The organism is Sphaerospermopsis kisseleviana CS-549, assembly GCF_028329225.1.
In the GTDB taxonomy this organism is placed as follows: Bacteria; Cyanobacteriota; Cyanobacteriia; order Cyanobacteriales; family Nostocaceae; genus Sphaerospermopsis; species Sphaerospermopsis kisseleviana.
Map to the genome: position 1 here is coordinate 1 of NZ_JAQMTI010000178.1, position 57,671 is coordinate 57,671.

At 35.6% G+C, this 57,671-nt stretch carries 49 protein-coding genes and 2 pseudogenes; 33 read left to right on the top strand and 18 right to left on the bottom strand.

The window, feature by feature from the left end:
- The first annotated feature begins 587 nt into the window (after positions 1 to 587).
- From rfbF to PN497_RS14745, 19 genes are all read left to right on the top strand, one after another.
- On the top strand, positions 588 to 1,364 hold the full coding sequence (gene rfbF, locus PN497_RS14655; RefSeq protein ID WP_096570749.1) for a glucose-1-phosphate cytidylyltransferase: 777 nt from the start codon (positions 588 to 590) through the stop codon (positions 1,362 to 1,364).
- Between the two features lie 211 nt (positions 1,365 to 1,575).
- The gene (gene lhgO, locus PN497_RS14660) at positions 1,576 to 2,787 is read left to right on the top strand and encodes an L-2-hydroxyglutarate oxidase (RefSeq protein ID WP_096570754.1); all 1,212 of its coding nucleotides are present in this window, start codon (positions 1,576 to 1,578) and stop codon (positions 2,785 to 2,787) included.
- Between the two features lie 153 nt (positions 2,788 to 2,940).
- Positions 2,941 to 3,969 carry an NAD-dependent epimerase/dehydratase family protein gene (locus tag PN497_RS14665; protein ID WP_096570755.1) on the top strand — a complete coding sequence of 343 codons (1,029 nt, stop codon included), beginning with the start codon at positions 2,941 to 2,943 and terminating at the stop codon, positions 3,967 to 3,969.
- Positions 3,970 to 4,091: 122 nt separating this feature from the next.
- Complete coding sequence (locus PN497_RS14670; protein WP_096570757.1) at positions 4,092 to 5,111, top strand: glycosyltransferase family 2 protein; 1,020 nt, start codon at positions 4,092 to 4,094, stop codon at positions 5,109 to 5,111.
- Positions 5,112 to 5,113: 2 nt separating this feature from the next.
- Positions 5,114 to 5,956, top strand: a complete 843-nt coding sequence (locus tag PN497_RS14675) for a phytanoyl-CoA dioxygenase family protein (RefSeq protein WP_096572781.1) — start codon at positions 5,114 to 5,116, stop codon at positions 5,954 to 5,956.
- Positions 5,957 to 6,011: 55 nt separating this feature from the next.
- Complete coding sequence (locus PN497_RS14680) at positions 6,012 to 6,950, top strand: glycosyltransferase family 2 protein (RefSeq protein ID WP_096570759.1); 939 nt, start codon at positions 6,012 to 6,014, stop codon at positions 6,948 to 6,950.
- A 121-nt stretch (positions 6,951 to 7,071) separates the two neighbouring features.
- Complete coding sequence (gene rfbC / locus PN497_RS14685) at positions 7,072 to 7,617, top strand: dTDP-4-dehydrorhamnose 3,5-epimerase (protein WP_096570761.1); 546 nt, start codon at positions 7,072 to 7,074, stop codon at positions 7,615 to 7,617.
- Position 7,618: 1 nt separating this feature from the next.
- A complete protein-coding gene (locus tag PN497_RS14690) occupies positions 7,619 to 8,932 on the top strand; it encodes an NAD(P)H-dependent oxidoreductase (protein WP_096570763.1) in 1,314 nt (437 codons plus the stop codon).
- A 641-nt stretch (positions 8,933 to 9,573) separates the two neighbouring features.
- The gene (locus PN497_RS14695) at positions 9,574 to 10,674 is read left to right on the top strand and encodes a glycosyltransferase (RefSeq protein ID WP_096570767.1); all 1,101 of its coding nucleotides are present in this window, start codon (positions 9,574 to 9,576) and stop codon (positions 10,672 to 10,674) included.
- Between the two features lie 350 nt (positions 10,675 to 11,024).
- Positions 11,025 to 13,256: a GumC family protein gene (locus PN497_RS14700; RefSeq protein ID WP_096570769.1), complete on the top strand. Its 2,232-nt coding sequence runs from the start codon at positions 11,025 to 11,027 to the stop codon at positions 13,254 to 13,256.
- Between the two features lie 946 nt (positions 13,257 to 14,202).
- Positions 14,203 to 14,919, top strand: coding sequence for a heterocyst development glycosyltransferase HepC (gene hepC / locus PN497_RS14705; protein WP_096570771.1), 717 nt, complete (start codon positions 14,203 to 14,205; stop codon positions 14,917 to 14,919).
- 5 nt (positions 14,920 to 14,924) lie between these two features.
- Positions 14,925 to 16,775: a heterocyst formation ABC transporter subunit HepA gene (hepA, locus tag PN497_RS14710; protein ID WP_096570773.1), complete on the top strand. Its 1,851-nt coding sequence runs from the start codon at positions 14,925 to 14,927 to the stop codon at positions 16,773 to 16,775.
- A 50-nt stretch (positions 16,776 to 16,825) separates the two neighbouring features.
- Positions 16,826 to 17,683 carry a hypothetical protein gene (locus tag PN497_RS14715; protein WP_096570775.1) on the top strand — a complete coding sequence of 286 codons (858 nt, stop codon included), beginning with the start codon at positions 16,826 to 16,828 and terminating at the stop codon, positions 17,681 to 17,683.
- Positions 17,684 to 17,727: 44 nt separating this feature from the next.
- The gene (locus tag PN497_RS14720; RefSeq protein ID WP_096570777.1) at positions 17,728 to 18,924 is read left to right on the top strand and encodes a glycosyltransferase family 4 protein; all 1,197 of its coding nucleotides are present in this window, start codon (positions 17,728 to 17,730) and stop codon (positions 18,922 to 18,924) included.
- Complete coding sequence (locus tag PN497_RS14725) at positions 18,887 to 19,873, top strand: glycosyltransferase family 2 protein (RefSeq protein WP_096570779.1); 987 nt, start codon at positions 18,887 to 18,889, stop codon at positions 19,871 to 19,873. The genes PN497_RS14720 and PN497_RS14725 overlap by 38 nt, the downstream gene beginning before the upstream one ends.
- Positions 19,874 to 19,903: 30 nt before the next feature.
- The gene (locus tag PN497_RS14730; RefSeq protein WP_096570781.1) at positions 19,904 to 21,103 is read left to right on the top strand and encodes a glycosyltransferase family 4 protein; all 1,200 of its coding nucleotides are present in this window, start codon (positions 19,904 to 19,906) and stop codon (positions 21,101 to 21,103) included.
- Positions 21,021 to 21,953, top strand: a complete 933-nt coding sequence (locus PN497_RS14735; protein ID WP_096570783.1) for a glycosyltransferase family 2 protein — start codon at positions 21,021 to 21,023, stop codon at positions 21,951 to 21,953. Before PN497_RS14730 ends, PN497_RS14735 begins: the two co-directional genes overlap by 83 nt.
- A 59-nt stretch (positions 21,954 to 22,012) precedes the next feature.
- Positions 22,013 to 23,446, top strand: a complete 1,434-nt coding sequence (locus PN497_RS14740) for a glucose-6-phosphate isomerase (protein ID WP_096570785.1) — start codon at positions 22,013 to 22,015, stop codon at positions 23,444 to 23,446.
- A 261-nt stretch (positions 23,447 to 23,707) separates the two neighbouring features.
- Positions 23,708 to 24,586 carry an aspartoacylase gene (locus PN497_RS14745; protein WP_096570787.1) on the top strand — a complete coding sequence of 293 codons (879 nt, stop codon included), beginning with the start codon at positions 23,708 to 23,710 and terminating at the stop codon, positions 24,584 to 24,586.
- A 51-nt stretch (positions 24,587 to 24,637) separates the two neighbouring features.
- Here PN497_RS14745 and PN497_RS14750 read toward each other — a convergent pair whose 3' ends face one another.
- The 4 genes from PN497_RS14750 to PN497_RS14765 form a co-directional block, all read right to left on the bottom strand.
- Positions 24,638 to 25,750: a glycosyltransferase family 4 protein gene (locus PN497_RS14750; protein WP_096570789.1), complete on the bottom strand. Its 1,113-nt coding sequence runs from the start codon at positions 25,748 to 25,750 to the stop codon at positions 24,638 to 24,640.
- Between the two features lie 96 nt (positions 25,751 to 25,846).
- The gene (locus PN497_RS14755) at positions 25,847 to 26,623 is read right to left on the bottom strand and encodes a PIG-L deacetylase family protein (protein ID WP_096570791.1); all 777 of its coding nucleotides are present in this window, start codon (positions 26,621 to 26,623) and stop codon (positions 25,847 to 25,849) included.
- A gap of 332 nt (positions 26,624 to 26,955) precedes the next feature.
- Positions 26,956 to 29,181: an NHL repeat-containing protein gene (locus PN497_RS14760; protein WP_096570793.1), complete on the bottom strand. Its 2,226-nt coding sequence runs from the start codon at positions 29,179 to 29,181 to the stop codon at positions 26,956 to 26,958.
- Between the two features lie 42 nt (positions 29,182 to 29,223).
- Positions 29,224 to 29,361 carry a hypothetical protein gene (locus PN497_RS14765; RefSeq protein ID WP_190348001.1) on the bottom strand — a complete coding sequence of 46 codons (138 nt, stop codon included), beginning with the start codon at positions 29,359 to 29,361 and terminating at the stop codon, positions 29,224 to 29,226.
- 434 nt (positions 29,362 to 29,795) lie between these two features.
- On the opposite strand from PN497_RS14765, the gene PN497_RS14770 reads away from it, so the two are divergent.
- The gene (locus PN497_RS14770) at positions 29,796 to 30,974 is read left to right on the top strand and encodes a glycosyltransferase family 4 protein (protein WP_096572782.1); all 1,179 of its coding nucleotides are present in this window, start codon (positions 29,796 to 29,798) and stop codon (positions 30,972 to 30,974) included.
- Between the two features lie 30 nt (positions 30,975 to 31,004).
- Positions 31,005 to 32,138: a glycosyltransferase gene (locus PN497_RS14775; protein ID WP_096570795.1), complete on the top strand. Its 1,134-nt coding sequence runs from the start codon at positions 31,005 to 31,007 to the stop codon at positions 32,136 to 32,138.
- Between the two features lie 349 nt (positions 32,139 to 32,487).
- Here the strand turns inward: PN497_RS14775 and PN497_RS14780 are convergent, their stop codons facing one another.
- Both PN497_RS14780 and PN497_RS14785 read right to left on the bottom strand, forming a co-directional pair.
- Positions 32,488 to 32,751 (bottom strand): hypothetical protein, encoded by a 264-nt coding sequence (locus tag PN497_RS14780; RefSeq protein ID WP_096570797.1) that lies wholly within the window; start codon positions 32,749 to 32,751, stop codon positions 32,488 to 32,490.
- A gap of 226 nt (positions 32,752 to 32,977) precedes the next feature.
- Positions 32,978 to 34,303, bottom strand: a complete 1,326-nt coding sequence (locus tag PN497_RS14785; RefSeq protein ID WP_272110533.1) for a mechanosensitive ion channel family protein — start codon at positions 34,301 to 34,303, stop codon at positions 32,978 to 32,980.
- Between the two features lie 370 nt (positions 34,304 to 34,673).
- Between PN497_RS14785 and PN497_RS14790 the strand changes: the two genes are divergently transcribed.
- Both PN497_RS14790 and ahcY read left to right on the top strand, forming a co-directional pair.
- The gene (locus PN497_RS14790; protein WP_096570799.1) at positions 34,674 to 35,483 is read left to right on the top strand and encodes a hypothetical protein; all 810 of its coding nucleotides are present in this window, start codon (positions 34,674 to 34,676) and stop codon (positions 35,481 to 35,483) included.
- A gap of 254 nt (positions 35,484 to 35,737) precedes the next feature.
- Positions 35,738 to 37,015, top strand: coding sequence for an adenosylhomocysteinase (gene ahcY, locus PN497_RS14795; RefSeq protein WP_096570801.1), 1,278 nt, complete (start codon positions 35,738 to 35,740; stop codon positions 37,013 to 37,015).
- Between the two features lie 67 nt (positions 37,016 to 37,082).
- On the opposite strand, the gene PN497_RS14800 is transcribed toward ahcY, so the two are convergent.
- From PN497_RS14800 to PN497_RS14835, 8 genes and pseudogenes are all read right to left on the bottom strand, one after another.
- Positions 37,083 to 38,177 (bottom strand): hypothetical protein, encoded by a 1,095-nt coding sequence (locus PN497_RS14800; RefSeq protein ID WP_096570803.1) that lies wholly within the window; start codon positions 38,175 to 38,177, stop codon positions 37,083 to 37,085.
- A gap of 25 nt (positions 38,178 to 38,202) precedes the next feature.
- On the bottom strand, positions 38,203 to 39,699 hold the full coding sequence (locus tag PN497_RS14805; RefSeq protein ID WP_096570805.1) for a DNA methyltransferase: 1,497 nt from the start codon (positions 39,697 to 39,699) through the stop codon (positions 38,203 to 38,205).
- A gap of 463 nt (positions 39,700 to 40,162) precedes the next feature.
- Positions 40,163 to 40,524 (bottom strand): annotated as a pseudogene (locus PN497_RS14810) (aspartyl protease).
- Complete coding sequence (locus PN497_RS14815; RefSeq protein WP_096570807.1) at positions 40,521 to 40,838, bottom strand: hypothetical protein; 318 nt, start codon at positions 40,836 to 40,838, stop codon at positions 40,521 to 40,523. Before PN497_RS14815 ends, PN497_RS14810 begins: the two are co-directional and overlap by 4 nt.
- An 80-nt stretch (positions 40,839 to 40,918) precedes the next feature.
- Positions 40,919 to 41,332 (bottom strand): hypothetical protein, encoded by a 414-nt coding sequence (locus tag PN497_RS14820; protein WP_272110537.1) that lies wholly within the window; start codon positions 41,330 to 41,332, stop codon positions 40,919 to 40,921.
- Positions 41,333 to 41,449: 117 nt separating this feature from the next.
- Positions 41,450 to 42,577, bottom strand: a complete 1,128-nt coding sequence (gene dcm / locus PN497_RS14825) for a DNA (cytosine-5-)-methyltransferase (protein ID WP_096570809.1) — start codon at positions 42,575 to 42,577, stop codon at positions 41,450 to 41,452.
- Positions 42,546 to 43,520 (bottom strand): hypothetical protein, encoded by a 975-nt coding sequence (locus PN497_RS14830; protein WP_096570811.1) that lies wholly within the window; start codon positions 43,518 to 43,520, stop codon positions 42,546 to 42,548. Before PN497_RS14830 ends, dcm begins: the two co-directional genes overlap by 32 nt.
- A gap of 69 nt (positions 43,521 to 43,589) precedes the next feature.
- Positions 43,590 to 43,820 carry a hypothetical protein gene (locus PN497_RS14835; protein WP_096570813.1) on the bottom strand — a complete coding sequence of 77 codons (231 nt, stop codon included), beginning with the start codon at positions 43,818 to 43,820 and terminating at the stop codon, positions 43,590 to 43,592.
- A 186-nt stretch (positions 43,821 to 44,006) separates the two neighbouring features.
- Between PN497_RS14835 and PN497_RS14840 the strand changes: the two are divergent.
- Positions 44,007 to 44,099: pseudogene (locus PN497_RS14840) on the top strand (element excision factor XisH family protein); the annotation flags it as partial.
- A gap of 195 nt (positions 44,100 to 44,294) precedes the next feature.
- Here PN497_RS14840 and PN497_RS14845 read toward each other — a convergent pair.
- Together PN497_RS14845 and PN497_RS14850 are read right to left on the bottom strand one after the other, a co-directional pair.
- Positions 44,295 to 44,975, bottom strand: coding sequence for a hypothetical protein (locus PN497_RS14845; RefSeq protein WP_096570815.1), 681 nt, complete (start codon positions 44,973 to 44,975; stop codon positions 44,295 to 44,297).
- 638 nt (positions 44,976 to 45,613) lie between these two features.
- Positions 45,614 to 45,739, bottom strand: coding sequence for a hypothetical protein (locus PN497_RS14850; protein WP_268932402.1), 126 nt, complete (start codon positions 45,737 to 45,739; stop codon positions 45,614 to 45,616).
- Positions 45,740 to 45,858: 119 nt separating this feature from the next.
- Here PN497_RS14850 and PN497_RS14855 point away from each other — a divergent pair, with 119 nt between their 5' ends.
- The 8 genes from PN497_RS14855 to PN497_RS14890 all read left to right on the top strand — a co-directional run bounded on the left by PN497_RS14855 (position 45,859) and on the right by PN497_RS14890 (position 54,393).
- On the top strand, positions 45,859 to 47,025 hold the full coding sequence (locus PN497_RS14855; RefSeq protein ID WP_096570817.1) for a serine/threonine-protein kinase: 1,167 nt from the start codon (positions 45,859 to 45,861) through the stop codon (positions 47,023 to 47,025).
- A gap of 19 nt (positions 47,026 to 47,044) precedes the next feature.
- Complete coding sequence (locus PN497_RS14860) at positions 47,045 to 48,748, top strand: RluA family pseudouridine synthase (protein WP_096570819.1); 1,704 nt, start codon at positions 47,045 to 47,047, stop codon at positions 48,746 to 48,748.
- A gap of 246 nt (positions 48,749 to 48,994) precedes the next feature.
- Positions 48,995 to 49,633, top strand: a complete 639-nt coding sequence (locus PN497_RS14865; protein ID WP_096570820.1) for a hypothetical protein — start codon at positions 48,995 to 48,997, stop codon at positions 49,631 to 49,633.
- A 14-nt stretch (positions 49,634 to 49,647) separates the two neighbouring features.
- Positions 49,648 to 50,454, top strand: a complete 807-nt coding sequence (locus PN497_RS14870; protein WP_096570822.1) for a pentapeptide repeat-containing protein — start codon at positions 49,648 to 49,650, stop codon at positions 50,452 to 50,454.
- Positions 50,455 to 50,858: 404 nt separating this feature from the next.
- Positions 50,859 to 51,485 (top strand): DUF305 domain-containing protein, encoded by a 627-nt coding sequence (locus tag PN497_RS14875; RefSeq protein ID WP_190346920.1) that lies wholly within the window; start codon positions 50,859 to 50,861, stop codon positions 51,483 to 51,485.
- Positions 51,486 to 51,575: 90 nt separating this feature from the next.
- A complete protein-coding gene (locus PN497_RS14880) occupies positions 51,576 to 51,770 on the top strand; it encodes a heavy-metal-associated domain-containing protein (protein ID WP_096570826.1) in 195 nt (64 codons plus the stop codon).
- Positions 51,771 to 51,849: 79 nt separating this feature from the next.
- A complete protein-coding gene (locus PN497_RS14885; protein ID WP_096570828.1) occupies positions 51,850 to 54,114 on the top strand; it encodes a heavy metal translocating P-type ATPase in 2,265 nt (754 codons plus the stop codon).
- On the top strand, positions 54,115 to 54,393 hold the full coding sequence (locus PN497_RS14890; protein ID WP_096570830.1) for a hypothetical protein: 279 nt from the start codon (positions 54,115 to 54,117) through the stop codon (positions 54,391 to 54,393).
- Positions 54,394 to 54,462: 69 nt separating this feature from the next.
- Here the strand turns inward: PN497_RS14890 and PN497_RS14895 are convergent, their stop codons facing one another.
- Positions 54,463 to 54,912 (bottom strand): heavy metal-responsive transcriptional regulator, encoded by a 450-nt coding sequence (locus tag PN497_RS14895; RefSeq protein WP_199291249.1) that lies wholly within the window; start codon positions 54,910 to 54,912, stop codon positions 54,463 to 54,465.
- Between the two features lie 212 nt (positions 54,913 to 55,124).
- Here PN497_RS14895 and PN497_RS14900 point away from each other — a divergent pair, with 212 nt between their 5' ends.
- Positions 55,125 to 56,228, top strand: coding sequence for an aromatic ring-hydroxylating dioxygenase subunit alpha (locus PN497_RS14900; RefSeq protein WP_096570832.1), 1,104 nt, complete (start codon positions 55,125 to 55,127; stop codon positions 56,226 to 56,228).
- Between the two features lie 165 nt (positions 56,229 to 56,393).
- On the opposite strand, the gene PN497_RS14905 is transcribed toward PN497_RS14900, so the two are convergent.
- Entirely contained in the window at positions 56,394 to 57,581 is a 1,188-nt protein-coding gene (locus PN497_RS14905; RefSeq protein ID WP_272110545.1) for a CBS domain-containing protein, read from the bottom strand.
- Between the last annotated feature and the right edge of the window lie 90 nt (positions 57,582 to 57,671).

The following is a 57,671-nucleotide window of genomic DNA, read 5'->3' on the forward strand; positions in this document are numbered from 1 at the left end:
CTCAGGACAGGCTCAGGACAGGCTCAGTACAAGTCGCTCAGTACAAGTCGCTCAGTACAAGTCAAAATAGCTAAAACCCTTTACCTGTAAAGTTTTCGGATTTATATGGCTAACGCCACGCTACGCTATCAGCAAACCCTAATTAGCACGGCTAAACCCCTACAGACTCCTGACTTTTGTGATACTAGCATTTTTTTGTTTGTTAAGAAGAAATCATACTTCTGGAGGTAGGCAATGTCTGATGCTAGTTATTTTATATTAGTTGATTTTTTGGATTGTATAAAACTAAAATTTTTCTTACTGTAATTCATGATTTTTTTACATATAAATTGTTTTAAATTTACTTGTTCTTCATAATTATTCAGCATTTTACAGTTAAATTAATTTTAGATTCTTTCTAGGGAAAAATATAAAAATTCGTAAGGATTCAAATTCTAGAACGAGAATTGTAGATGTGTTGCGGCTAATACGCTCAAAATCATGAATCTTGAATTCTTACAGAAGTTCATTGTTTCTCTATTTCCTGTACATTCTCTTCATCCCGAACTCAAATCATCACCTATTGGCAAATTTTTGAGGTAAATTGCATGAAAGCAGTAATTTTGGCTGGGGGTCTTGGTACACGCCTCAGTGAAGAAACCAGTATCAGACCGAAGCCAATGGTTGAGATAGGAGGTAAGCCGATTCTTTGGCATATCATGAAGATATATTCGGCTCATGGTATTAATGACTTTATCATTTGTTGCGGATACAAAGGTTACATCATCAAGGAATATTTTGCTAACTACTTCTTACATATGTCCGATGTAACTTTTGACATGAGATTTAACCAGATGAGTATTCATTCTGGATATGCTGAACCTTGGCGTGTTACCTTAGTCAATACAGGTGATAATACCATGACTGGTGGACGTTTAAGAAAAGTGAGAGAACACATTGGTAATGACACTTTTTGCTTTACCTATGGTGATGGTGTCAGCGATATAAATATCACCGAATTAATCAAATTTCATAAAGAACAAAAAAGTTTAGCTACACTGAGTGCAGTACAGCCAGCAGGACGGTTTGGAGCAATTTCTTTAGGACAAGAACAAACTAAAATTACCAGTTTTAAAGAAAAACCAGAAGGTGATGGTGCTTGGATCAATGGTGGTTATTTTGTTCTTGAACCAGAAGTAATTAATTTTATTGCTGATGACTCCACAGTTTGGGAGAAAGAACCATTAGAGAAGTTAGCAGAAATGGAACAATTATCAGCTTTCAAACATGATGGATTTTGGCAACCAATGGATACTTTGAGAGATAAACAATATTTAGAGGAGCTATGGAAAAATAATCAAGCTCCTTGGAAAGTGTGGGAATAAGAATTTTAGATTTTAGATTTTGGATTTTGGGTAAATATTCAGGATAATACAGGATGCAGAATAAATTAGAGTTTTTGATTCATTTTTGATCATTGATTTCATTGATGAAAAAACTTGATTCTGTGGATTCCTGGGACAAATAAATATTCTGACTCCTGACTCCTGACTCCTGACTCCTGACTGTAGATTTTAGATTGAGGAACAATTAATCATGTATGATTTTGCCATTATCGGCGGTGGAATAGTAGGACTATCTACAGCGATGGCTTTAGGTTCACGCTATCCTGATGCGAGAATTTTAGTATTAGAAAAAGAAAGCCAATGGGCATTTCACCAAACCGGTAATAATAGCGGTGTAATCCATTCAGGAGTTTACTACAAACCAGGTAGTTTTAAAGCGAAATTTTGCCGTGACGGTAGTCGCTCAATGGTAGAATTTTGTCAAAAGCATAATATTGATCATGACATTTGTGGTAAGGTAATTGTTGCCACTGATGATACAGAATTACCGGGTCTGGAAAAACTTTACCAAAGAGGTTTAGAAAATGGTATAGAAGTCAAAAGAATTAGTCCTGAAGAAGTTCGAGAAATTGAACCTCATGTGAGTTGTGTAGGTGCAATTAGGGTATTTTCCACAGGAATTGTTAATTACAAACAAGTTTGTTTAAAATACGCTGAACTGATAAACAATCAAGGGGGAGATTTACGCCTCAATACCAAAGTTATGGAAATCTCCCGGAGTGGTACAAATCATATATTAGAAACTAATCAGGGGAGTTTTGAAACAAAATTTGTGATTAATTGTGCCGGATTACATAGCGATCGCATTGCAAAATTAGGTAAAGCTAACCCTGAAGCTAAAATCGTTCCCTTCCGGGGCGAATATTATGAACTCACCCCCGAAAAACGCTATTTGGTCAAAACTCTCATCTATCCAGTTCCTAACCCAGAATTTCCCTTTTTAGGTGTGCATTTTACCCGCATGATTGATAACAGTGTTCATGCTGGTCCCAATGCAGTTTTAAGTTTCAAAAGAGAAGGTTACAAAAAAACCGACTTTAACTTAAAAGACTTTACAGAAGTAATCACCTATCCTGGTTTTTGGAAACTAGCAGCAAAACACGCAGATGAAGGAATTAAAGAAATAATTCGCTCCTTTAGTAAAGCTGCTTTTGTGAGAAGTTTACAAAAACTCATTCCCGAAGTGCAAGCAGAAGATTTAGTCCCTACCCATGCAGGAGTTCGCGCTCAAGCATTAATGAACAATGGTTCTTTAGTTGATGATTTTTTAATCATTCAAGGTGAAAACTCTGTTCATGTTTGCAATGCTCCCTCACCCGCAGCTACATCTTCTTTAGAAATTGGTAAAGCAGTAGTTAACCAAATTCCAGAACAAGCTCATTTAAAAAGCTTAGTTGCTTAAAATCCAGATCAGGATTTTTGGAAAAATCATCTCAATTAACCCGCATTTTAGATTAACTTCTAGATTAACTTCTAGATTAAATTGCGGTTAATTATTCATGCTCTAAATTCAGCATAAAAAACATAATTGCACACCTGGAAAAATTTAAAAGCCATGAAAATATTAGTCACAGGAACAGAAGGATATTTAGGTTCTTTATTACCTCCCTTATTAACAGCAAAAGGTCATGAAGTTATCGGAGTAGACACAGGTTTTTATAAGGTAGGTTGGCTATATAACGGAACTGAAATCACAGCTAAAACCCTCAACAAAGATATTCGTAATATTGCACCTGAAGATTTAGAAGGTGTAGAAGCAATTGTTCATATGGCGGAACTTTCTAACGATCCTACCGGACAATTAGCACCTCATATTACTTATGAAATTAATCATTTAGGTTCTGTAAGATTAGCTAACTTAGCGAAAACAATGGGTGTGCGTCGCTTTATTTATATGTCTTCTTGCAGCGTTTACGGTGTAGCTAGTGAAGGGGATGTAACCGAAGAATCACCTGTAAATCCTCAAACAGCTTACGCTGAATGTAAAACATTAGTAGAAAGAGATATTAAACCATTAGCTGATGATGATTTCTCTCCTACCTTCATGCGAAATGCTACCGCTTTTGGTGCTTCTCCCAGAATGCGATTTGATATTGTTTTAAATAATTTGTCTGGTTTAGCTTGGACAACAAAAGAAATTAAAATGACCAGCGATGGTACACCTTGGCGGCCATTAGTTCACGCTTTGGATATTTGTAAATCCATTGTTTGTGCGTTAGAAGCACCCAGAGATATTGTCCATAATCAAGTTTTTAATGTGGGAGATACACAAAATAATTATCGGGTGAAAGAAATCGCCGAAATTATTGCTGATACTTTTCCTGGTTGTAAATTAACCTTCGGTGATAACGGTTCAGATAACCGTAGTTATCGGGTATCTTTTGAGAAAATAAATACAATTTTACCAGGATTTAAGTGTGATTGGAATGCTCAAAGAGGCGCTCAACAGTTATTTGATTTATTCCGGCAAATCGACATGACTGAAGATACTTTTTTGTTTAGAGGGTTTACCAGATTAAAGCAATTAGAGTATTTAATTCGTACTCAGCAAATTGATCATGATTTTTTCTGGACTACTAAATAAACTAGGCATTTATTAAGAATCAACTTAAATTTCCGAATCAATATTTTTGGTTCGGAATTTTATAAGCATTTCCCATCTGTGCTGTCAATAATAAACTAGGATTTTAGGAGAAATATTCCACTATGAATAAATTACTGACTATTGCTATTCCCACTTATAATCGTGCAGATTTACTAGATAAGCAACTAGAGTGGTTATCTCAAGCTATTAAAGGTTATGAATCTGAGTGTGAGATATTTGTTTCTGATAATTGTTCTAGTGATCACACTCAGGAAGTTATCCAAAAATGGCAAGAAAATATCAAAAATGTTAATTTTAAATCTAATAGACATATTGAGAATTTGGGCGTAATGAAAAATATCATGTATTGCCTAATTTCTGCAACAACTAAATATGTTTGGACAATTGGCGATGATGATCCAATCCAAGATAGAGCAATTGGTTATGTGCTAGATAAACTGAAAAAACATCAAGAATTATCATTATTATTTCTCAATTTTTCTGGCAGAAATAAAATTACTGGTGAAGCAGTACATCCACCGACAATAGTTGGTAATCGTTGGTTTGATGTTGATAATGAAGATGGTACAGGAGATGGTAAAACGATATTTGAATATTGTTTGACTAAAAGTGTAGGAGCAGTTATTTTTTTGTCATCCTCAATTTACAGAACTAACTTAGTAAAACGCGCTCTGCAAATTTGGCCAAATGCTATTAATAATTGGATATCTTTAGCATATTTAGCTGGTTATTGTGCTGCTAATGGCAAAGTAATAGTTAGTAAAGAGACTTATTTAGAATGTATTGTTGGTGTCAGTTATTGGCAAAAAGAAGAAAAATCTGCGCTGTTAATGCAGTATAAACATATTCCCGAAGTGGTTTTAAAGCTGCACGAAAATGGATATTCTAAACGATTCTATGCCCAAATGATGGTACAGAACTTTCAACAAGTTAATTTAAAAGTCTTCTTGGGTGCTTTGAGAAGATGGCCAATTTCTGCTATTCAAACAGTTGTTCCTTTTTTAGCTGTAGTCAGTATTTCTGCTGTAGAAGTTATGGCTGCTCCTGAAGTAAAAATTGCTGAATGTCATCATCAAACATCAAGTCAAATTGTTCGCAGAAAGAATAATTCGGTATCATGACTATGTTAGAAACTCTTAAAAACAAAATAAATACGCTCACCTCTGAGTTAAATTATCGAGTAGCATTAGCTAAACATAAGCACAATTTACCTGTGTTATGTTCTGGGGAACAATTAATTGCCCAAACCCTAAAAAGAGAAGGTGTTTACATTACTTCCTTAGAAGATTTAGGATTACCATCAACTGCACAAATGTTAGAGAGTGCTAACTATTATGCAGCAACCATGAAAAGTCCTAGAAGTGTAAAATCAGGGTATAGTTTACCCCAAATTTATACAGTTACAGACTTACCAGAATTTTTTACCTGGGGCATTGAAAAACGGTTGCAAAATATCATCGAAAACTATATAGGTTTACCTATAGCTTTTCATGGTGTTCATGTCAGAAAAGATTTTCCTAATGAGCAGCAATCACAAACATTACTGTGGCATAAAGATTCAGAAGATCGCCGGATGATGAAAGTGATTATCTATTTACAGGATGTGACTGAAAAACATGGTGCTTTTGAATATATACCCTTGCCAAAAAGTCCTAGAGAATTTTTTAATTATTATCGGGTAGATTATGCTTTATGGAAGTCTAATTTTTTAGGGATTAATGATCAACAAATGATGAATTTTATTCCTAAAAACGAATGGAAATATTGTACAGGGAAAGCGGGAACTGTAATTTTTGTAGATCCCAGAAATGTTTTACATCATGGTACTGTCAGAAGCGAGGAACGTTCAACGGTGTTTTTTGTATACACTGCTAACCCACCAAAACATCCAGAAATTTGTAGTCAATACCATGATGATACTTTCATCAAACCAAGTCAACAATCAATAGCTAGTAGCTTAGGTTAAAGATAGAAAATAATAGGCAAAAACATTCGCGCTCTCGATAATTAGGTGCTCTACCATGAATACTCTACTGACAATTGCTATCCCTACATACAACCGTGCCGACTTACTAGACAAACAATTAGCTTGGTTAGCTAAATCTATCAAAGGTTATGAATCTGAATGTGAAATTATTGTTTCTGATAACTGTTCACCAGACCATACACAAGAAATAATCAAGAAGTGGCAGTTGGTTTTAAAAGATACAAAATTTCATGTGAACAAAAATAGTGAAAATATTGGTGTAATGCGAAATATTGCTTATTGCCTAAATGCAGCAACAAGCAAATATGTTTGGACTGTTAGCGATGATGATAGAATTGCTGATCAAACAGTATCTTATATCTTAGATACCTTGAAGCAAGATCCAGATTTAACATTACTAATTCTGAATTTTTCCTGTCGTCATGAAGTAACAGGTGAATTATTATATCAACGCTGTTATGAGCGTGATAATGAAAAAGTTGAGTATGATGGCAAAGCAGAATTTGAGCGTTGTATACAGGAAAATCGCTCTGGTGTACAACTGATGTCTGCTCTAGTATACAGAACAGAATTAGCTCAGGGCGCTCTGCAAAAATGGCCTAATGGTGTAGATAACCTAGACTATCAGGTTTATTTAACTGGTTTTTGTGCTTTTCATGGCAGTGTCAAAATATCCAAGGATACTTTTTTGGAAAATGCTTTTGGTGCTAGTCACTGGATGCTAAAACCAAAAGTATTGCTGAAAATGCAATATACTTATTCACCCCAAGTTAATGTCAAAATCCAGGAGATAGGATACTCTAAAATGTTTTGTAGTAAATTAGTTATTCAGCATTTTACTAATAACAGTTGGCGAGTTTTCTTTGGTGCTTTAAAGAGATGGCCTATCATGGCAATTACCACAATAATTCCTTATCTTGGCTTAGTGATTAGGTCAGTTTTTGAAAGTGCTATTGCACACCAAGAGACTTAAATTATAACATTCTCATAGACAGTCATGGGAAATTTAAGTAATAACTAAATTTCCTACATATCTTGGTAGTGAATAGCTATGTAGCAACCAATTGCCTTAAAAATTCATAAGGAGTTAATCTATGAAATTTACCCAAACTTCTCTCAAAGATGCCTTTATTATTGACTTAGAAGAAAAACCAGATCATCGTGGTTTTTTTGCTCGAACTTTCTGCGCTCAAGAATTTGCGGAACATGGTTTAAAGCCAACTGTTGCCCAATGTAATCTTTCTTTTAATCATAAAAAAGGTACATTGCGAGGAATGCACTATCAAATTGCACCCGCAACAGAAACAAAATTAATTCGTTGTACTCAGGGGGCAATTTATGACGTAATTATTGATATGCGTCCTGAATCTCCTACTTATCTGTCGCATATAGGTGTAGAACTGAGTGCAGAAAATCGCCGCGCTTTATATGTACCAGAAATGTTTGCTCATGGCTATCAAGCCTTAACAGATGGAGCAGAAGTTGTTTATCAAGTGGGTGAATTTTACACCCCTGGTTATGAGCGTGGTTTGCGGTTTGATGATCCACTTTTAGATATTTCTTGGCCTTTAGAAGTAACAGAAATATCTGAAAAAGATCGCAATTGGCCTTTATTGGAATCTATTTTAATAGGAGTTTAAGATGATTATTGTTGATCAAGCTTTAAAAGCCCGTGCAGAGTTAGGAAAACCTGTAAAAGTAGCGATGATTGGCGCTGGTTTTATGGGTCGGGGAATTGCCAATCAAATTATTAATTCTGTTCCCGGAATGGAATTAGTTGCGATTGCAAACCGACACATTGATACAGCGAAAAAAGCTTATTTAGAAGCAGGAATTGAGAATTTTCAAACTGTTTCTAGTGTAGTAGATTTAGAAGATGCGATCGCTCAAGGTGGATATGCAGTAACAGAAGATGCAATGTTACTGTGTGCAGCAGAAGGCATAGACGCAATCATTGAAGTCACAGGAACAATTGAATATGCTGCTCATTTAGTGATGAGAGCGATCGCCCATCAAAAGCATATCATTTTAATGAATGCAGAATTAGATGGAACAATTGGACCAATTCTCAAAGTTCATGCAGACCGCGCTGGCGTAATTTTAACAGCTTGTGATGGTGATCAACCAGGGGTAGAAATGAACCTCTACCGCTTTGTGAAAAGCATCGGTTTAACACCCTTATTGTGTGGCAATATTAAAGGTTTACAAGACCCCTATCGTAACCCTACAACTCAAGCCGGTTTTGCTCAACGTTGGGGACAAAATCCCGCAATGGTGACAAGTTTTGCAGACGGTACAAAAATTTCCTTTGAACAAGCAATTGTTGCTAACGGCACAGGCATGAAAGTTGCAAAACGGGGAATGTTAGGCTATGAATACACAGGTCATGTTGATGAAATGACCAAAATGTATGACATAGATCAACTCAAAGAATTAGGCGGTATTGTTGACTATGTAGTAGGAACAAAACCCAGTCCTGGAGTATTTGTTTTTGCTACCCATGAAGACCCCAAACAAAGACATTATCTGAATCTTTATAAATTAGGTGAAGGACCCCTTTATAGTTTCTATACTCCCTATCACCTTTGCCATTTTGAAGTACCCCTTTCCGTTGCGCGTGCAGTATTATTTCATGATGCTGTATTAGCTCCCCTAGCTGGTCCAGTGGTAGATGTAGTTGCTACAGCCAAAATTGATTTAAAAGCTGGAGAAACACTAGATGGCATTGGTTATTATATGACCTATGGACAATGTGAAAATTCAGAAATTGTGCAGCGAGAAAATTTACTACCAATGGGGATAGCAGAAGGATGTCGCTTAAAGCGTGATATTGAGAAAGATCAAGTCCTCACTTATGATGATGTAGAACTACCAGAAGGTAGACTTTGTGACAGATTACGTGCTGAACAAACAGCTTATTTTGCTCCTGCGAAAACTTTAGTAGGTGTCAAATAAAGTAAAAAATTAACCATAAAACGTAAGCATTCAGTAGTCAGTGAAAAAGAAGAAAATCATCAATAACAGCTGATTACTGATAGCTGAATACTTACATCAAAACTGAAATTTAGCCCCCTTGTGTTGGGGGCTGAAAATTTTTTATCACTAAGATTTGAACAAATTGATATTTTTGTTCAAAGCGAGCAAATCAATCAGACTTGACCTGGTATTCTGTTACAACTTCCAGTTTGATCGGAAAAATTAAAATTTTTATTAACAAGTATCTACCTAGTTGAAAAAACACCAAAAGCGAAATATCAACATATCTATATAGTAGATTTTTCGTGGTTTGCCAATGGTATTGTCAAATCCCTTTGGTTGTACTAATTACTAACACTATAAATGCCTGATTAAGTAATGTAATTGAATGTACAAACCTTGTGGGTTTTGCCATTCATCAAATTAGCAGTGCGATAGCTAGACTAACCAAAGCTATCAGACACTTGGTACACTGACGTTGCAGCTTGTAACTACCTAAGGACGGGTTTAGTACAGACATAATACTGCTATAAACATAGAGATTATTAACATCTGTACACCCTGATGCAACAGCCAATAATTTAGTCAAATAGTCAACACTATCATATAAGGCATCATCCATGAAAATAGCTCTAGTCCATGATTACTTAACCCAGCGCGGTGGGGCAGAGCGAGTGTTTGAATTGCTTTGTAAACGCTACCCCGAAGCCGACATTTTCACATCCTTGTATGATCCTCAAAAAACAATTGATCTGGGTGAACGTTTAGTTAAAACAACTTTCTTACAAAATATTCCCGGTGCTGCCAAGTATTTTCGTGTGATGGCTCCTCTTTACTTTCCTGCCTTTCGAGCCTTAAATTTAGAAGACTACGATTTAATTATCAGTAGTAGTACAAGTTTTGCCAAAGCAGTGCGTAAAAAACCACAGGCAAAGCACATTTGTTTCTGTCATAATGTCACTCGTTTCCTATGGGATACAGAAACTTATTTAAGGGAGTATGGAGACTATCGCTATTTTGCCCCCTTAATTGAAAAAATATTTGCAATGATGAGAAATGTAGACTTGAAATATTCTCAAGAACCAGACCTCTACATTGCTAATTCCAGCGTTGTTGCCCGTCGCATTCAGAAAATTTACGGCAAACAAGCAATTGTGATTAATTATCCAATTGATACCAATCAGTTTGTTTTTTCTGATACTAAGGAGGAATACTACTTGGCATCGGCGCGGATGATAAGTTATAAACGTCTTGATATCATAGTCGAGGCTTTTAATTGGTTAGGGTGGAATTTATTAATATCAGGTGACGGACCCGAACTAGAAAGGTTAAAATCCAAAGCATTAGGCAATATTGAATTCTTAGGCCATGTTAGTGATAGCCAACGTAAAGACTTATTTTCCACAGCCAAGTCTATTATTGTTGCAGCTTTAGAAGACTATGGATTAGTTCCAGTAGAAGCAAATGCTAGTGGAACTCCAGTAATTGCCTATGGAGCCGGTGGGGTATTAGATACTCAGATCCCTGGTAAAACGGGAGTTTTTTTTAAGAGACAAACACCCGATTCTCTACAAGCCGCATTATTAGAAGCTAGAGGCATATCTTGGAATTACGAAAATATTCGTAATCATGCCGTAAACAATTTTTCAGAACAAGCATTCTTCTCTAAAGTTGAGGATATTCTTGTTCAATTTGCTGGTGTGCATCACTCATTTATTTAACTTATTAGGTAAGCATTCAGCTATCAGCAGTTAGCAGTCAGCTAAAACTCCTTTTCAGGCTAATTTTCCAGGAATTTTAGGGGAGACTGACACCAAAATCAATTCCTAATTCCTCACTGAAAATGCTTATAAATCCCAGATAATAGCTGATTACTGATTACTGACGGCTGAATATTTACCTTGTTAGCTTGACCCTTAAACAATGGAAAATGAACAGTGAACAATTGACAATTACCTCTGGAGCAAATGAAAAAACTGTCAATTGTCAATTGTCAATTATCAATTATCAATTACCAATTGATAAAGGGTAGCAAACTACGCATAGCGTCTCCCACAGAAGGATAATAAAAGTGGTTCAAACTAGTCTAAATCCCCAGATAACTCCAGTAGCAGATCAAGAACCAGGTTATGGACAAATGCTGGCTGTGTTTGTCAGGAGATTCCCCTGGGTTGTTTTGGTATTTCTGAGTTCTACAGCTTTAGCAGGAATCATAACTTTAAAGACCAAGCCCACCTTCCAAAGTACAATGCAACTGTTAGTAGAACCTAACTATCAAGGCAAACAAGAAGGAGTAGATCCAGTAGAACGTCAGTTTACAGATTCTAACGTTGTTATTGACACAGCGACACAATTGAATTTGATGCGGAGTTCTGGACTAATCCAAAAAGCAGTTGATAAACTCAAGTCGGAATATCCAAATATCACAGCAGAGGAAGTTAAAAAATACTTAGTCGTCAGTCAAATCAAGACTCCAGAAGATAATATCGCTACTAAAATTTTTCAAGTTGACTATAGTGATGGTGATCCAGAAAAAACGCAAAAAGTGCTAACTGCCATTCGGCAAGTTTATGTTGAATATAACAAACAACAGCAGGATATACGTTTAAAAAGAGGTCTGCAAGTTATTAGAGAGCAGTTACGAAAAGCTAATGATGAGGTGAACGCATCGGAAGCCAATTTGCAACGATTTCGGAGAAACCAGAATTTAATTAATCCAGAGTTGCAGGCCAAAGCAATTGAAGAATCCTTAAATAATATCCAGAAAGAGCGACAAATAACTCGTTCTCAATATGAAGAAGCTGTGGCCAAGCAGAGGTCTTTGCAGGAACAGTTGAATCGTTCTCCTCAGAATGCCTTGGTTTCCTCCCGTCTCAGTCAGTCTACACGTTATCAAGGCTTACTCAACGAAATCCAAAAAACAGAATTAGCTTTAGCACAGGAACGCTTACGTTTTACTGATGATACTCCCGGTGTGCAGAAGCTCCAAGAACAATTGAACAGTCAAAAAGAACTTTTGCAAAAAGAAGTTAGTAGAACTTTAGGGAGACAGTCTAGCAGTGCATTCAGTTTTGCAGACAATCTGCTAGAACAAGGCCAACTGGGAGAAATTGACCTTAACCTCACAGGTGAATTAGTAGAAACTCAAACCAATATAGTTTCTTTAAGCGCCCGTGATCAAACTTTGGCAGAAAAAGAGAAAGAACTAAGAGCGCAACTAAAAAGGTTTCCTTCTCTCTTAGCTTATTACAATCGCATACTTCCCCAATTAGAATTTAGTCGGGAAAGATTGGAGCAACTGTTAAGAGCAGAACAACAATTGCGCCAAGAACTTGCCAAAGGTGGCTTTAATTGGGAAGTGGTGGAAGAACCACAAAGAGGCATACAATTAGGACCAAATCTCAAACAAAATCTTTTGTTGGGCGCAGTAGTGGGATTTATTTTAGGGGGTGTTGCAGCCTTTATTAGAGAAGCATCGGATGATTCTGTACACACTACTGCTGAATTAGAAAAACAAGTTGCTCTACCTTTGTTGGGAACAACTCCCAAATTGCCACCAGCTAAACCGAAAGAATCAATCATCAAATTGCCTTTTGGTAAACCTGAAGTTCTTGCTCCTTGGACAATTCAAGTCTTACAATCTCCACCACGTTGGGAATCACTAGACTTGATTTATAAAAATATCGAACTTCTCCACAATGTCTCTGAATTAAAATCTTTGATGGTGACATCAGCATTGCCAGATGAAGGTAAGTCAGCTTTCACTTTAGGTTTAGCTATGAGTGCGGCCAGGTTACATAAAAAGGTGCTTTTAATTGATGCTAACCTACGTGATCCTAGCTTGCACAAACAGTTGAATCTTCCTAATGAACAAGGTTTGTCCACTCTATTATCCAGTGATGTTAGCCTTCCTCATCAAATAGGAATTCCATACTCCGGTTCATCCTATATCGACATTTTAACCGCTGGTCCAATACCTGTAGATCCGGCTCATCTTTTGAGTTCTCCACGCATGATGGAACTGATGGCAGCATTTGAAGAAAACTATGATTTGATACTCATAGATGCTCCTTCAGTTATCGGTATGGTGGATGCAATGCTGACAGCTTCATCTTGTCGGAGTGTGGTTATGGTAGCCAGCATTGGTAAGGTGACACGCAACCATTTAGCCCAAGCTACAGCAATGTTGAGCAAGTTAAATCTGATTGGGGTTGTGGCTAATGGAGTATCTAATTCTGATAGCACTTATGTTCCTTATGTCAAACAACAACAATTAGTGCTAAAAGAATTTGTGGAAAAATAGCTCAATGATTTCCACGGTTCCTTTTTGTGGCAACAATACTTTCTTTGTGAGTAAGTATTCAGCTATCAGTAATCAGTAAATGGCTATGCCACGCTACGCTAACAGCTTTCAGATGTAAGTAGAGTGGTTGTTAATAAAATCATAATTTTACTAGATTACCAGGCTTTGAGTAGATAAATTCACAGGCTGAAATTTGTGTTTTTGTGAGTTTTGCTGATAGCTGATGGCTGAATGCTTACCTTTGTGAATATTCGACTCAAAATTTGGCTTGGTAAATATGAAAAAGGTTATGGTTAAGGAAGTTAATCCTTTTACCCTTGCCTTTTTTTATCATGAAAAGACAAGAATTGAGAGTTGAGGGTTTTTCCCAAAATACCAAAAATAATTTTGCAATTATCGTCAAATAAAAAGTGTATAGATCCCCGACTTCTTCAAGAAATCGGGGATCTGGATCTGAGTTTTTTTAGTTTGAGCTACTTATAATTATATTTCTAATCCAATTAGTTAGTTTTTAAATTACAGAATTTATGTATGATGTTTAACACGAAAAAATATTGATTCATCATAGCTTAACATTATGTGTGAAAAAACCTATCTATTTAAAGACTCAATAAAGAATTGATTTAATCAGTAGTTAATTCTCGTTTTTATTATATTCTAGAAATTGAAGACAACAATTCACCAGACTGAAATTCGAGGATTCCTGTGATAGCTACAACAGTATTAAGTAGCGTCAATTAAATTAATTTAGCGAGCGTTCCTAAAGGTAATTCCACTCTACATATACCTAGAGGAAATACCAAGTTTCCTAAATCTCTATTTATCTTAATTGCTGTTGCTTAACTGTTTTTGTTGCTTTCTGTACATCTTCATATCTACAGAATTGCACAAAGGTTAACTCATATTTTTAGGTCAGTAATTGGCTACTGTACAAACGCAAATACTTATGACAACTTCAATTTTTCCTAGTTTACAAGAACACAGCACCATATCACAGTTGTCCCCAAAAAATTATCAATTACAATACTGCACACTTCAGTGGCGTATGGGTCAGCTATTGGTGAAGTCTTCTGTGAATTTACAACAACCATATTTACCTGCTCTAGATAACGAACAATTATTAGTAGAGTGTTTAAAACATTCTCCTGTTAATTTAGTAACCATAGATCCACAACTAGGTAATGCTGCATTAAAATTTTGGGCAAATGCTTGTAAAAAAGCTCAAAAACCAATATATATCAGCCCATCATCTATGAATCAATTCACAAAACAAAGTCATCAATTATTCAGGGTGATCCAAAGAATAACTGATTGGCTTTTAGCGTTAATTTTGTTGCTATTGGTTAGTCCTTTAATGCTGGGATTAACTATACTTTTGTGGTTACAATCCCCAGAATTTATTTTTTCTTATGAGTGGCAGATTGGTGAGCGGGGTAAACTATTTCAATCGCTCAAGTTTTGTACAAGGGAAAAACATAACATCTCATTTTTAGGGGTTTTAATGCGTAAATATGGTCTGGATAATTTACCTAAGTTATTCAATGTACTGCGTGGGGATATGAGTTTGATTGGCTCTCGTTGTTGGCTTTTAACAGATGCAGTCCACCTAAGTTTAGAAAATGCAGAACAACTAAATCAGCTATCGATCAATACTGCTAGATAATATCAATGAAATCTTATTTTTTTAATCCGCTTCGCTATTTTCTGAAAACCACTAAATTCTGGCAGGACAATCATTTAATTTTACGAGAGTTTAAACACTTTCGTAAGGTGACTATACTTGCCTTAGTCTTTACCTTTTTAGCAGCAACTTTTGAAGGTATAAGTATTGGCTTCTTACTGTCATTTTTGCAAAATTTAACTAATCCTAATGCTGCACCCATTCAAATAGGAATAGATTGGTTTGACCAGTGGATATTAGGAGTTAATACCTCAGCAATTAGCAGATTATATCGTGTATCTTGTCTGATTTTATTAAGTACGTGGATGCGTGCTGCTTTTAACTATTTCTCTCAAATATACACGGAATTTTGTCAATTATATCTTGGAGACAGGTTAAGAAAACAAATTTTTGAACAGTTGCAATCTTTGTCTCTGAGTTACTTTAGTACCACTCGTTCTGGGGAAATAGTTAACACAATTACCACAGAAATTGAGAAGATTAGACAGGGTTTTAGCGGGGGAGCATTTTTATTTACTAGAGGTTTGACAGTTGTTGTCTACTTCATTACAATGCTTTTACTTTCATGGCAACTGACGCTAATTGCCATATTGTTATTTACTTTGTTGGCTGTTGGGTTATCAAATCTGAATGCTAGAGTGCGAGAATCCAGTTTTGGTATTTCAGTTGCTAATGGTAATTTTACATCAATAGCCATAGAATTTATTAATGGTATTCGCACGGTTCATGCTTGTGGTACTCAGGAATTAGAACGTCAGCGGTACTATAAAGCTAGTAATCAAATAGTCAGCAGTTCAACTAAAGTTATTCTCATTTGGACATTAGTAAAACCCATTGCCGAAAGTGCAGCTACTACTGTGCTGATAGGTATGATTATTTTGGCTTTTAGTAGCTTTGTGGTGAATGGGACTTTACAAGTTAGTTCTTTGCTGACATTTTTCTTTGTACTGTTTCGTCTCGTACCATTCATTCAAGATATTAATGGCACTAGAGCTTTTCTTAACACTCTTCAAGGTTCGGCAGAGAATATTAAAAACTTGTTGAAACGAGAGGATAAAACGTACTTTGAAAACGGGACAATTGAATTTACAGGTTTGAAAAGATCAATTGATTTAGTATCTGTAAATTTTGGCTATAGTCACAATCAACAAGTGCTGCATGATATTACTTTAACAATTGAAAAAGGTAAAATGACAGCGTTAGTGGGTGCTTCTGGTGCTGGTAAAACCACAGTTGCCGATTTAATTCCTCGCTTTTATGATCCTACCGAAGGCTATATTTATGTTAATGAAATTGATGTGCGGCAATTTGAAATTAATTCTCTACGTCGCAAGATAGCTGTTGTTAGCCAGGATACTTTTATTTTCAATACTTCTGTGTGGAATAATATCGCTTACGGTACACCAGAAGCAACAGAGGCAAAAATTCGAGAAGCTGCGCGACTAGCAAATGCAGAAGAATTTATTTTAGAAATGCCAGAAGGGTTTGATACAGAATTGGGAGATAGAGGTGTACGGTTATCTGGTGGACAAAGACAGCGACTTGCTATTGCTCGTGCATTATTACGTAATCCAGAAATTTTGATTTTAGATGAAGCTACTAGTGCTTTAGATTCTGTGTCTGAGAGATTAATTCAGGAGTCATTAGAAAAGCTTGCTGTGGGTAGAACTGTAATTGCGATCGCTCACCGTCTTTCTACTATTGCAAAAGCCGATAAAGTCGTAGTTTTAGAACAGGGAAGAATTGTTGAACAAGGTCAATATCAGGAACTTATAGAACAAAAAGGTAAGCTTTGGAAATATCATCAAATGCAGTATGAATTATCTCAATCTACATAGATTAAAAACCTTTGATAACCCAATAACTTTTTGATTTTCTTGGAGAAAACATGGTTAATATAGGCTACCATTCAGCTAAACTACAGGGACAAATTATTCGCTCTCTCTACACAAAAGCGATCAAACAAATTGTCAATCGTCCCATTCATCAAAATAGAAAAGTTAATATCACTGTTTATTCCTTCTCTTGTCAACGTGACTTACCTATCCAGGTGGCAAATATTCGCTCATTCATTCGTCATGTTGGTATTCCTCATAAATTTACTGTAATTTCTGATGGTAGCTACTTACCAGAATCATGTGAACTTTTATCACAAATTAATCCTTGTGTTGATGTAGTAGAGTGGAAAGACTTGGTACAAGGTGACATACCCAAACCTATTTCCAATTATGCGCTGCACCATCCTAACCGTGCCATTATGGCATTTTGGAGAAGATTAGCAGTATTGACTTCAATAACAATTCAACAGCCAACAATTTACACTGATGCTGATATTTTATTTTTTCCTGGTGGGGAAGAAATTATTAATTTATGTCAGTCAGATGATAAATCTCCTTGGTATTTACCTGATTGTTTACCTTCCTTAGATCAACGTATTCTATTGCACGAACATGAAAAATTAAATCCGGTAAATGCAGGATTTTTCATATTAAAACAACAAATAAACTGGCAGGAATCTCTACAAAGAGTTGAACAATTAGTAGATACACCAGTTTATTTTACTGAGCAAACTGTCGTACATCTAGCTATGCACAATTCTCAAGCCCAGCCCCTAGCTAAAGACAAGTTTATTTTAAGCAATGATGACCAATTTAAATATTTAGACCATTTTGATCGCCAAAAAATTGCCTTGAGGCACTATGTCAATGATGTTAGACATAAATTTTGGTTAAATTTAGCAAATTAAGTGTTGATGCAAATTGCCCTTATTGAGTAGAGAGTAAATTTCAAATGAAGCATACATCTGTAGGTGAAAAGATACTATACCATTGTTCTGGTGTTGATATCAGAGGAAATGGGGGGATGGAAACTTACATATCTTCCTTGATCAATTTTCCTATGAATGGAGTGATGAAGACCCATATTAATTCTGTTAAGAATTTAGATCAAAGTCAATGTAAGTTACTCCACCTTCATGATCCAGAATTATTATTAGAATTGACTGGGGAATGTCCAGCAGTATTTACACTGCATAATCATTGTACTTATTGTCCCAGTGGTACAAAATATTTAGCCGATCGCCAAAAACAATGCGATCGCAATATGCACCCATTAGGTTGTACTTGGGGACATTTAGTAGATGGTTGTGGTAGTCGCAGACCACAAAGAATATTTGAGAATTTGCGGAATAGCTATAATTTTCTTAGCACTGCCAAAAAAGTCAACATTCCTGTAATTGCTAATAGTAATTATGTACGAGAACAAATTATTAGTAATGGTTTATCACCCCACCAAGTAATTACACTTCACTGCGGTGTCAAAAAGCCGATATATCCCACAGCATCTTTAACTGAAGAAATTCATCAAAATCAGCGCATTTTGTTTGTGGGTCGCATTGTCCCCGACAAAGGAATTGAATGGTTACTGAAAGCTTTAGCCAAAACTCATCCGCAAATTCATCTTGATATTGCAGGTGAAGGTTGGATAAAAAGTACGATGGAAAAATTAGCAGAAAAAATGGGTTTAAGTAATCGTATTACTTGGCATGGTTGGTGTAATAAAGACAAGCTTAAAACACTTTATCAGCAGTGTTTAGCTGTGGTTTTTCCTAGTCTGTGGCCTGAACCTGCGGGCTTAGTTACTTTAGAAGCTTATGCTCATTATCGTCCGATAATTGCTAGTGTTGTTGGTGGAATACCTGAATATGTGCAAGATGGGAAAACAGGAATCCTTGTACCAGCTAATGATACACGAAAATTAGCAGATGCCATCAACCAACTAGCTACAAATTACCATCAAAGTCGAGGCATGGGCGAACAAGGACAAGCTTGGTTTCAACAAGAATTTACTCTGGATCTTCACATTCAGAGATTAGAAACAATTTACGCCAAAACTATCGCTGATTTTAGCTTAAAAACTAGCAGAAAAGAAAAAATAACTAACCTGAATTATGACTATAAATACTCAAATTCCCAAACCTCTGGTTAGCGTGATTATCCCTACTTATAATCGCCCAGAATACCTCAAGCAAGCAATTACTAGCGCCGTTAACCAAACTTATCAAAACATTGAAATTATTGTTTCTGATAATTGTAGTCCTGAAAATCCTGAAAATTTACTAGCATCTTTTTGTGACTCACGGATCAGATTTTGGCGACATCCAGAAAATGTGGGAATGCTCAATAATCAAATGAATGCCTTTAAAATGGCACAAGGTAAATATGTCGCTAGTCTCCATGATGATGATATGTGGCATCAAGATTTTCTAGCTAAACTTGTACCACATCTAGAAACTAATCCTCATTTGATTTTGGCTTTTTGTGACCAATATATTATTGATGGTCAAGGACAGATTAATTACCCTGGGACTGAAGAAAATTCACGAGCTTATAAACGAGATCAAATCACACCGGGAATTCACAAACATTTTATCCAAATTGGCTTAGTTGATAAAAGTATAGCTACTGCTGCTGCTGCTGTAATTCGCAATAATTTAATTAATTGGGATATGATTCCCTCAGAAGTTGGGGGAATGTGGGATTTATATTTAACTTACTTATGTTGTATCTCAGGACATGGAGTTTACTATTATCCTGAAAAATTAACATATTATCGGGAACATGAACAAACTGATACCATGCTCAGTGGTAGACGGAATATTCAAGCAAAAATTCGTAAAGCTAAAAGTGAAATTTTCTGTTACCAAACCTTTATGGAAGATAAGCATTTGCAACAGTTTCATTCACATTTTAGAAAACTCTGGTTAGAAGCACATACAACTTTAGGAATTGGCTTGATGCTAGATCAACAAACCACAGCAGCACGTTCTTATTTTTGGCAAGCATTACAGAGACAAAAATTTAATTTGCGAACTTTAATAGCTCTGACTCTCAGTTTTACACATCCCAAATTCACGCAGAAATTACTGGGTGTTTAATAAACATTTAATTAACTAGAGAGGTTATTAGTGAAACTTTGCATTGTTACCCATAAAATTCAAAAAGGTGATGGTCAGGGCAGAGTAAATTATGAAGTTGCTCTAGAAGCCATTCGTCGTGGTCATCATTTGACATTATTAGCCAGTGAAATCTCACCCGAACTAGCAGAAAATAGCCGGGTAAATTGGATTAAAATTCCTGTCAATGGATATCCTACTGAATTTATTCGCAATTTTATCTTTGCTCAAAAAAGTGGTGCTTGGTTACGTAAACATCGCCATGAAGTAGACTTAATTAAAGTTAATGGTGCAATTACTAAAGGTGCGAGTGATGTAAATGCAGTACATTTTGTCCATAATTCTTGGTGGCGATCGCCTGTACACATTTCCCGTCATCGTCAAGATTTATATGGTTTATATCAATGGCTATATACTGCCATTAATGCCTCTGCTGAAAAACAGGCATTTCGAGAAAGTAAAGTTGTAATTGCTGTATCTGGAAAAGTAGCTGATGAATTAGTAAACATTGGTGTACCCCGTGAGAAAATTCGGGTTATTGTTAATGGTGTAGACTTACAAGAATTTGCTCCCGGTATTTCTCATAGGCAAAAATTGGGTTTACCAGAAAATCTCAATTTAGCCTTATTTGCTGGAGACATTCGCACAACTAGAAAAAACTTAGATTCAATTCTGCAAGCCTTAGTAAAAGTCCCTAATTTACATTTAGCAGTAGTAGGAAAAACAGAAGGTAGTCCCTTTCCAGAATTAGCAAATGCTTTAGGCATCAGTGAACGAGTGCATTTTTTAGGATATCGAAGGGATGTAGCCGAAATTATGCGGGCTGTAGATTTCTTTGTTTTTCCTTCCCGATATGAAGCTTGCAGTCTGGTTTTATTAGAAGCAATGGCTTCCGGTTTACCTGTTATCACTGCCACAGCTACAGGAGGTGCAGAATTAGTCACACCAGAGGCAGGAATTATTTTACCGGATACAGATGACATAAATGCTTTATCTGCCGCCTTATTGTTATTAACAGATAATATACTGCGCCAACAAATGGGTAAAGCTGCTCGCACCATTGCTGAACAACATAGCTGGACAATAATGGCACAAACCTATTTAGACTTATTTACAGAGTTAATGCAAAATGAGGAACACAGTTCTCATCCCCACCTATCGCCGTCCGCAGGACTTATCACGCTGCCTTACCGCACTGCAAGCCCAAACTAAGCCAGTGGATCAGGTAATTGTCGTAGTCCGGGATACAGATACGGAAACATGGCAATTCCTGGGCGAATTTCCGCCCCACAAGCTACCATTGCAAATTGTCACAGTTACACAACCGGGAGTAGTAGCGGCTCTCAACACCGGACTGACAGCAGTAAACGGAGACATAGTTTCCATTACTGATGATGATGCTGCTCCCCATCCTGACTGGCTAGAAAAAATCACTGCCCACTTTGAAAGCGATGGTTGCATAGGTGCAGTGGGCGGACGTGACTGGATACACCAAGGCGAGAAAATAGAAAACGGTTCTTCTTCAAGAGTAGGGCGTGTACAGTGGTTTGGGCGAGTTATTGGCAACCATCATTTAGGAGTAGGAAAACCTCGTGAAGTTGATGTCCTTAAAGGTGTGAATATGAGTTTTCGCACCCAAGCAATGGGGAAATTAAGATTTGATCAACGGATGCGAGGAACTGGCGCACAGGTACATTTTGAAATGGCATTTACTCTAGCTCTCAAACGTGCAGGTTGGAAAATTATTTATGATCCTAGCGTTGCCGTAGATCACTATCCTGCCCAACGTTTTGATGAAGATCAGCGGGAAAACTTTAATGAAATTGCCTTTACTAACTTAGTTCATAATGAAACCCTAGTTTTATTAGAACATTTACCACCTTTACGCCGAATTGTCTTTTTATTTTGGGCAATCTTCATCGGCACTAGGGATAGTTTAGGAATATTGCAATGGTTGAGATTTTTACCCAGTCAAGGCATAATTGCCACTAAAAAATTACAAGCCTCTTTGCGGGGACGTTGGCAAGCATGGCAAAGTAATAAATTGATAATTGATAATTGATAATTTGTAATTCGTAATTTGTAATTTTTTCCAATCACCCATTACCCATTACCAAAAAAGTGCTTTCCAAACAGATCCTTTTCAATAGTTTTTTACAAACCAATTATTCCCCAGAAAAAAGATCAGCACAAGCTTGGATAGTCATTGCTGGCTTTATCTTGCTCACAGCAACTTGCTATTTTGGCGGTGCTGCTAGTTTATTACGCTTAGTTTTTCCTGCCTCCTCTTTGCTTGTAGCAGTATTTTTATACTTGCGTCATCCCATTCTTTACATTGGTTTTACTTGGTGGATTTGGTTTCTCACACCCTTCCTAACTCGGTTAGTTGACTATCGAATTGGTTGGGACCCCACCCGACAAATGATGCTTGCACCTTATGTAGTGGTATTTGTGACTATTGCCACTTTTATCAAATATTTACCTCGTGCTGTTCGTCAAGGAGGTGTACCTTTTGTTTTAGGTTTTATCGGGGTGATCTACGGTTTTTTAGTGGGATTAATTTTTAATCAACCAGTTCCAGTTATCCGCGGACTTTTAGACTGGTTAAGTCCCATTCTTTTTGCATTTCATTTATTTATAAATTGGCGAGATTATCCCAGTTATCGTCAACACATTCAGCGGGTATTTTTATGGTGTGTTTTAATCACAGGAGCTTATGGAATCTATCAATTTGTAGTTGCTCCTGAGTGGGATAAATTGTGGCTAATAGAATCAAAAATGTTTACCAGTTCTGGTAATCCTGAACCTTTTGGAATGCGAGTTTGGAGTACACTGCACTCAACTGGTCCATTTGGTTCGGTGATGCAGGCTGGTTTGTTGTTATTATTTACCAGTTCTGGTCCATTAATTTTTCCTGCTTCGGCAGTTGGGTATTTGTCATTTTTACTTTCACAAGTACGTACTAATTGGGGTGGTTGGTTTCTAGGGATTATTATAATTTTGGGTTCGGTCAAAGCTCGGATTCAAATGCGTTTAATTATGATCATTTTAGTAATGGCTATGTGTGTTGTACCATTGCTAAATATTGAACCTATCTCTGAAGTTGTGACTACTCGCTTGGAAAGTTTTTCTAATCTGCAAAAAGATACTAGTTTTCTGGAGAGATCAAAATCTTATGATCGAAATCTCAATTTAGCCCTTTCTACTGCTCTTGGTAATGGTTTAGGAAATATCTGGAAAGTTAATGAAAAAACTGGACAAATTGAAGTTATTGTGATTGACAGCGGCATTTTAGATATGTTTTTTACTTTGGGTTGGTTCGGTGCTATACCTTATCTTGGTGGGTTGTTATTAATGCTTTTTAGTGTTAGTAACTATACTGAAGGAAAGTTAGATAGTTTTGTCAGTGCTGCTCGTGCTATTGGGATCAGTTCCTGCGCTCAGTTGATTATTTATAGTGGGATGTTAAGTGTGTCAGGTATGATTATGTGGGGATTTTTGGCTATGGCTATGGCAGCACATAAATACTATCAGCAGCAAGGAATGAAGATGTAATTAAGATGTAATTAAGATGTAATTAATTGGATTAGGATTTAGAACTTGAACAGTAAACAAAGGAGAGAACGCAAAGTTTCTCTTGCAAAGAACAAAATTCCCGATTTCTTAGAGAAGTCGGGAATTTAATCGCGTCATGCTATATAATCATTTTGATGTTTTATTAAAAAAGGCTGATTTTTAACTAATTTATTTTTTGCTGAATTAATTATAATCTAGCTGCTTTTTGGTAATTTCATCTTTTGTATGTATGAGGTAATTATGAATCAAATCAATCGTGTGGCAATTGTTGGAGGCAGTCACGGTAATGAATTAATTGGAGTTTATCTAATCAAAAAGTTCCATAAATATCCAGATTTAATTCAGAGATCAAGTTTTGAAACTTTGTCATTATTCGGTAATCCTAAAGCTATTGCCAGTGGAAGCAGATACATTGATAAAGATTTAAATCGTTGCTTTACTGGAGACAATTTACCTGATGACAAAATTTCTATTTATGAAGAATTAAGGGCTAAGGAAATTCAAGCAATTTTGCAACCACAAAACCAAGATTGTGTGAATGCAATTATTGATTTACATACGACTACTGCCAACATGGGATTATGTATTATATTGGGTAATATGCACCCCTTGTTACTGCAATTGGCGGCTCATCTGAGTGCAATTAATCCTTTGGTAAAAGTGTATATTCATCAGCAACCTAAAAACAGTGGTTTTCTCCGTTCTTTAAGTGAATTAGGTTTAGCTATAGAAGTTGGTGCTGTAGCTCAAGGTATTTTAAATGGGGAATTGTTTCAACAAACAGAGCAACTAATTTATGCTGTGTTGGACTATTTTGAACAATGTAACCAAGGTAAAATTCCACAAAATAGTCACACTCTGACAATTTATCAATCTATTTGTGCGGTTGATTATCCTAGAAATGAAGATGGGGAAATTAAAGCGATGATTCATCCCCAACTTCAATTTAGAGATTATCAACCTCTCCATCCTGGTGATCCAATTTTTCTCACTTTTGAAGATGAAGAAATTCTCTATGAGGGAGAGTCTATTGTGTATCCTCTCTTTATCAATGAAGCTGCTTATTATGAAAAAGGAATTGCCATGTATTTTAGTCAAAAGGAAGTGATTAATATATAGCAATAAATAGAGAATAGGTAAGGTAGATGAATGGATATTGATGACTAATGACTATTTACCTACTACTAATTCTCTCATTTGTATTGGGTTGATGACGGCATATTTTCTAGTTAACTCACGGTATACAGCCAATGTTTCCTCACTTACTCGCATGGTACTAAATCTTTCTAGATTTTGCTGGGCGCGTAATTTCCAGCTTTGTAATTGTTGAGGATCTTTGAGTAATTGCACTAAGGTATTAGCCAATGTTTGGCTATCTTTGGGTGGAATAAGAATACCAGCTTGACGATGATCTAAAGTTTCAGGAATGCCATCTACATCACTAGCGACAATGGCACAACCGGCTTCTCGTGCTTCTGTTAAAACTAAACCAAATGATTCACAATGTGAGGCGAGAACAAAGATATCTGTGGATAACATATATCTTTGAGGTTCTGGTTGGAAACCTTCAAAATGAATACGTTTGCGTAGTTTACCGCAGTTTTTAACCATGCTCTCGAATATAGCACGGTCTGGTCCATCTCCTACTAAATAAAGATGGGCTTGAGGAAAATCTTTAGCAATAGTTTGGAAGGCTGCAATTAACTCACCAATACCTTTTCTAGTATACATTCCTGCTACTGTGGTTATGGCTGGATGATGTAGTTTTATGGGTTGATAATCTTGGATTTTTCTATGTCGAGGACTGCCTAAAGTGCCGTTAGCAACTACTCGTAATTTTTCGGCGGGGATACCACGGCGGATCATAGAATCAGCTACTGCATGACTAACTGCAATTACCCGATCTGCTAATCCCATTAATACTGCACTACGTTGAAATTCATTATGTACAGTGGAAACTAAACTATATTCATGATTATTTCTCAAAATTCCTGCCAGTACAACTCCTGTCATCATGTGGGCATGAACAATATCTGGTTGAAATTCTTTGATAATTTCTCGATAACGCCAAGCTGCTTTAATGATGTTTAATGGTGTACGTGATTGATTGAGTTGAAAATGCTCAATTCCATGATTTGCTAATAATTTTTCGTATTCTCCACCTGCTGAAGCAACAGCAACTTTAAAACCTTGTTTTGATTGTAAACAAGCTAAGTCTACTGCGACATTGACAATTCCGTTACCGATTTTTTGGACATGGTTCGTAATGTGTAGGATACGCATTTATTTGTTCTCCACGGCAATTGTTGTTAATAGAAATTTCACCAGGCAAAAGATGTTGATATTTTAGCTTTGAGCTTTTGATTCAATACATGATAATTAATTATGAAAGAAGATTTCTTCTGAAGATAAAAATCGTTTGATAAAGCCTGGTGGTAGGGTTTGCATTTGGGAAGGATAGGCAGCGATCGCTCTTTTTTTCTTTTCTTGTACTGAGGTAATTGATAAGCGATACGCTGACTTAATATCATTGAATTTTAAGAGGATAAATAAGGGCGCTCTCCAAAATACCCAAATAGGATATTGTAGGAGTTGGACTTTAATTCCACTCTGGGCGATCGCCTCTTTTACCAAGTAATATGTAGCTTCATGATCTCTATGACAATCTTTACGGTGAGGAACATAAACTTCTCCTGGTTGATAACGTTTTAACAGTTCGGAAATCTGTGCAATGGTTTGTTGTTTTTCTTCAGGATTTAAATCTGGTAAACTGCCATCTTTTTTATTCAAAAAGTGAATTTCTGAAGGAGAAATACCCAAAATACTTAATGCTTCTAAAGACTCTTGTTTACGAATTTGAATAATTTGATTTTGAATATTTGTATCTGTACCATGCGAACCACGTCCATCGGTTAAAAAAGTGACGGCTACTTTTATTCCTTGTTCCCGTTTGCGAGCGATCATCCCACCACAACCTAAAGTTTCATCATCTTGATGGGGAGAAAAAACCATTGCAGAAGCTTCACTAAATTGAAACTGTTCACTTCCCCAACCTAAAATAAATTTTGCAAGTAAACTAGCATGAATATATTGTACTGTATTTAATAAATTGCTGGGAATTAATTTTTGTAATTCCATCAACGTTGTTTTTAGCATATTTTTTTACTTCCTCTACTTCTATTAATTTATTCTCTAAACAGAGTCTCAACCTATGAAAATTAAGGCAAAGTACAAAGCCTTAATTATCATCATATTTAAACAAACTCAGCCAAATTTATTAATTTTGTAAATTTGTGCTATAAATATGAAGATTAAATTTTCTCTGTCTCAGCATACAAAAAATGTTATTTGTTCAACTTAAAAATCATTATTTGATTGTCAATGATCAAATATTCTGACTCATGTACGGGTTTAGCAATGCTAAACCCGTACTTAATCCTAAATGCTGGATTTTTACACTTAATCCAATAAGTTGGATAACCTAATTTTTAGGAAATTGGTAAACGATAAATAATCACTTTTCCTTTCCAATTTTCTTCCACAAACACTAAATATTCACCATCACGACGACGAAAAGCCCGGATACCGTGGGGAATATCCACCCAACCACTTTCTCCACCAACTTCTGGACCTGGACGAAATTTTTTTACAAGTTTGCCTGTAGTGGCATTATAGATATTAACCTCTGCTGTTTTGGATGTTACTGTAAATACATAATCTCCTGCTACACTCATGGAGGCAGTAGCAATTGCTCGTTTACCAGTGGTGTCATAAGGAATGACACTTCGCCATTTAGGAGTGCGATTTCCTTTACTCCAATTATCAAATCGGACAATTTCTGACCCGACAACTCCCCAATCATCACCACTAGCAGGATGATCGACAGTAAAACCTGATAAATACATGGTATCTGTTTCGGGAAAATATTCAATTCTTCGCAAATCTTTAAAGAAGCTAGGAGTCTTTTCCTTTTGCATGGAACGATAGTTATAAATCGGATTTCCTTGACTATCTAATCCCTGTAAAGGATAATGGCGAATACCATCTTCCGTTCGCAAAGCTTTCCAAACATCGCCTTTTGTATCTACCCACCAACCTCCTAAATAGGGATAGTCTTCACTCCTATCATATTCATTTTGATCAAATGTACCATTACCATTTTTATCTCGCCAAATCCATTCTCCTTTAGCTGGTTGATATGGAGGCCAATTACCTTTTATTCCTTGACTGTCCACATTTGTTTTGACAAAAATTCCGGCAGGAATAGCAATTTCACCATCTGTTTTTGGTTGAAACCGATAAATTTGCAGAAAGCTGCTATACATATCTGTCAGAAATAAAAAAGGCTTTCCTTGAATACGACGGAAAATAGGAGCATCTGGAGATGTATGCAGACGTGGATCTTGAGGATATTTGAAAGGATTTAAAGTATAAGCTTTATATGTCCATTGTTTACCTGCTGGTTTACTGTAATCCATCCAATATTCTTCTTGTTTGGTGAAAAGATTAACACCATCACTTTTAGGATCTGTATCGGCATTATCAACAAAGATTAAACCAAGTAATTGCCATTGCAGTTTTCCCGATGGGGAGAATTTTCTTAAATCTGTTCCTGAATTATTAAAGCCATTATTGTTGATATAGAAATTGCCGGCACTATCTGCACCAACGCCTGTAATACCATAAAGTTTTAAGTCTTGAACTTCTCCAGGAACACCGCTATAAATTCCATTTTTAGTTCCGAAAGTTCCTACCTGGACAGGTTGGTTTTTGATGTTGTAAATTAGTACCTGTTGCCGGATGCCATTTTCAGCTACTAATATTCTATCTTGTTTATAAATGGCGATCGCTGTAGGATCAACCACATCTACAATTTGTTGGGGTAATTTTTTACCACTTTGATCATAATAAACTATTTTAGCTGCTGTGTTACCTTTTTTATTTTGAATAATCCATAAATTTCCTCGTGAATCAATAGCTATTCCTCCGGGATTGGTAACGCTAAATTTACCCATTTCTTGCATTGTTTCTGTATTCAAAATACTTACAATGTTGGCATCAGCATTACTCACAAATAACTTATTACCTACAATTGCTAAACCAGTAACTTCGCTTTTGTCACTGATAATTAACATACTTTTATCCCAGCCATTTCCCCCAGGAAAAGGTGCAGGTTTTCCCGTTAAATCATAGCGTCTCACACAGTACCAAGTTTTACCCTCAGAAGGATAACCTTCTTTTTGACTACTCATTCCTCCCTGTCTCATAGCAACATAAATATATTTGCTATTGGCTGTAACCGCTTTCCCACCCAGACGATACCAACCATGCAAGTCTTTTAGGAAACCTATGACTTTACCATCTTTATAGATAGCTGCTTCCATGCCAGCTTCATCCCAAATGCTGTTAGTATAAATTAGTCCATTTCCTGTAACATACATCGCCTCTATATAGTTTTGTACCCTTAGTTCTCCCTTACCAATAGTATTACCAAGCCAAGATGTTTGATAAGTAAATACTGGTGCTGTAGCTGTTTGAGTTGTGGCTTTTTCCATTGTCATTCCCGCAAAGATGACAATTAAGCTACAAGTGACAGACAGTAAAATTTTGACAGCTATATTTTGTCGCCAGTACCTACTCCTAACTACATTATTGATAACTTGAATTAGCTGTTGTTGATTTTTTTGAATTTGTGAAGTGAATCTGTTTTTCATAAAATTGCTATGGCTGCATATTGGCAAAAATGAGTTGCTAAATTATGCTTTTGCTTTTTGATATCTTGTTCCTTTTCTAAAAACCGTAGCGAAAACGTAGCGGAGAAAAGGCACAGAAACATCATTGGTACTAAACATCAATAAACTAACAAATAAATGTTGCATTTTAGGTAATTTCATCAGAACTTTATCAAAAAAATATATTTTTTATATTTTCTCATCTGCCAATATTATTCTTTTTCAGAAAAATAATTTATCTTCCCCTCGGAACTTGTTAATTATAATACAGGATTCATCAAAGCCTAATTCTGTAGATAGATACAAAGCTTGAAAAAATATTTAATTATCAAAGGTGCGGATTTAATAGATATCAATGATATTAATAATCACAGTAATACTTTTACTAAGTACAAAATCCCAAGACTCCCTGTACTCAGTAAACTCAATATATAAAAATAATTTATTCAAAAACTACCTGATTTACAAATTTTTAACCGGATTAAACTAAAGGTTTGTTAATTGATGATTGTGAGCATTAACTGTATCGTTTCAGACTTACCTATTAAATAAGTTTCATCGTGTGAGGAAGTTAAGGAGATAATTAGGTGGAAGGTATGACAAAAACTCAGGAATTAGCTTCTGCGTCTATCCTCACATTGGGAACAGGTTGGTTTCCCAAAACACCAGGAGGATTAGAAAGGTATATTTATGAACTAACTCAAAAATTAGCTCTAAATAAAGACCGAATAGAATTATGTGGTGTAGGGTTACCTGATGCAAAAAATACACCCATTCAGTCAAATATTCAGTTAAATAATTTAGCATCTCCAGATAGTCAAATTTGGAAAAGATTATGGTCCATTCGGACTAACTTCCAAAAAACTAGATTAGATCAACCTGATGCAATTAATCTACATTTCGCATTATATAGCTTTCCGATTTTGGATCTTTTACCGAAAGAAGTACCAATTACTTTTAATTTTCATGGTCCTTGGGCTTCGGAAAGTAAGGAAGAAGAAGTAAATAAAAAACTAAGTATTTGGATGAAGAAGCAATTAATAGAAAAAAATACCTATAATCGCTGCGATCGCTTCATTGTTCTCAGCCAAGCTTTTGGTAATATTTTACATCAACAATATCAAGTTCCCTGGCATAAAATTCACATTATCCCCGGTGGAGTAGACATCAATCACTTTCAATATAATTTATCTCGTCTCACAGCCAGAAAACAACTAGGTTGGCCAACTGATCGACCAATATTATTTACCTCCCGTCGTCTAGTTTATCGCATGGGAATTGATAAGTTATTACAAGCACTAGCCATAATTAAACCCACAATTCCTGATATTTGGTTAGCTATTGCTGGACGTGGACATATTCAAAATTTACTACAACAACAGGTGATAGAACTTGGACTAGAAAACAATGTTAAATTCTTAGGTTTTTTACCTGATGAACAGTTACCAATTGCTTACCAAGCTGCTAATTTAACAGTAATGCCCAGTCAGTCTTTTGAAGGTTTTGGATTAGCAATTGTGGAATCTTTAGCCTGTGGTACTCCAGTTTTATGCACACCTGTAGGGGGAATGCCGGAAATTTTACAGGGTTTTGCACCAGATTTAATTACTGATTCTATTACTGTTGATAGCATTGCTGATAAATTAGAACAAGCAATGTTAAGAAAAATCATTTTACCTTCTAGAGAAGAATGTCGTAATTATGCAGTACAAAATTATGATTGGAATCATATTTCTCAACAAGTAAGACAAGTTATTTTAGCTGATCAAAATTGATAAATTAAACGCAGATAAAGGTAGATAATAATGAAGATTTTGTTTTTAGATCAAAGTGGTAAACCGGGTGGTGCTGAGTTATGTTTATTAGATATTGCTAAACCCTTTGCTAATAATTCTTTGGTTGGTTTATTTGCAGATGGTGATTTTAGAAAGTTACTGGAAATTAATCATATTCCTGTGGAAGTTTTAGCAACTCAAGCTATTAAAGTTAAAAAACAAAGTAGTTTATTTACAGCATTAGCTAGTTTAGGACAACTCACACCTTTAATTAATAAAGTCGTGACACGCGCTAGGGAATATGATTTAATTTACGCTAATACTCAAAAAGCTTTAGTTGTCGGTGCAATAGCAAGTTTTCTCTCTCGTCGTCCTTTGGTTTATCATTTACACGATATTCTATCTTTAGAACATTTTAGTAACACTAATCTCCGGGTTGCTATTACTTTAATTAATCGCTTTGCATCTTTAGTAATTGCTAATTCTCAAGCTAGTAAAACTGCATTTATCCAAGCTGGTGGGAAAGCTAATTTTGTAGAAGTTGTCTATAATGGTTTTGCTATTAAAAATTATCAAGTTTCTGAAAATGAACCTCGGCAATTAAGGCTAAATTTGGGATTAGAGGATAAATTTGTAGTGGGACATTTTAGCCGTCTTTCTCCCTGGAAAGGACAGCATATTTTAATTGATGCTTTGGCAGAATGTCCAGAAAATGTTAATGTTATTTTGGTCGGTGATGCTTTATTTGGTGAGGATGAATATGTACAAGAATTACACGATCAAGTAAAAGCTTTAAATTTAGAAAACCGAGTTAAATTTTTAGGTTTTCGTGATGATATTCCCCAATTAATGTCAGCTTGTGATTTAGTGGCACATACATCAATTGCACCTGAACCTTTTGGTAGAGTTATTGTGGAAGCGATGCTATGCGGTAAACCTGTGGTTGCTGCTAAAGCTGGGGGTGCAATAGAATTAGTTGAAGATGGGATAAATGGTTTTTTAATCACACCAAATAACCCCCAAGAATTAGCACAGATAATTAATCATTGTGTTCAGGAAAAAGACTTGATGCAAAATATCGCTAATTATGCTAGAATTAGTGCTAGTCAAAAGTTTGATGTGAATATTATTAATCAGCAAATTCAAGAATTGTTAAAAAGGTGATCAGATCCCTGACTTCTATTTTATATCTCTGGTTGATGAAGATTAAATATTAGAGAAGTCGGGGATATTAGCTAAATATAAGTTTTTTAAATATTGATTTTGCTAAAATAGATCAATTGCGCCTTGTTGACAATAATCAGCCTTTATTCTCAAGATTATTGAGAATGTTATCAATAATTCAACGCAAATACGTTTTTTCAGGATTGATTAATCCTTATTTACTTTTTGTGCTATGATTATATGTACAATCTACTTGGGTATTTTTGCTATTTTTTAGAAAAATCCTACAATTGTAGGTGTTGGGTTTCCTGATGTCTACCCAACCCAGGACTGTTTAATTAACTTTTAATTACGCTGCTTCCCGCATTGGCGAAGAAATACTCACTTCTGGAAGGGGAAGGGAAAGTTGTTCAGCTTGAGGTAATGCTGCTTCCTCCAAAACTGTAACTTCAATATTGACACTGACTAAATAACTACCCGTATCCGCATCTACCGCTTCAGCAATTAATTTTGCTATGTCTGGACGTTTTGCGGTCAGAGGATCACGTAAAATACAACGATCCCATTCATGCTTGGCAGTTGGATTAAGATTGAGAATATAGTGCTTCATCATAGTAATACCCTTGTAATATCCTTGAATCCATCTTCCAGATATTGTTTACAGGTCGGACACGATGAATTTATTATAGTACATTTATACTAAATTTGCAAGAGAATAGCGAAAAACCCCTGACTTATCCAGGACTTACGCAAAAAATAACGAAAGTAGCGGTAATTCATGAATTACCGCTACACCAGAACAGGGTTTGAATCACATTTTAAGTCAGTCAAATATCTGCTTAATGCAAAGATGAACCATTTTCTTGATAACTCAATAACTGAACATCATTAACCCAGATTGATTGTTGAGGTACGGGAATATTAATTCCAACTTCATCAAAAGCAATTTTCAGACGACGACGATATTCTCGCGCTACATCCCATTGTTTGAGGGGTTGGGTTTTGATCCAAACACGAATCATCATCCCGCGATCGCCAAAATTATCAATTCCCAAAATACTGGGGGTTTCAATAATTTGTCGTTTCCATTGAGGTTCTTGATTCATCTGGATAGCGACATTTTCAATTAATTTCAAAGCCTTATCAATATCAGTTTGGTAAGAAACTGGAATAATTAAATCAGCACGAGACCAGCGACTAGAAAGATTAGCTACAACTTTAATTTCGCTGTTAGGAATTGTAATTAATCTTCCTTCTGCATCCCGTATTTGAGTCATTCGCAAATTGAGATTTTCCACTAAACCACTCACATTTCCCACAGTAATCACATCACCCAAAGCATATTGATCTTCAAGAATAATCAAAAAGCCATTAATGGCATCTTTAATTAAGTTCTGAGAAGCCAAAGATACAGCCACACCAATTAAACCAGCACCAGCTAAAAGAGGAACAATATTTATTCCCAAAGCAATTAAGGACATTAGGATTCCTGCACCTACCCAAATAATGATAGTGATACTTTTAGTAACCCCAGAAAATGTGGATATTCTCAATTGCAAACGTTCGGAAGTTTCTGGAGTTAGTAATGCTCCACCACTGATGATAGTAGAAGTAAAATGATCTATAATGGCATAGGTAAACCTTACTGTTAGATATGTTCCCACACCAACAACTATTAATTTAATGGGAATTTTGGCAATGGTGAGAATCCCAATTTGTAGGGCTTGGGTAGCAGGAAATAGTCCTAAAATAATTAAACTACCACTGACCCAAATTCCAGCTTGTGCAAGTTGAAATAGTCGGGTTTTAACTTCTTGAAGATGTCGCTCTTGCTGTTTATTTAGTAATGTAGTGATGGGTTGATCTTCTGAGGAATTAGAGTCAGAGACTTTGAGTAAATTATTACTTAAACGTTTTTGGAAACGACGAACTCCCCAACTCATGATTACCATAGCGATGGTAGTACCAGAGGCGATCGCCAATTGTTCTAAAAATTGATTTTCTTTTTCTTGTTGTGGTTGAGTTAATGTTGTTTTAGTAAATGTAGTTTTATGTAAACTTTCTGGTATTTCTGGTAAATTATTCGGTGTCTGGGCTGTAGCTTTAGGTATGGGTGCAATGGATATGATCATTGAACCCGTAATCGCTAAAAATTTACCTAGCACTTAAATACCTCCTTGGGTAATAGACATTTTGTGGTCATGAAATGTGTATAACCACGAAACCCCTGTAGGGACAATTCATGAATTGTCCCTATGATAATTTTTACCAGATGTTTCATGATCTATGTCAGGGTTTAGGATTGCTAAACCCCTTACTTTTGACGACCTCTTGTGTACAGAATCTTGGCAAATAACTAAATAGGAGTCCTATAGTCTTACCAGAGAAAGATGAAAAAACCAAAAGTTAGATCGGGTCTTAATCTTACTTATGTTGAAGATATAGGTAGTATGTAATAGCTAATAGGTATTTATGATAAAATATGGCTAATTAAATGTACAACAGATTAGAAACAATATTTGGGAAAAATTGTCTATGTCTCGACCATCTTTTGTGATTTTTGCCCAAAATTACCTTTTTGCACTACTTAGTAATTATGGTAATGTTTTCCTCAATGAACTTATTCCCCGTAACCCTAAATTGAGAGTCTATAAACATCCTTCTCGATTAGGCTGGGAAAGTACATACATAAAAACACTTTTTACTGATCACCCGCGTATATTGGTTAGTCCTGAAGTGGTGGCAGAAGCAAAAATGGTAGATGTATTGTTTGAACCTGACATCAATAAATCTAGGACATCCTTGGGACTATTGGGAGAATTTACTTCAAATCCGTGTATTATTTCACCTCTACGCTGGACACCAAATATCTGGGAATTACGAACTTGTCTCAGTCATTTTTTAACATGGACAAGTGAAGCTGATGGTAGGATTATTCCTGTCAATGAAACTTTAAAAGATACAGATCAGGAAAAATCAAAAGAAGAAGATAATAAAACTCAATTGATCATCGTCCCCTCTATTTTCCCTGACCATTTGCGAGGATTTGGAATTAAACCATCTGCTATAAATATTCCAGGGGTTTATAATTTACCTGCAATTTTCTCTACTACTATTGTTGTTACCAGTGAATTGCCTATAGATGTTTCAACTTTATGGCTGAGGATTTTAGGACGCGGAAAAACTCAAAGACAGGCAATAATGGAACTTTTTAACTCAGGTATTGATGATCCACTTTATACTTTAGCTCGGCAGCAGTTACATCAATGGTATCAATTTTTATTACCAGGTGACATGGGTAAGGAATCTCAGCTATTGATGCAAACTTTGGCTTCATTGATTTAATCAAATCTACTCACTGCTAAGTAGCTGGTCATAATTCAATCTAAAATGTGGGATGGGCATACTTCGATAAACTCAGTACAAGTCTTGCCCGTCAACAGGCTAGAAGCCTGTTCCACTATCTAGCAATGAAAAATTACCTTTGCTGATCAATCGGGAATGAGTATTTACCGGAAAATATGGCTACTTGTCAGAAAATATTGTTAAAGTACGTAAAGGTTTATCAACCTGTTTCATTTTTTAGAGGATAATTTTTCATGACCGCAACCGCTCCCAGATTAAAGCACGAGGTTAAAGACCTCGCCCTCGCTCCCTTGGGAAGACAACGTATTGACTGGGCTGGCCGGGAAATGCCAGTATTAAAGCAAATTCGCGATCGCTTTGAGAAAGAAAAGCCTTTTGCTGGTTTGCGCTTAGTTGCTTGCGCCCACGTTACCACCGAAACCGCCCATTTGGCGATCGCCTTAAAAGCCGGTGGTGCTGATGCAGTTTTAATTGCCAGTAACCCCTTATCAACTCAGGATGATGTGGCTGCTTGTTTAGTCACAGATTATGAAATTCCTGTATTTGCGATGAAAGGCGAAGATGCGGAAACCTATAGCCGCCACGTGCAAATCGCTTTAGATCATCGTCCTAACATTATTATTGATGACGGTAGTGATGTAGTAGCCGAATTGGTTCAACACCGTCAAGATCAAATTAAAGATTTAATTGGTACAACCGAAGAAACCACCACCGGTATTGTCCGTTTACGCGCCATGTTGGCTGATGGCGTGTTAACTTTCCCCGCGATGAACGTTAACGACGCAGACACCAAGCACTTCTTTGATAACCGCTACGGTACTGGTCAATCTACCTTAGACGGCATTATCCGCGCTACAAACATTTTGCTGGCTGGTAAAACCATTGTAGTAGCTGGTTATGGCTGGTGTGGTAAAGGTACTGCTTTACGTGCGCGTGGTTTGGGTGCTAACGTTATCGTTACGGAAATTGACCCCATTAAAGCGATTGAAGCGGTAATGGATGGTTTCCGGGTATTACCGATGTCTGAAGCTGCATCTCAGGGTGACTTGTTTATTACCGTGACAGGTAACAAGCACGTAGTCCGGGGTGAACACTTCGATGTCATGAAAGATGGGGCGATCGTTTGTAACTCTGGTCACTTTGATATTGAGTTAGATTTGAAATACTTAGCAAGTCAAGCTAAGGAAATCAAGACTGTAAGACCTTTCACAGAGCAGTATATTCTCAACAGTGGTAAATCTGTGATTGTGTTGGGTGAAGGTCGTTTAGTTAACCTCGCTGCTGCGGAAGGACATCCTAGCGCGGTAATGGATATGAGTTTTGCAAACCAAGCGTTAGCTTGTGAATACCTGGTGAAGAATAAGGGTAAGTTAGAGCCTGGTTTGTATTCTATTCCTACTGAGGTTGATCAAGAAATTGCTCGTTTGAAGTTGCAAGCTTTGGGTATTGCAATTGATAGTTTGACTGCTGATCAGGTTGAGTATATCAATTCTTGGCAGTCTGGAACTTAAATCATTGATTAGTTGATTTTTTGGGGATGGGCGTTTTGCTTATCCCTTTTTTTATAATTTATTGGTATTACTTTAGTACAAATAAAACATCAGCATAGCTTTGGTATTGATTGTTATTAAAAGTCCAATTTAGTAACAAATCATCCTTTTTAAAAGAGCGTGTATTTAGATATTCATCAATTTTACTTTTTAACAAAGTAAAATCCCTTTTCAACTTCCAACTATCTTCTAAAGAATTACTATCCACAAGAACTAAAAATAACCTATTACTTGCATCAAATCTTTGAGAACCTTGATTTTCATACAACCAGCGTAAAAGTTCACGAGGTTGTTCTAATGTCTCATTGATAATATCTCTTCTAAGTTTCACAAAATTCTCATAAAACGCCTTAACATCATCTTGAGAACTTTCACGAAAAGCTGTAATTAAATCAATTAATAATTCATCATCAGCACGATTTTTATCAAAAGGAATATTAAATCTTTTAGCAGACTGTTTTAACTCCGATAATTCCTTAATTATTAGTTTTCTTTTCCTTCTTTCATTTTCCATAAAACCTTTTGGAACATAAGTCACCTTCAAATCAAAAGGTATATCATCAATGAAAAAATCAACTTGTTTAATTAACCCCACAGTTGGTAAAACACGCTGATGATCTTTAAAAATATCCTCAATAATAATTGATGTCCAATTATTATACCAAGAACACAAAACAAAACCTTTTAAACTATGTAAAATTTCATTTTCTACTTTTTCTAGTAAAATATCATAATTATTAATCTTTTTGATGTAATTATCAACCAGGTATTTATTAATATCATTTTGATGGATACCACCCCAGTCAAAAACTCTCAGCTTATATAATTCTGCTAGTAACTCTTGTTCATTTAAACGACGCTTTTCTCTTTCTTCTTCATATATTTTATTGATACAATCATGAATAATATCTATAGGAATTTGAGAATTAAATAATGTTTCAAAATACTGATTGACTCTTAAAGTATCAGCAGATATTTGTGCTTTTACAAATAAACATAAATAATACTCTTTTCTAGCTAAAGAGCGCAATTTTAAAAAATATAATCCTGCGGGAGAAGATGTTAATTCAAAAAATTTATTCTCATTATATAAACGTGCAAAATAATCAAAATCATTAATCATATATTTATTATATTTATTATATTTTTTAATTAAAAATAGGTAATTTAGTAGACCAATTAGGAAGATTTTCTAAAAAATCTAGCCTCATTTTATCTTCATGTCCTGGTTTTTGATAAATTAACACAAAATCATTTTTTAAACCTCCCTTTCTACTATCTTGAATTACTGAATTAGCTGAATAATTCATAGGAAATAATCCCCAGAATTGTAACTTATCATCAGATGGTATTACTTCCTTTAAAAACTGCCAACTATCAGCATCTCTCGCATTAAAAAATAAAGCTAATATTCCACCAGGTTTCAGGATACGAGTGGCAATTTGCATAAATTCTGTCATTTCATCAGCATAACGTTTTTTATCTTTTAATCGAGTCCGAGCATTAGAAACTACAATTTCTTGAGAAAAATCCGGATCTTTATCTATTAAACAATTCCACATTTCACTCAATTCTAAGTATGGAATCCTATCACTATGTGGAGGATCAGTTAATATTAAAGAAATAGTTCCATCAGGGCAATTATTAAGAATTTTTCGATTATCACCTTGAAAAATTGCCACGTCTGCTTTATTAGCAATAACATCTATTAATCTTTTAGATACACAATAAACTTGTTTTAATTCATCTTCTTGAATAGATTTTAGTAAACTATTTGCACGTTTAATAAAACAATTCCACACATTAATTTCAAAATGTAGTTTTGGTCGCCAATATCCTATCACCCAACTACCAACTTCTATTTTATTTGTGGGTTCAGATTTTGTTTTACCTCTTCCTGTAATTGCAAAAACCATCTTAGACATTTGACCAGAAGCAGATGTTAATGATAGTAATAATGCAGATTTGATAGAATCTGGTTGTTTGTGAATTGCATCAAGTAACAAATCTATATTATATAATGCGCGACCAGTAAATAGATCTTTTAGTGTTAAAGTATCATTTGTATTTATGCGGCTATTTTGAAATAATTGAATTGGCCGAGGTATTTTAGGTTCGTATCCCTCAAATTGTTTAAGTACTTGATAGTCATAATTAGTTGGTATCCTTTTATCACTTTCGTTTCTTCTTGGTGATAAATGCCAAACTGAATTTAGTTCATTTTCATTCCATAAATAGTGAGTTGCAAATTTTCCATCTTCTAGTAAGTAAGTTTTATATATGTCTGATTTAATACTTTTTTCTAATTCGTTAAGAGCTTTTTTTAAAATATCTGGATTTGGTAAATTGACTAATAAATTCGATAATTCTACAGCTACAGGATTAATGTCAATACCTATAAATCGTCTTTCCCTAATTACTGCTTCACGAGCAACTAAGCCTGATCCTAAAAATGGATCTAAAACAATATCACCTTTTTCTGTTAAGTTTTCAATTAAAAATGATAAACATTCAATTGGTTTTTTACCCCAATATTTATGAAAAGCAGCTAATCCTTTATAGCCTTTTGGTAATACTATTTTTTCAGGATTTGTTGTTGTCACTTCTAATTCAAATAGACTTAATTGTTTAACAAGAGATTTCATTATTTATGTAATAAAAATTATGTTTTATTTAAAGACCCGGATTAATTTAGCCAACCAAAATAGATTATAACATAAATTTTAAAATTATCAGTCGTTAATAAAATTTAACAAAAGGTCTTTATAACTAGGCGGATATAATTTACATCTACACAAACTCATGGCATCCGAAAAAAGCGGATAAAAAGTAGATGTAGATATAGGTTGGGTTTCTTTCCTCAACACAACATCTTTATAATTTAACTGCTTTGGGTTGCGCTTCGCTTAACCCAACCTACGAAAATAAAAGATTGAAACTATTATACCTGACATCAATTAAAATTGCTAGTATTTCCATCCATCAAACAGGAGATTATTTTATAGAAACAATAAATTATCCTAAATTAGTCAAAACAGTATTAACAAAACACACAGAAAATTATTTAACCAAAGTAATAGAACTTGCGTCTCTGCGTGAGATAAAAAATCATCCCAAAGTCAAAATACCTTCTGGAAAATCCACCACCAAACGCAACAACTTTAACCACTCAGAACCCAATAAAACTTCATTAATTCCTTTACCAACATTCACAGGAATTTGATACTGCTTTCCGTCTAATATCACTTGACCTAAATAAATCTGAAATTTTGATTCACCTTTCGCAGTCCGTAATATTTCCTCCCCACTATACACCCATTCTAATCCATCTAAATCTTGTGTATTAATAGCCATAAAACCTGCAAAACCCGTATCAAATAGGGCATCTATAGGAAGATTTAAGCCATCATTAGAACTAATTCAATTTCAAAAAATAATTGCCCATTTTCTCCCAAATAACCCTCTATCATATTGTGCCAGTTGTCCCCGTTTCATTCAAACAAAAAACGAAATGTCTAGCTTGAGGATATTTTTCCAACATTCTTTTATGAGATTCCATCCTATCCTGATCAATTAAATATTCTCCACTATCTGGTTCTATAGCAATATACCAACCATAGTGATTTTCAATATATTCAGGACGGACACGCTCAAAAATTGCCCGACAACGTTGATAAAATATTTCATCTTCTGCTTCTCGTCTGGCTAATTCTTCTGGTGATATAGTCAATTCAGGAAAAATTCTTCCTCTTCTTACCATTCTTTTTGATGTTATGTAAGTCATCTTATTAACTTAAACTCCAGTTATTATTTTAACTTAAATTGTGCTTAATTGCAACTTTTATCATTATTTGAACATAAATTTTAACATGATTTACCCTCTTTATTTTCATCATTAAAAGCTGCTGCTAGGTCAGGACTGGTGATTGCGATCGCACTTTCATGCCATTCATGAATAGTAGCATCAATCAAATCCCAAGCCTCATTAGAAGTATCAGTTAAGCGAAAAGCCTTACTTACCTCTTTAATAAAATCTTGCAATTCATCAGCATCAAATACGCTCAACCATCCATAAGGATGCTCATAACCTATTTTTTGTCCTAATAATAACTGAAATGCAACCGATAACACCTCAAAAACAGCCTTACTTTGTGTTACCCCTTTCACTAAATAAGCCACATCTTCACGACGCAACAGCGCAAAAGATTGGTCATTTCTAGTAATTGTAATTGGACGTTCATAAGCTTTATCTAAAACCTTTCTAGGTTGACGATTCAACTCAGTGGCTGTAATGTAACTAGCTCATCTGAGAACGCATTGCTAAAAATTGCAATTGACATGATACCTGCGTTCCTCCTCTGCGTTCTCTGCGTCTCTGCGTGAAATAAAAAGTATTCATCTACAACGACTAAATTCTGCATCTGGTAAATTAGCAAATGCTTCTCCCACAGTAACATAAGGTAATAATCCCAATAATTGACAACCAGGACTATGAGTAGGTAATGGTAAATCAATACTACCAATATGTTTTCTAGAACCAATAAAAAACAATCTTTTCCTTAATTGAGGAGTACCGAAATCAGCAGCTAAAAGTACACCTGATGACACATTATAACCTAAATCAATCATATTATTACAAATTTCTTGATATAGCTTTCCGCCTCCTAAACCCTTCAAATTAGAAACATTTTCCATCACAAAAAAAGCTGGCTGCAAATACTCCACAAACCGTAAAAACTCATAGATCATACTACCCCGTTGATCTTCTAAACCTCTTTGTTTACCAGCTTGACTAAAAGCTTGACAGGGAGGACCACCAAAAATAATATCAGGTTTATTTATTTCACCTGAAACATTTTGCCAGAAACTTAACGGATCTGTAATCTGAGAAATATCCTCTTCTAGAACTTGAATGCGATCGCCAAAATAACCATTTAAAGTTGCACAAGCATCACCCCAATTATCAACAGCTACCTTAGTTTTTATCCTTGCTATATCAGCACCAATATCCATACCTCCCGCACCACTAAATAAACTCAGTCCCGTCAAAGAACTATTTTCAAATCCTAATAAATTAGCTTGTTTAACTAATTGTTCAAATACAGCTTTTGCCAGTGGAACAGGTACAGCATTACCAACTTGAAGCTGACAACTGGTTAAAGTTCCCTGTAATTTTAAATCATCAGGTAATCCTTGTAAACGAGCCGCTTCACGTACAGTAATAAATCTGTTTTGATATGGATGGACAAACTTATTAAAAATATAACCTGTAACTGTTAATGAAGGTTTTTCAGGATCAAGGCGAATCATCCTTAAATTGGGTCCTCCTTGTCTGTTAGGATCATTTTTGACATAAAACTTAAAACTTTCATGCCAAAGTTCTTCGGGTAAATCTTGCATTTTTTGCCCGATTTTTAGAGTGTTGATCCTTTTTTGCACATCCACACCTACCCGCCTAGCAACGTGATTATAAACCACTTCCAAAGAAATATTAAAATCTAAACTTTTGCTTAATCCATTCATCTCTTATATGACTTTCAGTAAAAGTTATTATACCATCAAATAGATTAAATATTTCTTTATCTGCTGGTAAATCAGCAACAGTTTTGGCTTGTCCAGTTTCATCTATAGTCCAAACAATATCCTGAAGTTCTAATAAATAATCATTATAGTGACGCACAGCATGAATATTAGATAATATAGCAGTTTTTACGCTTATTTTACTATGCTTTGGCTTTTGGGATGCGGCAATTTTTAATACTTGATAAATTCCTTTTTTAATATCATCAGTTCTATCCATTCCTACACTAGATTTACTATCAGAAATAGATTCATATCCTTCACCACTTCTTCTTTGCGGCCAATTTTCAGGTCTAGGAATAGGTTGTCCACAAGCATTAGTTAACCAATAAACAGGTTCTGGGAAATTTCCCCTACCCCTTGCAGCTTTGTTATATGCAGAAAAAGCCATACTCCAAAACTGGAAATAACGATAAAAAAGTTGATTATCATCATTAAAAGCTGCCCCCATTTGCTCATATACCCATACTGAAGACTTATTATTTCCTTTGATTCCTAAATTTATTAGTTCATATTTATATACATCATTTTCAATTTTGGGAAGAATAATATACAAATTAGACGCACTAATAAAAGAATTATCTGTAGGTGAATGTGAACGAGATAATAATTCACCTTCATCTCCCAATTCAGTTTGTATTTCAACAGGTACTGCTAGAGGTAAAGTAGTCAGTGGAGCAGCCTTAACTTCTGAAAGTAAAACTATATTCTCCTTTGAATCATAAACTATTACATCAATAGGTTCAATACCATGATATATTTCTAAATCTTGTGAATTGATTTTAAATAAGTGTTTTAAAAATACACATAGTAATCGACTTGTTGTTTTACCAATTGTTCCCGATGGAGGTTTATTGGCTTGATGAAATAAGAAATTACCTTGCAAAGTACATCTTGGACAGGTGTTAGTATATGGATAAATCAACAGAGGTGAATTATCAATTGGACAGTAAAGCTATCCTTTATTAGTCAATTTTCCATAGTATTCAGCAGCAACGATTAAATCAAATGCAGCAGCTAGTGAAATTCCAGGAGCAGTAGAAGTTACTTGTGCATTCTCCAAAGCTTTCTGAATAAGAATTGTGGCTAATGATTCTTCGTGGGCATATACTTCTACAGGCTTTACTCTTGCTAAAAGGTTGGCTATTTCATCAACCTTAACGGATTCATCCTGATTATTTTGCATGGTTATTCAAATAAACAATATACTAATCATATAATGAATCTTCTTGTTTTTGCCTTCATGAAGGTTATGTTATTAGTCCCACCCCCAAAAGCGTAGTATAAATAGTAAAGAGAATGAAAACCAAAATATTCACAAATTTATTGCGTTGGGTTGCGCTTTGCTTAACCCAACCTACTAATATAACAATTAGGAGCAGAAAAGGAAGGTCAAAAAATAGCAGTTGAGGTAAAATCTTTTTTAGGACAATCTGAAGTTACTGAATTTCATACAGCTTTAGGATAAACACTTAATTATCGTACTGTTTTAAGAAAAAAAGAACCCAACCGTATCTTATAACCACACCATTGTTTCTATTAAAAACGCTTGAATCACTATTATTACAGAGAATTGGTATTAGCCCCCCTTAAAAAGTGGGTTGGGGGGATCTAAATATTACCTATTCTAAATTAATATCACATCACTGCTTGATTCAACTTACTGTTTCTGAGCATAAACCAAAAGACTCTTGTATTTTTCAACTAGGTAAATTTTACCTTGGGCTGTAAATGATTCGATGATTTCTTCAGCTTTAGCATAACCTACAGACTGTGTATAGAACAGTATTTTCCCGTGAGGATTCAATTTTCTGAGAAATAAATCAACCATTGATTCATCATTATGATGCACAAAGGGAGCTTCTTCAGCCATATAAAATTCACCAATATGAAAGAGTGCAACCACATCTAACATTGGTAAAGAACGATCTGTGAGAGTGTAGATATCTGTACAAAGTACCTTGTAAAATTTAGCTAGTTGGCGATTTTTACGGCACATTTGCACATAAGCTTCATGTTCAGGAATAGAAGCAGTAATACCAATAATTTCATTGGGTTTTGCTAACTTCTGATTTTCTAATCCTAAAATGTGATGAGCGCCTGTACCAAAATGAAATACTGTCCGATCCTGAATATTATATTTTTGCAAATATTCGATTAATTCAAGATCACATGGACAGAGATGGGGTTGTAATTGCCATGATGATTTTGTGCGGTAGTAGTCATTACCTACCCAGTGTGGTAAAACAGGTTGAGTCAAGCTAACTGAGTAGTACAATTTTGCTAATTGGCGATTACTGAAGACAATATCACGAATTGTTTTTCTAACAGTAAGAACCATCTGTTAATCCTCAATAATTTGGAAAAAGTGAATTATGTTTTGATATTTCGGCTACTAAATCAGTCCAGATATAATGCTAAATTGATTTTGTCTATGATTATTATTGATAATTAGCTATTTAGCTATCTGGACTGCTCACCAACTAATAAAATGCCCCTGTATGAGTACCAATAACATGGATTAGATGTGGCTTGATTGTTAATTCAGCAGGGACAATTATCTTTTATTTCAAGTTATCTACCCTTGGCATGAATTAACGTTTATATCTTGAAGATATCCCTGTAAACAGTTTTGGTACTTTATTTACCGTAATGGTGGTTAGCTTAACATATAAAATTTTGAAGAAAATAAAGATTTTATCAATTTAATATAAAAAATATAAAAACTTGTGCAAATTAAACTTTAAACTTTTAAGTAATTCTGATTTTTACACAATATAATTACTAGGGCAAGATATATAATCATGTATTAATCTTACCCACATCCAGCAAATTCACTTAGCCATTTCCTTCATGTAAAAATTGAGCATGGTAAGGATCAAAGCTACTTTCAACTGAAACTGTATAACCTACTGGTGCTTCAAACATAAACCAGTCGCTTACATTAATATCCAGTTCTGTGTCGGGAATGGTAGCTGGTTATTTGGATGTGCAATCTGTAAATGCTGTTAAACTATGATCAGACCAGACCCAAAGTAAATTTTGTGCTACTTGGTTGGGACTAATAGGATACCATTGTTGAGTCCAAGAAAATTGATTTTTCATGATTATCAAAGTCCAATTTGTTTATTTTTTTTGTTAAACTATGCTTTTATTGAATAATCTTAACAATTAACATTTAACAAAGCACAAGGCACAATATAGATAAGTGAGCGATCGCCTTTATGAGTTACTGTCTTAACCCCCATTGTTCCAAACCGGAAAACCCTGATGATGTCAAGTTTTGCCTAACTTGCGGTACTAAGTTACTTTTAAAAGAACGTTACCGCCCTATCAAACCCATCGGACAAGGTGGTTTTGGTAGGACTTTTTTAGCGGTGGATGAGGATAAACCCTCAAAACCTCCCTGTGTAATTAAACAATTTTTTCCCCAAGCACAGGGTACAAATACGGTACAAAAAGCAATAGAGTTATTTAATCAGGAAGCTATTCAGTTAGATGAATTGGGAACACATCCCCAAATTCCCGCGCTGTTGGCTTATTGTACTCAAGATGACAGACAGTATTTAGTCCAAGAATTTATTGATGGGCAAAATTTAGCTCATGAATTAATAAACAAAGGTACTTTTAATGAAAATCAAATTCGACAATTGTTGAATGATTTATTAAATGTATTACAATTTTGTCATAGTAAACAAGTCATTCACCGCGATATTAAACCAGAAAATATTATTCGTCGTATTAATGATAATAAGTTAGTAATTGTTGATTTTGGGGCTGCAAAATCTTTTACAAGTACAGCTTTAAATCATACAGGAACAAGTATAGGTAGTCCTGAATATGTTGCACCAGAACAAATGCGGGGAAGGGCAATTTTTGCCAGTGATATTTATAGTTTGGGAGTAACTTGTATTAATTTATTAACAGGGCGATCGCCTTTTGATAGTTACGATACCCATAACGCTGCTTGGATATGGCGACAAAATTTACCAACTCCCGTTAGTAACGAATTGGGTAATATTATTGATAAAATGGTAGAAACTATCCCTGGTCGGCGTTATCAAACAACTGAGGAAGTTCTGCAAGATTTAAATAACATAAATAACAATTTAAATATTCAAACTTCCGCAGTTATCCCACCGACAATAATTACTCAACCAGTTAAACAAAAACCTTCAACTTCTCAACCTACAGTTTCTTTTCAAACTTCTAGTAAAATTGAGCAAGAATTATTAGAAATCAAAACACAGTTTACAGGTGGTAAAGTGCAACCGCAGAATGTGACACCACAACCATCTGTGACTACTAATAATTCTACCAATAATTCTACTAATAACGATGCTATAGATAAAGACTTGGAAGAAATGAAAGCTAAATTTTTAGGTAAATAAAATAGATGGTAATTTTCAGATGGTAATTTTACATCATTTATCAGATTTTATTAACCCAGATATGGAGATTGAAATTGCACCACCTAACTATTACTATGAGGGAAAATGTCCCCAAACAGGGGAACTTCTGAAATTACCACGCACGGCGTTAAGTGAAGCTATTGCTAAAAGTTTAATGCAGCAACTTCGGGAAAATAAACTTTATAATAATGAAGGGAAAATGTATGGTATTCTATTAGTTGAATTACCCAACGGTGAACAAAGAGTTATTAAAGCTTTTTCTGGTCTTTTAAATGGTTTAAGTGTAGTTTCAGGTTGGGTTTCACCTATTCCCGGAAGAGCAGAAATAGCTTTAGCAGAAAAGCAAACTTTAATAGAATTGGAAAAAATTAAACAGGAAATTATTCAACTTCAACAAATTCCAGAACGACAACAATATGAAACCTTAGCTGCTAAATTTCAACAACAGTTAGACAACATGAGTTTAGAACATAATTATAGTAAAAAACAACGACAAGAAAAACGCCAACAATATCAACAAAACCTCACAGGAGAAAAGTTAGAAATTGCTTTAGCAGAACTAGAAGCAGAAAGCCGTCAGCAGGGAATTGAAAGAAAATACCTCAAACGTCGTCAAAATGAAGTTTTACAGCCTTTAAATGATAAAATAACAGCCACAAATAACAGAATTAGAGAACTCAAACAACAGAGAAAAGAGCTATCCAGGGAATTACAAAAGCAAATGCACGCAGCTTATAAATTAACTAATTTTTATGGAAAATCTTTATCTATCCAACAATTAATACCAACAGGAACACCTACAGGTACAGGTGAATGTTGCGCTCCCAAGTTGTTACATTATGCAGCAACTCATCACTTAAAACCCCTAGCAATGGCGGAATTTTGGTGGGGTGAATCTTCAGAATATGATAAAATTCAGGATACAATTCAGGATACAATTCAGGATACAATTCAGGATACAATTCAAGATAAGATTCCAGGAAAATTTTATGGTGCTTGTGTTGAAAGATGTCAACCGTTGATGGGGTTTTTGCTATCTGGTTTAAAAATTGCAACTTCTGATTTTTCAAACTTAGAAATTATTTATCAAGATGAATGGTTAATTGCAGTGAATAAACCACCGGGATTATTATCAGTACCAGGGCGGTATGTAGAAAACCAAGACAGTGTTTTAAGTCGTTTACGAAATTTGTATGATTGGGAATTAATGTCAGTGCATCGTTTAGATCAAGAAACATCTGGGATTTTAATCTTAGCACGGGATCAAAACACCTATGCACAGATAAATCAGCAATTTGCCAACCGACAAATACATAAAATATATGAAGCGATTATTGCAGGTTCACTGACCACAGAACAAGGAGAAAAAGGTATTATTAATTTACCATTGTGGGGAGATCCTGAAAACCGACCTTATCAAAAAGTAGATTGGGAAAAAGGTAAACCCAGTGTAACGGAATTTCGAGTTATCGGAAAAAAAGGAAATTACACCCGTGTAGAATTTAAACCCCTAACAGGAAGAACTCATCAATTACGGGTTCATGCTGCGGATGTAGCAGGATTGGGAATTAATATATTAGGCGATCGCCTATATGGTTGCAATGCTAACGCTACTCGATTACATCTACACGCCAGAGAAATCACATTTAAACATCCCCACACCGGGACAAATCTGCATTTACAAACAGTAACACCGTTTTAAGGGAATAGGGAATAGGGAATAGGGAATAGGGAATAGGGAGCAAAGGGCAGGGAGAAGTTATTTCGTTATCTCGTTCCCAGTCTCTGACTGGGAATGCCACCAAGAGGCTCTGCCTCGACTTTTACCTCCTGCCTCCTGCCTCCTGCCTTCTGCCTTCTGACTCCTTGATCTCCTTCTTCTCAGATGCAGCCTTTATCGGTAAACTCATATATTACATACTCATACTCATAACTGGAGAAAAACACTTTGGGCATAGAATTACGCAGTTTCGTATTTCTAGACAACCTGCAACCGCAACACGCAGCATATATGGGAACAGTAGCCCAAGGTTTTTTACCATTACCAGGGGATACATCCCTGTGGATTGAAATCTCACCCGGTATTGAAATCAATAAAGTTACAGACGTAGCTTTAAAATCCGCTTCTGTCCGTCCGGGAGTGCAGATAGTAGAACGACTTTATGGACTTTTGGAAATACATTCCGGTTCTCAAGGAGAAACACGAGCCGCAGGACAAGCGATTTTAGACTTGTTGGGAGTCAGAAAAGAAGACTGTCTTAAACCCCGTGTGGTTTCTAGCCAGATCATCCGCAACATTGACGCTTACCAAACCCAACTCATCAACCGTACCCGTCGCGGACAACTGCTACTGGCAGGACAAACCCTCTATGTTTTAGAAGTTGAACCCGCTGCTTACGCTGCACTGGCAGCTAATGAAGCGGAAAAAGCAGCCGCAATTAATATTCTGGAAGTGCAAGCTGTCGGCAGTTTTGGGCGACTTTATTTAGGAGGAACGGAACGAGATATTTTAGCCGGTGCAGCAGGAGCTTTAACCGCAATTGAAAATGTACCAGGCCGCACTCCTCAAAGTCAGCGTCAAGAATAAAAGGATTAATAAAAATGGCACATCAACAACATCTAACTTTATTAAAATCAGGTGCAGTCACTTGGACAGGATGGAGAAAAGAAAACCCGGAAATTGAAATTGATTTGAGTACCGCTAACTTAGTAGGAGAAAACTTTCGGGGTGCAAATCTCCAAGGTGTGAATTTAAATAAGGTAAATTTAAGTTATGCTTTATTGGTCAGAACAAATTTTCAAGGTGCAAATTTAAGTAGTGCTAATCTCTCTCACGCTAAGTTAATCGAAGCTGACTTTTCTCAAGCTAATTTGAGTCTCGCTAATTTGCAAGATGCCATTTTGACACAGGCTAATTTATCTCAGGTAACTTTAATTGGTGCTGATTTAAAAGCCGCTAACCTCATCTGTGCAATCATTACAGACGCTAATTTAATTGGGACAGATTTTCACAACGCTAATTTAAAAAATGTCGATTTAGCAGATAGTAAACTCATCCGCAGTAATCTGAGTTTTGCTAATTTGATGGGTGCTAATTTAATTAATGCTGACTTGTCAGAAGCTAATTTATATGAAGCAGAAATAATGCAAAGCTATCTTTATCAAGCTAATTTTTATAAGGCAAATTTAACTAAATCACATTTAGGAAGTTCTTACTTATTCCGCGCTAATTTCAGTGAGGCTAATTTAACCAATACTGATTTAACTGGGGCTAATTTGAAATATGCCAATTTAGCAGGTGCAAATTTAACAGGTGCAACCCTCAGAGGTGCAAATTTAACAGGTGCTAACCTCAAAGGTGCAATTTTAACTGATGCTATTTTGCCAGTTGCTTTTGGATGTGATTAGAATCGGCAAACTAATCAACGCCAATATATAAATTATTTAAATATAATTTTGCCAAAAAAGTTACACAAGTCATTTTTACCGCCAAAATTCTGAGAATTTCTGTCAATAAGCTTTTTCCAGATAACGATTTTCCAAGGGTCTTGACTTCTGGACTGGTTATGATAATATGTGTATTTGAATAATCCAAGGGTTATTAATGTCTAAATTAAGATTTAATTAAGATTTACTAAAATTTAAAGATTTGTAAAATAAATCTAGACTCTCTAGTGGACTAGAGGGTTTAGGATAAATTAGACAACACAACAGGACTCTCAGCCAAAAATTGGTAACATGGGTAAAACAAATTGCTGATTTTTGGCAGAAATGCCCTAAACCTTCCTTGGGAAGCGAAAGGAGCAAAAGTGATGCTTAACAAATCAGTCAACTTTGGTATTTTAGGTTTACTAGCCGCTTTATCCCTCACCAATAGCGCCATAGCCCAACCACATCAACATTCGCCTTCTACCCCTGCTGGTGAGACAAACACCATGCCCCATACCATGCCCCAGCAACAGGAAGATCAGCGTTTTCTGAAAATGATGGTTCATCATGATCAGAAAACGGTGAAAATAGCAGATTTGGCCATACAGAAGGCGAAAAATCCCCAGATAATAGCGTTGGCCACTGAGATAAAAACCGAGCAAACCCAAGAAATTGAGCAATTACAAGCTTTGTACAAACAGTTATATGGCGCAGAATTGCCCGCTGGTGCTATGAATTGTATGGACATGGGTGGTATGGGTGGTATGGGTAGAGGTAACGGTATGGGAGGAATGATGAGTTTAGAAGCTTTAGAAAATGCCCCCAACTTTGACCAGGAATTTTTGCGGAAGATGATTCACCATCAACAAATGTCAGTGAAGATGGCAAAGACAACTGCTGAAAATGCTAATGAGCCACAAATTCGCAATTTAGCTCAAGCTATCATCAAAACGCAAACAGCCCAACTTGAGAAATTGCAGCAGTTGCAAAAGGTGACAGGTAACAGGTGACAGGTGACAGTTATCAGTTATCAGTTATCAGTTATCAGTTGAACCTTAATTTTTTGTTCACTTGATTTTTTCACTTTCTTGTTTAAAGTTATGACAATCAAACTTACAGTTCCGGGAATGGCTTGTTCTGCTTGTGCCAACAATATTACCAATGCAGTTAAAGCCGTAGATGCTAACGCTAATGTGGAAGCTGATCCCAAAACCAAACTTGTCAATGTCGATACTCAAGCTTCAGAAACTGCTATTAAAGAAGCTTTAACTGCTGCTGGTTATCCTCCAGCTTAATAGTTAGGGAGATGGGGAGAAATTTATTAGACCTATTCCCTATTCCCTATTCCCTATTCCCTATTCCCTACTCTAAATTATGAATAATATTACTCTCAAACTCAAAGGAATGAGTTGTGCTTCCTGTGCTAATAATGTGGAACAAGCTATACTTGCAGTTCCTGGTGTGATTGAGTGCAATGTTAATTTTGGTGCAGAACAAGCAACAATTAATTATGAACCAAAACAGACTAATTTAACAGAAATTAAAGCTGCTATTGAAGATGCTGGTTATTCATCTTTTTCTATGGTAGAAGCACAGGGTGAAGATGATGTGGCACAAGTCCAGAAAATAGCAGAAGAACAAGAATTAAAGCTTAAATTATGGACAGGGGGGATAATTAGCACATTCCTGTTTGTCGGTTCTTTACCGATGATGACAGGGTTAAAATTACCTTTTATTCCTGATTTTTTACATCATCCTTGGTTGCAGTTAATATTAACAACTCCGGTGCAGTTTTGGTGTGGAGGTTCGTTTTTTAGAAATGGTTGGAAGTCTTTAAAACACCACACCGCAACGATGGATACTTTAATCGCTTTGGGTACTGGTGCGGCTTATTTTTATTCTGTAGTGGTTACGCTTTTCCCTAGTTTTTTTATTTCCCAAGGTTTAGAAACTCATGTTTATTATGAAGTTGCAGCAATGGTTGTCACTTTAATTTTATTGGGGCGGTTTTTGGAACATCGCGCTAGGGGACAAACTTCGGAAGCTATTAGAAAATTAATAGGTTTACAAGCAAAAACTGCTAGAGTTGTGCGGGATGGAAAAGAAATTGATGTTCCTATTCAAGATGTAATTATTAATGATATAATTTTGGTGCGTCCTGGGGAAAAAATTCCCGTTGATGGGGAAGTTATTGATGGTAATTCAATGGTTGATGAGGCGATGGTAACGGGTGAAAGTTTACCTGTGAAAAAGCAACCAGGAGATGAAGTTATTGGGGCGACAATTAATAAAACTGGTAGTTTTAAATTTAAAGCAACTAGGGTAGGTAAGGATACTTTTTTAGCACAAATTGTGAAATTAGTCCAAGAAGCTCAAGGTTCTAAAGCTCCTATTCAAAGATTAGCAGATCAGGTAACAGGGTGGTTTGTTCCTGCTGTTATTGCTATTGCGATCGCAACTTTTTTGATTTGGTTTAATTTTACAGGTAATTTTACCCTTTCTCTGATTACAATGGTGGGTGTTTTAATTATCGCTTGTCCCTGTGCTTTGGGTTTAGCTACTCCTACTTCTGTAATGGTAGGAACTGGTAAAGGTGCGGAAAATGGTATTTTAATTAAAGATGCCCAAAGTTTAGAATTAGCACATAAAATTAAAACTATTGTACTTGATAAAACCGGGACTTTAACTCAAGGTAAACCCACAGTTACAGATTTTGTGACTGCTAAAGGTACAGCTAATCAAAATGAAATGAATTTATTAAAATTAGCTGCATCTGTAGAAAGAAATTCTGAACATCCTCTAGCGGAAGCTGTGGTAAAATATGCCGAATCTCAACAAGTTAATTTAACAGAAGTTACGGATTTTTTAGCTGTTGCTGGTTGTGGTGTACAAGGTATTGTTAATCATCATTCAGTGCAAATTGGGACAGAACGATGGTTAAATGAATTAGCAATTAATACCGATGCTTTGCAAGAATATAAAATTGCTTGGGAAACCGGAGGAAAAACTGTCATTTTAATTGCTGTTGACGGAGAATTAGCAGGAATAATGGGTATTGCGGATGCTTTAAAACCTTCCTCAACAGCAGCGGTAAAAACATTGCAAAAGATGGGTTTAGAAGTGGTAATGTTAACAGGAGATAATCAACCTACTGCGGAAGCGATCGCTCATCAAGTTGGTATTTCTCAAGTTTTCGCTCAAGTCAGACCTGATCAAAAAGCTGCTATTGTAAAATCATTACAATCCAAAATCCAAAATCCAAAATCTAAAATTGTCGCAATGGTGGGGGATGGTATTAATGATGCACCAGCGTTAGCGCAAGCAGATGTAGGAATAGCTATTGGAACAGGTACAGATGTGGCGATCGCTGCAAGTGATATTACTTTAATTTCTGGAGATTTGCAAGCAATTGTCACCGCTATTCAACTTAGTCGCGCTACCATTAATAATATTCAGCAAAATCTCTTCTTTGCTTTTATTTATAACATCATTGGTATCCCTGTTGCGGCTGGTATTCTTTACCCTATTTTCGGTTGGTTACTTAACCCCATTCTTGCAGGTGCAGCAATGGCACTTTCTTCCGTTTCTGTAGTTAGCAATGCTTTAAGATTACGTAAGTTTCAAGCAGGAGTTAATTAAATGTTAAATAAAACATTAACTCAAAAATTCAATCAAAAATTCAATCAAAAATTCAATCAAAAAATCCTGTGGGTAAGTCTTGCTTGTTTAATGTTATTAACATCAAGTCCAGCAACAGCAGAAAATTCCTATTCACATTCACAGCATAATCAAAATCAACAGTTTCAAATTATTCAGCAACCTTTAGAATTAAAATTTGCAGTAACTATTGCTGGTTTAGGTTTAATAGGTTTAGAATTATGGTGGTTTATTTTTAGTAAATCAGAGGTAGGAAGGTAGGAAGATAGGGAGTTTAATAACCCAATTACCAATCACCAATTACCAATTACCAATTACCAATTACCAAATTTATTTCTGAATAATTGGACAAATAGTATCTTCAGGTTTGATTTCTGTATTTTGCCAACCGGAAAGTAATTGATTAATTTCTGAGCGTAAAGTTAATAATTGCTCAATTTGATGATCAATCTGTGATAACTTTGCTTGCAGTTTTTCTTGAATTTCACAACAAGGGGGTTTACCGTGATCATAAACTTCCAAAATATCTTTAATTTCTTCTAAACTTAAACCCAAATGTTGCGCTCTTTTAATAAAAGATAATCGAGTTAATACATCAGAAGAAAATTGTCGATAACCTCCTTCAGTACGTGCTGATGCTTGAATTAAACCTAAACTTTCATAATAACGAATTGTTCTAATAGGAACACCACTTTTTTCTGTTACCTGACCAATTAAAAGTAGTTGTTTATCTTCAATTAACACAGCAGATTTTCCCAACTCTTGTTTTGATGATAACATAAGAATGGGAATAGGAAATAGGGAATAGGGAATAGGGAATAGGGAATAGGTTAACAATCTTACCCAATCACCAATCAGCAATTACCAATTACCAATTACCAATTACCAATTACCAATTACCAATCACCAATGAAGTACCGAAAATAACCGTTTTTATTTGCTGGGTGTGATATTTCTAGATTACCCCCTTGACTATAAGTATAAATCTAAAAATGAACGTCAATTCAGCAAATTTGAACCATACTAGAAAACCTAAGATTTTCAATCAACCAGAACGTTTTATTGAAGGTTGGTATTGGGTAATACCTTCTAAAAAGTTACGAGTTGGTGAAGTTAAACCCGTGACAATTTTGGGTAGAGAATTAGTAATTTATCGTGGTGAAGATAAACAAGCTGTGATTTTAGATGCTTACTGTCCTCATTTTGGCGCTCATCTGGGAGAAGGAACAGTAGAAGGTAATGAAATACGCTGTTTTTTTCATCATTGGAAATTTGACTCTGAAGGTTTTTGTGTAGAAATTCCTTGTTTAGAAGAACCTGTTAAAGTTAAAGCTAAAAGTTGGCCTACTGCTGAACAATATGGGTTAATTTGGGTTTGGACAGGAGAAACACCACAACAACCTTTACCGTTTATTCCTGAGTTGGAAATGGAAGAATCTGACAGTGCTTTGAGTGCAAGATTTATCACCAACTGTCACCCTAATGTTTTTATGATTAATGCTATTGATGCTCAACATTTTAACACAGTTCATAAATTACTATCAGAGTTTAATTTTGAAAAACAAGAACTCAATGAAAATGCCATTACTTTTACTAATACTACCCAAGAAAGTCCAGACTTTTGGTTAATAAAATTGATTCGTCCTTTTTATAAAAAACCTGTTCATTATCATCTTTGTTATTGGTATGGCATGACAGGAATGATTACAATTAGTTTAGATTTTTTACAATTTCATCTTATATTTGCTTCCCGTTTAATAGAAGCGGGTAGAGCAGAAATAATGACAATATTAATGACTAAAAAACGCTTGGGTATTTTCGGTAGATTACATAATCGCTTGGTTTTATGGCTGAGTAAATTTGTGGCTGAAGACTTTATCAAAGACGACAACAAAATTTTTCAAACTATTCAGTTTAATTTAAAATATCCTATTGACCTAGATCAACCCATAATTCAATTTATTGACCATTTAGAAAGACAAAAAGCTTTAAAATGGGGAACTTGGTATATAGATAGAATGAATGACGGTGAAGTGAGAGAAATAGAGAAACGCCCAAAACGGGAAAAATGGCACGATGAATTAGTTAATGATTGAAAATTCACCATTTTCACAATAAAAATGAAGTGGTTTGTTTTGCCACTTCATCAATTCCCAGGTAGAACCTTAGTATTGAGTATAACGACTACACAATTTTCAAATAGTATAAGATCAAACAGAATTGAAAATTCTCTTCATGCCAGTGAACAGGGTATTGAGGAGTTATGTCGATGAATGATAGCAATGGCGCATTTTGTCAATGTCCGTTATTGCTAAATTTAAATACATTTGCTGTAATTCTGTGGATAGATTCGGGTTTTTGATCAAATGTTCTATCCTGCTTTCCAACAGAGAAATCAGGGTATTTAAGTTTTCCTTGGGAACTGGATGTTGTGGTTGTATTTGCCAATCTGGTTGTTGAGGTGGTTCTGGGGAATTAGTTTGGTTGCTGAGATATTCTGCTTTCTCAGCTTGTAATTGCGCTACATTTCGCTGTAAAGTTTCTATGACTCCATACATTTCTAAGGGATCAAATATCCGCAACAAGCTGGTTTGAGTCACTATTCCTAACTTTGATCCCCAATCCCAGGATACAACTAATCGTTGTACTCGCCGCTGCTGCATTTCTTGATGGGCTGACCATAGGGAATCTTCTGGAGTTAGCAAAAACAAGGGTGTACTCATCGCTGTTTTTGCCTCAATTTGGTCTAAATTTAACCCCAATGCTTGAAATTGCACAATGTCTCTTTCGGTAACAATTCCTACAGGCTTAACAGCTTGCAGAATATTATTCCAGGAGTCTGTTTTGGTTATGACTATACAACTCACTTTATGAGTTGCCATCATCTGCGCCAAGGTGAGTACAGAAGTTGTTGGTGGTGCATGGATTACCTGGGTTGTCATTACCTCTGACACTCGCCTCATTTTTAGTAGGTTTGTGGGGCGTAAAATTTGTCTAATACTTTCTGGGGAAATAATTCCTAATACCTCTTTGTGTTCATTGACGATTACCAAATGGCGAATACGATACCGACGAAATAAAAACAGTGCGGCAAAGATGTCCTTAAATGCAGTTTCTGACAGGGTAATTACTGGATGCGCCATGACATCAGCTATTTTTACCCTAGCAAAATCCGTACCCGCAGCCGTAAATCTCACAATATCTCGTTCTGTAAAAATACCTAATAATTCCCTCCCTTCCATGACTAGTACACAGCTGGAGCGTGTACCTTGCATGGAATTAAAGGTAATTCCTGCATCAAAATCCGGTAATAAGCAACTATTACCTCGTGTCTGATTCATTAAATTTACAACTTCCATCAGGGAAGTATGGGGTGCAACCACCAGTGGTTGCTTATCTATTGCATCTTCCAGGCAGGGAACGCCAATGAGTGGATCATCAATTTGCATAGATTATTCGGTCTAGATTATAAATGGTAAAACTAATTATGAAGTTTTGTAAATTTATTAGCAATAAATATATTAAATTCTGCAAAATAT

Excerpts from the sequence above, each read along its gene's own strand:
- PN497_RS14890 (WP_096570830.1), top strand. The coding sequence starts at position 54,115 with ATGTTAAATAAAACATTAACTCAAAAATTCAATCAAAAATTCAATCAA.
- lhgO (WP_096570754.1), top strand. The coding sequence starts at position 1,576 with ATGTATGATTTTGCCATTATCGGCGGTGGAATAGTAGGACTATCTACA.
- PN497_RS14880 (WP_096570826.1), top strand. The coding sequence starts at position 51,576 with ATGACAATCAAACTTACAGTTCCGGGAATGGCTTGTTCTGCTTGTGCC.
- PN497_RS14745 (WP_096570787.1), top strand. The coding sequence starts at position 23,708 with ATGAATCAAATCAATCGTGTGGCAATTGTTGGAGGCAGTCACGGTAAT.
- PN497_RS14780 (WP_096570797.1), bottom strand. The coding sequence starts at position 32,751 with ATGATGAAGCACTATATTCTCAATCTTAATCCAACTGCCAAGCATGAA.
- PN497_RS14735 (WP_096570783.1), top strand. The coding sequence starts at position 21,021 with ATGAGGAACACAGTTCTCATCCCCACCTATCGCCGTCCGCAGGACTTA.
- PN497_RS14800 (WP_096570803.1), bottom strand. The coding sequence starts at position 38,177 with ATGATTAATGATTTTGATTATTTTGCACGTTTATATAATGAGAATAAA.
- PN497_RS14875 (WP_190346920.1), top strand. The coding sequence starts at position 50,859 with ATGCTTAACAAATCAGTCAACTTTGGTATTTTAGGTTTACTAGCCGCT.
- PN497_RS14755 (WP_096570791.1), bottom strand. The coding sequence starts at position 26,623 with ATGCTAAAAACAACGTTGATGGAATTACAAAAATTAATTCCCAGCAAT.
- PN497_RS14775 (WP_096570795.1), top strand. The coding sequence starts at position 31,005 with ATGAAGATTTTGTTTTTAGATCAAAGTGGTAAACCGGGTGGTGCTGAG.
- PN497_RS14670 (WP_096570757.1), top strand. The coding sequence starts at position 4,092 with ATGAATAAATTACTGACTATTGCTATTCCCACTTATAATCGTGCAGAT.
- PN497_RS14750 (WP_096570789.1), bottom strand. The coding sequence starts at position 25,750 with ATGCGTATCCTACACATTACGAACCATGTCCAAAAAATCGGTAACGGA.
- PN497_RS14870 (WP_096570822.1), top strand. The coding sequence starts at position 49,648 with ATGGCACATCAACAACATCTAACTTTATTAAAATCAGGTGCAGTCACT.
- PN497_RS14725 (WP_096570779.1), top strand. The coding sequence starts at position 18,887 with ATGACTATAAATACTCAAATTCCCAAACCTCTGGTTAGCGTGATTATC.
- PN497_RS14695 (WP_096570767.1), top strand. The coding sequence starts at position 9,574 with ATGAAAATAGCTCTAGTCCATGATTACTTAACCCAGCGCGGTGGGGCA.
- PN497_RS14855 (WP_096570817.1), top strand. The coding sequence starts at position 45,859 with ATGAGTTACTGTCTTAACCCCCATTGTTCCAAACCGGAAAACCCTGAT.
- PN497_RS14815 (WP_096570807.1), bottom strand. The coding sequence starts at position 40,838 with ATGACTTACATAACATCAAAAAGAATGGTAAGAAGAGGAAGAATTTTT.
- PN497_RS14675 (WP_096572781.1), top strand. The coding sequence starts at position 5,114 with ATGTTAGAAACTCTTAAAAACAAAATAAATACGCTCACCTCTGAGTTA.
- PN497_RS14885 (WP_096570828.1), top strand. The coding sequence starts at position 51,850 with ATGAATAATATTACTCTCAAACTCAAAGGAATGAGTTGTGCTTCCTGT.
- PN497_RS14680 (WP_096570759.1), top strand. The coding sequence starts at position 6,012 with ATGAATACTCTACTGACAATTGCTATCCCTACATACAACCGTGCCGAC.
- PN497_RS14895 (WP_199291249.1), bottom strand. The coding sequence starts at position 54,912 with ATGTTATCATCAAAACAAGAGTTGGGAAAATCTGCTGTGTTAATTGAA.
- rfbF (WP_096570749.1), top strand. The coding sequence starts at position 588 with ATGAAAGCAGTAATTTTGGCTGGGGGTCTTGGTACACGCCTCAGTGAA.
- PN497_RS14835 (WP_096570813.1), bottom strand. The coding sequence starts at position 43,820 with ATGCAAAATAATCAGGATGAATCCGTTAAGGTTGATGAAATAGCCAAC.
- PN497_RS14845 (WP_096570815.1), bottom strand. The coding sequence starts at position 44,975 with ATGGTTCTTACTGTTAGAAAAACAATTCGTGATATTGTCTTCAGTAAT.
- PN497_RS14760 (WP_096570793.1), bottom strand. The coding sequence starts at position 29,181 with ATGAAAAACAGATTCACTTCACAAATTCAAAAAAATCAACAACAGCTA.
- PN497_RS14860 (WP_096570819.1), top strand. The coding sequence starts at position 47,045 with ATGGTAATTTTACATCATTTATCAGATTTTATTAACCCAGATATGGAG.
- PN497_RS14720 (WP_096570777.1), top strand. The coding sequence starts at position 17,728 with ATGAAGCATACATCTGTAGGTGAAAAGATACTATACCATTGTTCTGGT.
- PN497_RS14850 (WP_268932402.1), bottom strand. The coding sequence starts at position 45,739 with ATGAAAAATCAATTTTCTTGGACTCAACAATGGTATCCTATTAGTCCC.
- ahcY (WP_096570801.1), top strand. The coding sequence starts at position 35,738 with ATGACCGCAACCGCTCCCAGATTAAAGCACGAGGTTAAAGACCTCGCC.
- PN497_RS14805 (WP_096570805.1), bottom strand. The coding sequence starts at position 39,699 with ATGAAATCTCTTGTTAAACAATTAAGTCTATTTGAATTAGAAGTGACA.
- PN497_RS14715 (WP_096570775.1), top strand. The coding sequence starts at position 16,826 with ATGGTTAATATAGGCTACCATTCAGCTAAACTACAGGGACAAATTATT.
- PN497_RS14690 (WP_096570763.1), top strand. The coding sequence starts at position 7,619 with ATGATTATTGTTGATCAAGCTTTAAAAGCCCGTGCAGAGTTAGGAAAA.
- rfbC (WP_096570761.1), top strand. The coding sequence starts at position 7,072 with ATGAAATTTACCCAAACTTCTCTCAAAGATGCCTTTATTATTGACTTA.
- PN497_RS14790 (WP_096570799.1), top strand. The coding sequence starts at position 34,674 with ATGTCTCGACCATCTTTTGTGATTTTTGCCCAAAATTACCTTTTTGCA.
- PN497_RS14900 (WP_096570832.1), top strand. The coding sequence starts at position 55,125 with ATGAACGTCAATTCAGCAAATTTGAACCATACTAGAAAACCTAAGATT.
- PN497_RS14665 (WP_096570755.1), top strand. The coding sequence starts at position 2,941 with ATGAAAATATTAGTCACAGGAACAGAAGGATATTTAGGTTCTTTATTA.
- dcm (WP_096570809.1), bottom strand. The coding sequence starts at position 42,577 with ATGAATGGATTAAGCAAAAGTTTAGATTTTAATATTTCTTTGGAAGTG.
- PN497_RS14770 (WP_096572782.1), top strand. The coding sequence starts at position 29,796 with ATGACAAAAACTCAGGAATTAGCTTCTGCGTCTATCCTCACATTGGGA.
- PN497_RS14905 (WP_272110545.1), bottom strand. The coding sequence starts at position 57,581 with ATGCAAATTGATGATCCACTCATTGGCGTTCCCTGCCTGGAAGATGCA.
- hepC (WP_096570771.1), top strand. The coding sequence starts at position 14,203 with ATGACAACTTCAATTTTTCCTAGTTTACAAGAACACAGCACCATATCA.
- hepA (WP_096570773.1), top strand. The coding sequence starts at position 14,925 with ATGAAATCTTATTTTTTTAATCCGCTTCGCTATTTTCTGAAAACCACT.
- PN497_RS14765 (WP_190348001.1), bottom strand. The coding sequence starts at position 29,361 with ATGAAATTACCTAAAATGCAACATTTATTTGTTAGTTTATTGATGTTT.